Raw genomic sequence first — 57,028 nt, forward strand, 5'->3', positions numbered from 1 at the left:
ACGACGTGTAGGAGAGGCTGAAGCCGTGGCGGCGGCCGAGAACATCGAGCACCTGCTGTGCTGGGGGGAGTACCTCGGCGCCGATGCCGTCGCCGGGGATCAGGGCAATGCGGTGGTTGGTCTTCATGCCGTCGATTGCAGCAAGGCGGTCCGCGGGGCGTCCAAGACGCAAAGCGGATATCCCTTATAAGGGGCGCCTATCAGCTGCCGGAAGCCGAGACGGCGGCCGTGACGAACGCGGCAGCCGCCGGCGACAGGCTGCCGCGGCGGCTGACGAGAGCGATGTCCAAGGCGCTCTCCGGCTCGATGTCCAGGACGCGGGCGCCCAGCTGCCGGGCGAGGTCCCGCCAGGAATCCATGATCACCGCGAGTCCCACACCGGCCAGTACCAGGGGCATGAGCGACACCCGGTGCTCGGTCTCGGCGGCGACGGTGAACTCGATGCCCTGTTCCCGCAGCGCGTCGACGTAGGCGCGCATCCCGGTACCCGGCTGCCCGACGATCAGCCGCTGTCCGGCAAGCTCCTGGCACTCGACAGCCGTGCGATCAGCGAACGGGCCGTCGGCCGGCACCATCAGCACAAAGCGCTGCCGCCCCAGCGCATGGCAGACGACCTCCTTGTCGGAGAACGGCCCGGCGGACGCCAAGAGCCCCAGTTCCACGGCACCCGTGCGCACCATGTCGATCACATCACGCGAGGTGAACGCCGCTTTGATGGCCACGGAGACGCCGGGATACCGGTGGCTGAACGCGCTCACCAGACTCGTCAGCGGCTCCACCGCCTGCGACGGCACGGATGCCACGTCCAGGCGCCCCTCCCGCAGCTCATGCACCGCCGCGACACTCGCCCGCGCCGTCTCCAAACTCCGCACGGCCTCCCGGGCAGGCTCGATCAGAGCCCTTCCGGCCTCCGTCAGCACTGCCCTACGCCCGATGCGATGGAACAACTCGGAACCGAGATCACGCTCCAGTGCCCGCACGGCCTGCGACAGCGACGGCTGCGACACGTAGAGAGCCGAGGCCGCGCGGTTGAACCCCCCACGATCAACGATCGCAAGGAAGTACTCCAGCTGCCGAATATCCATTACGCACCCTCTGTCCCTCAACGCAGCAGCCGACGACTCGACGGTCCCGACCATGGTTGCGTGAAGGACAGCCTCGACGAAGCACGGACCCCCGGTGCGGTGACCGTTTCTGTCACCGAAGCGCGGTCACCGCTGATTGAACTCCGGCGGTAGATCGCAACCGCGTCATCGCCGCGCCGCTCCCGATGTGCCGGCCTCCACCGCGGCCGCCCATGCCTCAAGGCCCTGGTCCACCGCCGTCTCGTCGATCACCAGGGCCGGGATCATCCGCACGACCTGGTTCCAGGCGCCGCACAGAAGCAGGAGCAGGCCCTGGTCGACAGCGGCACGCTGCACGCGGGCGGCGGTCTCGGGGTCCGGGCTGCCGTCCTCGGTGACGAACTCGGTCGCGAGCATGAGCCCGAGGCCGCGTACGTCACCGATGCCTGCGGTCCGGTCGGCCACCGCCTCCAGGCCCTGGCGAAGACGCTTGCCCATCGCCTCGGCGTTCTCGACGAGCCTCTCCTCACGGACGACGTCGAGGGTGGCGCAGGCCGCGGCGCAGGCGACGGCGTTGGCGCCGTACGTACCGCCCTGCGAGCCGGGCCACGCCTTGGCCATCAGCTCCTCGGAGGCGGCGATGCCGGACAGCGGGAAGCCGCTGGCCAGGCCCTTGGCGGTGACGAGGATGTCGGGCGTGACGCCGAAGTGGTCGTGCCCCCAGAAGCGGCCGGTGCGGCCGATGCCCGTCTGCACCTCGTCGAGGATCAGCAGGAAGCCGTGGCGGTCCGCCCGCTCCCGCAGGCCCTCCATGAAGGCACGGTTGGCGGGGACGTATCCCCCCTCGCCGAGCACCGGCTCGACGATGATCGCGGCCGTGTCGGCGGGCGAGGAGATCGTCTGGAGCGTGTAGTCCAGTTCCTTCAGGGCGAAGCGGGTCGCGGTCTCCTCGTCCCAGCCGTACCGGTACGCGGACGGGAACGGAGTGACGACGACACCGCTCATCAGCGGGGAGAAGCCGGACCGGAAGCGGGTCCCGGAGGTCGTCATGGAGGCGGCGGCGACCGTACGGCCGTGGAAGCCGCCGTGACAGACGATCACATTGGGGCGGCCGGTGGCCTGCCGGGCCAGCCGCAGCGCCGCCTCCACCGCCTCGCTGCCGGAGTTGGTGAAGAACAGGCTGTCGAGCCCCTCGGGCAAGACCTCGCCCAGCTTGTCGACGAGCCGCCGCAGCGGCTGGTGCATGACTGTCGTGTACTGGCCGTGGACGAGGGTGCCCACCTGTTCCTGGGCAGCCGCTACGACCTTGGGGTGGCAGTGCCCGGTGCTGGTCACGCCGATGCCGGCGGTGAAGTCGAGGTAGCGGCGGCCGTCCTCACCGTAGAGGTGGACGCCCTCTCCCCGGACCGCCACCACGGGCGTGGCCTGGCGAAGGTGCGGCGACAGTGCGGTCATGTTCGTCTCCCGGCGGGTTGTCGGTCTGGCTCCGGTCCGGTCGAGCATCTCCGCGTACCTCGATGACGCCAATGCTCGATCTGTCCGCCCGCGCCGCGGCATCTGGGCGTTGTGTCAGCCGCACCCGGCAACACGCCCCGCCCGTCCTGCTCACAGCAGCCCTTTCAGAGCTCTTGCGCAGGTCAGCGAGGATTGTCAGGGTGACGGAGCACCCAGGGAGGTCCCATGCGCGAGAAGCACCACACGGCCGCGAGGCCCGTCACCGACGGTCCTGACGCCTCCTTGGCAGGCCCGGACGTGGCCACCGCTGGCCATCCGCTCACCGTGGCCGACGTTCTGACCCTCCCCGTCCTCGCCGCCGGGCAGCCGCGGGTCGTCACCGGAGCAGACCTGCTCGACCGCCCCGTCCGCTGGGTTCACATGACCGAGCTGACCGACCCGGCCTCCTTCCTCAAGGGTGGCGAGCTCGTACTGACCACCGGTATGCCCCTGCCCGAGGAGCCGGCCGGCGTACGCCGCTACGTGAACGAACTCGCCGACGTCGGCGCGGCGGCCTTGGTCATCGAACTGGTCCGCCGTTACCACCGCCCGCCAGACGCCCTGGTCCATGCCTGCGCGGCCCGCGGGCTCCCCCTCGTGACCCTGGCCAAGGACGTCAACTTCCTTGAGGTCACACAGGTCGTCCACGCTCTCATCCTCGGCAACCAGGCCGAGGAGATGCGCCGGACCCAGCGCATTCACGAGGCGTTCACCGCCCTCACGCTGCGCGGCGCCGTGCCCGAGGAGGTCGTACACGCCGCCGCCGAGATGAGCGGCCACACCGTCGTGCTGGAGAACCTGGCCCACCAGGCACTGATCTGCGCGCCCTCCGCAGGCACGGTTGAGGCAGCGCTCAGCGACTGGGAACGGCGCTCACGAGCGACACCTCCCACCGGCCGCGCATCCGTGTCCGGGCCCGGCGGCTGGCTCGTGACATCCGTGGAGTACCAGGGCGAAAGCTGGGGCAGGCTGGTCGTGCTGCCCGCTCCGTCAGACCGGCCCACCCCCTCGACATTCGGCCCGACGGCGGTGACGGTTCTGGAGAGATCTGCGATGGCCCTCACCATCGCCCGCGTCATCCACCCCGTGCCCTGGGAACGCACCGCACACCGCAATCTCCTGCGCGACCTCGTCGGACAACGTCACCACTCTCCTGCGGACGCCGAGGCCCGGGTCGCCGCACTGGGTCTGTCCACCAAGGACTGCGGCTTCATGGCCGTGCTCGCGGACTTTCCTCAAGAGACGGACGCGACGAAAAGCGAGGCCCTCCTCGGCGAAGAGCTGAGGAAGCAGGGGACACAGGCCCTCATCGGCGTTCTCGGCCCCACGCGCCTCGGCATCCTCCTGTCCCTGCGCCCCGGCCGGCCCTGCCCACCCGTGGTCGAACATCTGAGCCGCACCGTACTCGAGTTGGCGCCGGGGGCCACCGTCAGCGCGGGCAGCGAGGCGGCGGACCTCTCCGATGTCGCCCGATCCTTCCGCGAGGCGACCCGCGTCAGCGAAGCCACCGAGCCCGGCCGGCCGCTCCCGCCGGGACGCTCTTACCACCAGCCATCCGACATCGGCCTGCGCCGCCTGCTCTTCGCGCTCCGGGAGGACACCCGGATCCAGGACTTCACCGAACGCCGGCTGAGCCGACTCCTCGACCATGATGCCCGCCACGGGACGGACTTGCTGACGACCTTGCGCCACTACCTTGACGCGGCCGGCAACAAGACCCTGGCAGCCCGCTCCGGCTGTCTGTCCCGCGAGACCGTTTACCAACGTCTGCGCAGCATCGAGCGGATACTCGACTGCGATCTCGAGTCCGGCGAACACCGCACCGAACTACACGTGGCACTCACAGCGCTCGACGTCCTACGGGCCAGGTGAGCCGGTAGGAATCAACAGGCCGACGGCGCTCCCGGCATACGAGGAAGCCGTGCGTCATTCGTGCGTCACGCCGCAAGAACCAACGGGCTCCGCCACTCCCCCGCGCCCCTCCTCCTCAGACGAATGTCCAGGTCACGCGGCATCGTCCGACTTCACCCGTTCCCGCCTCCCAAACAGGTCGAGCCGACGAAGGAAGTCAGAAAACCACAGGTCAAGAGCCCTTTCCGACGGGTTCCAGGATCGCGACGCACTCCACGTGGGAGGTCATCGGGAACAGATCGAACGCCCGCAGCATCCGCACCCGATACCCCCCGTCCCGGAAGTACCCCAAGTCCCGCGCCAGCGCAGCCGGATCGCACGCGACGTACGCGATCCGGCGCGCCCCCAGCGACGCCAGATGCGCGACCGTCTTCCGGCCCGCCCCCGCCCGCGGCGGGTCCAGGACGATCAAGTCCACCTCGGTGATGCCGGTACGCGGCAACACGGCCTCGACCTTGCCCTGCTCGATCCGTACCCGGTCGAAGCCGGCCAGGTTGTGCCGGGCGTCCTCCACCGCGCGCTTGCCGGACTCGATGCCGAGGACCGCGCCCTGCTCGCCGAGCCGGTCGGCCAGGGCGCCCGCGAACAGCCCGACACCGCAGTAGAGGTCGAGCGCCATCTCGCCCTTGCGCGGCAGCAGGCCCTGCATGACGGCCGTCACCAGGGTGTCGGCGGCCTTCGGGTGGACCTGCCAGAAGCCGCCGCTGCCGACGCGGTACGTCCGGCCGTCCGCGCGTTCGCGGACGAAGGGGCGGCCGTGGACGCGGTGGGTCCCGCCGTCCTTCTCGCCGACCCGCATCACCGACACCGGCTTGTCCAGCTCCACCAGCGGCAGTCGCGCTCCCGGCCTCGGCGTCAGGATCACCTGCCGGTCCTGCGACCCCGTCGCCGCGATCGCCTCCACGCCCGCCATGCCCGTCCAGTCGCGCTTCTCGATGCCCAGCTCGCTGACGCCCTCCGCGGCGATCATGCAGTGGTCGATCGGCTCGACCTCGTGCGAGCGGTGCCGGCGCAGTCCGGCGTGGCCGTCGGCGTCGACCGCGTACTGCACGCGCGTCCGCCACTGCGGCACCTGCCCCGCCGGCAGCTTGTCGCCCTCGGCCGGCATGACCGTGCCGTCCCAGCCGACGTCCTCCGGCGTCAGTCCGGCGAGCCGCTCCAGCTGCTCGGCGATGACCTCGCCCTTCATCCGGCGCTGCGCCCCCGGCTTGGCGTGCTGCCAGTCGCAGCCGCCGCAGCGGCCGGGACCGGCGAAGGGGCAGGGCGCCTCGATGCGGTCCTTGGAGGCGGACAGCACCTCGACGGCGTCGGCGCGCAGGAACCGGTCGCCCTCCTCTCCCTCGGTCACCCGGGCCACGACCCGCTCACCGGGCAGCGTGTGCCGGACGAACAGCACCTGGCCGGCGTCGGTGCGGGCGATGCAGTGCCCACCGTGGGCGACGGGGCCGATCTCGACCTCGTACTCCTCCCCCACCAGCGACTTCTTCGGTTCTGCCTGCATGGCGGGGTGACTCCAGATCGAGAAGGGGATACGGCCCTCGACAGTGGGCCACGGACGGCTCCGCGGAGGGCCTGACAACAGCCCACCAGTCTACGTGCTCCCCGCCGCGCCGCCGTGCCCTGCCCGCCTCAGCGCTGGGCGTCCGGCTCCTTCGCCCGCTCCTGGGCGGGCCCGCGCCGCACCGAACCCGGTGCGTTCCACTCCTGCCGCTTGCGGGCCCTGGCCTTCGCCAGCTCGGAGGACTGGAGCTGGTACGGCACCGAGGTCACCATGATGCCCGGCGTGAACAGCAGCCGGCCCTTCAGCCGCAGCGCGCTCTGGTTGTGCAGCAGATGCTCGTACCAGTGGCCGACGACGTACTCGGGGATGATGACCGACACCGCGTCGCGCGGGGACTCCTTGCGCAGGCTCTTCACGTAGTCGATGACCGGGCGCGTGATCTCGCGGTACGGCGAGTCGAGCACCTTCAGCGGTACGTCGATGCCGCGCCGCTCCCACTCCGCGCGCAGCGCCTTGGTCTCCACCGGGTCCACGTTGACGCTGAGCGCCTCCAGGGTGTCCGAGCGCAGCAGCTTGGCGTAGGCCAGGGCGCGCAGGGCGGGGCGGTGGATCTTGGAGACCAGGACGACGGAGTGCACACGGGAGGGCCGTACGAGGTCGTCGGCCGGGCCCTCGGGGGCGGCGAGTTCCTCGGAGACGTGGTCGTAGTGGCGGCGGATGGCCGTCATCGTCACGTAGAAGATCACCATGCCAAGCAGGGCGACCCACGCACCGTGCGTGAACTTGGTGACGAGGACGACGACCAGGACCAGTCCGGTGAAGAAGGCGCCGAAGGCGTTGATCGCGCGGGAGCGGACCATGTGACGGCGCTTCGCCTGGTCCTTCTCCATGGCCAGGAGGCGGTTCCAGTGGCGGACCATGCCGGTCTGGCTGAGCGTGAAGGACACGAACACGCCGACGATGTACAGCTGGATCAGTCGCGTGGAGTCGGCGCCGTAGATCCACACCAGCAGCGCGGCCGCGCCCGCCAGGAGGACGATGCCGTTGGAGAAGGCGAGCCGGTCGCCGCGGGTGTGCAGCTGGCGCGGCAGATAGCGGTCCTGGGCGAGGATCGAGCCGAGCACCGGGAAGCCGTTGTAGGCGGTGTTGGCGGCCAGGAACAGCACGAGGGCGGTAGCCGCGGCGAGCACGATGAAGAAGAAGCTGCCCTTGCCGAAGACGGCCTCCGCGACCTGGGTGATCACCGGGTTCTGGACGTAGTCGGCGCCGACCGCGACGCCGTTCTTCAGCAGGTCGACGGCCGGGTTCTCGGCCATGCGGACGTCGGTCACCAGCGCGAGCCCGATGATGCCGCAGAACATGGTGACGGCCAGCAGGCCCATCATCGCGAGCGTGGTCGCGGCGTTCTTCGACTTGGGCTTGCGGAAGGCCGGGACGCCGTTGGAGATGGCCTCCACACCAGTGAGCGCGGCACAGCCGGAGGAGAAGGCGCGCAGGAGCAGGAAGACGAGCGCGAAGCCCGCGAGTCCCTCGTGTTCCGCCTTGATCTCGTACGACGCCGTGGGCGCCCGCATGGTCTCGTCGAGGACGAGCCCGCGGAACGCACCCCACGCGATCATGATGAAGACGCCCGCGACGAAGACGTACGTCGGGATCGCGAAGAGACTGCCGGACTCCCTGACGCCGCGCAGGTTCATCAGCGTCAGCAGCACGATCACGGCGACCGCGCACTCGACCTTGTGCTCGACGACGAACGGGACGGCGGAGCCGAGGTTCTCGATGCCGGACGCGATGGAGACGGCGACCGTCAGGACGTAGTCGACGAGCAGGGCGCTCGCCACCGTCAGGCCCGCCTTGGCACCCAGGTTGGTGGTCGCCACCTCGTAGTCGCCGCCGCCGCTGGGGTAGGCGTGCACGTTCTGCCGGTAGGAGGCGACCACGGTGAACATCAGCACGACGACCGCGACCGCGATCCAGGGGCTGAAGTGGTACGCCGACACGCCCGCGATGGAGAGGACCAGCAGCACTTCTCCGGGCGCGTACGCCACGGACGACAGCGGGTCGGAGGCGAAGACGGGCAGGGCGATGCGCTTCGGCAGGAGCGTTTCCGCCAGCCGATCACTGCGCAGTGCGCGCCCGATCAGAATCCGTTTGGGCACGTCGGTCAGTTTGGACACAACAGAGAATCGTAGGCCCCCTGCCTGGGGCGGAGCACATCCGGGTGAAATCGCGCGCGGCGCGGGGGTGAATTCGGTCCTCCGCTCGCGCCGGGTTCCGGTCCGGGAGACGGCCGCATGCCTCCATGACCTGCGTCGGTACGCTCATCACATCCGGGAGACCTCATGTCGCAGACGACCGCTCAGCTCGTCGGTGCCCTCGTCGCGCTCGCCGGACTCGCTGCCCTGGCACTGGCCAGCCTCCGCAGCTTCAACCGCCGTTGAGGGGGCCGGTCGTCGCGTGAGACGGTGCCTGGCGGGTGTGTCCGACCCTGACGTTACGGTGGACTGAGGCACCCCGTGAGCCCACGATCCGAACCGCCAGGGATCATCGGTGGGATTCCCCGGCATGATGTTGCCCAGCGGTCCGCGACCGGCCCGCGCCCGTTGCCCGGCGAACCGAGAGAAGGATATGAGCGCCACGTTCACGCAAGTCAGACGCCTAACGAGGAGTGCGGGGTAAGCGCCGTGCACATCGTCATCATGGGTTGCGGAAGGGTGGGCTCCGCTCTTGCCCAGACCCTGGAGCAACAAGGGCACACGGTCGCCGTGATCGACCAGGACCCCACCGCGTTCCGGCGGCTGGGCCCCGGCTTCGGAGGCCGCCGGGTCACCGGCATCGGCTTCGACCAGGACACCCTGCGCGAGGCGGGCATCGAGGAGGCGGGCGCGTTCGCCGCCGTCTCCAGCGGCGACAACTCGAACATCATCTCCGCGCGCGTGGCCCGCGAGATGTTCGGCGTGGAGAACGTCGCGGCCCGGATCTACGACCCCCGCCGCGCCGAGGTCTACCAGCGCCTGGGCATCCCCACCGTGGCCACGGTCCGCTGGACGGCCGACCAGATGCTGCGCCGTCTGCTCCCCTCGGGCGCCGAGCCTCTGTGGCGGGACCCCACCGGCGGCGTCCAGCTCGCCGAGGTGCACGCGTCCGCCGCCTGGGTGGGCCACAAGATCAGCACGATGCAGGAGGAGACCGGCGTCCGCGTCGCGTTCCTCACCCGCCTCGGCGAGGCGATCCTGCCCACCTCGCAGACGGTGCTGCAGGAGGGCGACCTGGTGCACGTGATGATGCGCACCGACGAGGTCGACAAGGTCGAGGCGTCCTTCGCCAAGGGTCCCGAAGAGGAGGGCGGTCACTGATGAGGGTCGCCATTGCCGGTGCCGGTGCGGTGGGCCGCTCCATCGCGGGCGAACTGCTGGAGAACGGCCACGAGGTCCTGCTCGTCGACAAGGCGCCGACCGCCATCTCGGTCGAGCGCGTCCCGCAGGCGGAGTGGCTGCTGGCCGACGCCTGCGAGATCACGTCCCTGGACGAGGCGGCGCTGCAGCGCTGCAACGTGGTGATCGCCGCGACGGGCGACGACAAGGTCAACCTGGTCGTCTCGCTCCTGGCGAAGACGGAGTACGGCGTCCCGCGCGTCGTGGCCCGCGTGAACAACCCCAAGAACGAGTGGCTGTTCAACGAGGCCTGGGGCGTGGACGTCGCGGTCTCGACGCCCCGCCTGATGTCGGCCCTGGTCGAGGAAGCGGTGTCGGTCGGCGACCTGGTCCGCCTCCTCCGCTTCAGCCACGGCGACGCCAACCTCGTCGAACTGACCCTCCCGGAGGAGTCGGCCCTGGCCGGCACCCAGGTCGGCGACGTGGAGTGGCCGCAGGACACGTCCCTGGTCACCATCATCCGCGGCACCCGCGTCCTCACCCCGTCCCGCGAGGACTCCTTGGAGGCGGGCGACGAGCTGCTGTTCGTGGCCGCGCAGGCGCGGGAGGAGCAGCTGGAGGACCTGCTGTCGGTGCGGCGGGAGGACACGGCGGGCTAGCCGAGTCCCGCGCTACGACGACGAAGGGCGCCCTGGGATCCCAGGGCGCCCTTCGCGTCATGGCACCTCTCAGCGCCGGTCAGTGCATTTCAGCCCGTCCGGCGTTTGAGGACGAGGCCCGTTCAGGGCCGAAGCGGGGGTCTGGGGGCGGCAGCCCCCAGTTGACGGCAACGACGACGCCGGGTGCCTACTCGGCCGACCTCGCGGCAGCCTCCCGCGCCTTCTCCTCCGCCTCCATCTCGGCGAACACGTCGATCGGCGCGGGCGCCTTCGCCAGGAAAACCCACGTCAGCCACACGGCCAGCAGGAACGGCGGAATCTTCAGCGCGACCAGCACCCAGCCCAGCTGCGTCGTGTCCGCCCACCAGTACAGCGGGAAGAGGATCGCGCACTTGGCGAGCAGGATCAGCCCCCACGCCCAACTGGCCTTCGCATACGCCTTCTTGCGCCCGGGGTTCCGCTTGCGCCAGGAGAGGTTCTCCTTGAACACCGGCCCGAGGATCAGCCCGATCAGCGGCACCCCGCACAGCGTCGTGATGATGTACGCGAGCCCCAGCCCCAGCGTGTAGAGCATGCCGGGCAGGTAGAAGTCCTTCGCGTTGCCGGTCATCATCGCGAACACGACACCGAACGCGACGCCGAAGACACCGCTGAACGCGTGCTTGACGGTGTCCCGCATCACCAGGCGCACCACGACGAGCACCAGGGACACCACGAGCGCGGCGATGGCCGACAGGTGCAGGTCCTTGTTGATCGTGTAGATGGTGACGAAGAGCAGACCGGGCAGCACCGTCTCGATCATGCCGCGCATGCCGCCGAAGGCCTCGAACAGCGCGGCCTCGGTCACCGCCCGGGTGTCCTGCTCGGACTGCTCGGCGTCTGCGGTGGTGTCTTCAGTCGGCTTGTCGAGCGACGTCACCGGCTACTCCCGTCCGAGGGGTCTCAGTTCGTATTTCGGGTTGAACAGCACCCGGCGGCCTCGGCTCATGGAGATCCGGCCCGATGCGATCAGCCGGCGCCCCGGCTCTATGCCGACTATGGAGCGCCTGCCGAGCCACACCACGTCCAGGGCGGCGGAGCCGTCGAACAGCTCGGCCTCCAGGGCCGGGACTCCCGCACGCGGCCGCAGGGTGACCGTGCGCAAGGTACCAGTAACCGTCACGATCTGGCGGTCATGGCAGTCACCGATCTTGATACAGCCGGCCGTCTCGGCGTCCTCACGCAGCTCCTCGGACTCCAGGTCCTCCTGCGACGAGGAGAGCCGGTCGAGCATGCGCCGGAACCGGCCGACCGACTTTTCGGAACGAGGAACAGCACTCATGACTTGAAGCCTACCGGGGTGCACCGACACCTACGTACCCGTGGTACCCACCCGCGAACCGACCCTCTCCGACCGGCCCCTTTTCCCCAATCGACCGGTCACTTGCCGCATCGGCCGGTCACTTCTCGAAGCGGTACCCCATCCCCGGCTCGGTGATGAAGTGCTTGGGATGCGACGGGTCCGCCTCCAGCTTCCTGCGCAGCTGGGCCATGTACACCCGCAGATAGTTCGTCTCCGTCCCGTACGACGGCCCCCACACCTCCTGCAACAGCTGCTTCTGGCCGACGAGGCGCCCCGTGTTGCGCACCAGCACCTCCAGCAGGTGCCACTCCGTGGGCGTCAGCCGTACGTCCTTCCCGCCCCGGTTGACCTTCTTCGCGGCCAGGTCGACGGTGAACTCCTCGGTCTCCACGATCACGTCGTCCTCGCCCCCGGTGGGTTCGGCCCGGCGGACGGCGGCCCGCAGCCGGGCCAGCAGCTCGTCCATGCCGAAGGGCTTGGTGACGTAGTCGTCGGCGCCCGCGTCCAGCGCCTCGACCTTCTCGTCGGAGGTGTGCCGGGCGGACAGCACCAGGATCGGCACCCGGGTCCAGCCGCGCAGGCCGCGGATCACCTCCACGCCGTCCATGTCGGGCAGGCCCAGGTCGAGGACGACGACGTCGGGGTGGCGGGCGGCGGCGAGGTCGAGGGCGGTGGCCCCGTCGTGGGCCGCGTCGACCTCGTACTTGCGGGCCTTGAGGTTGATCACGAGGGCGCGCACGATCTGCGGCTCGTCGTCGATCACGAGCACCCGGGTCATGTGACCTGCCTTTCGGGTTCTGCGAGGCGTTCTTCAAAAGCTTCGGGGCGCGCTCCCGCCGCCCGGAGCGTGAGCACCATGGTGAGGCCGCCGCCCGGCGTGTCCTCGGCGTCGAGGGTGCCGCCCATGGCTTCGGCGAAGCCGCGCGCGACCGCGAGGCCGAGGCCCACTCCGGCTCCGCGCGGGGCATCGCCGTAGCGCTGGAAGGGCTCGAAGATGCGCTCCTTGGCGTCGTCGGGGACGCCCGGCCCCCGGTCGACCACCCGGACCTCGACCCGGTCCGCGAGGGCGCTCGCGGAGACGAGGACGGCCCCGGTGTCCGGGCTGTACTTGACGGCGTTCTCCACCAGGTTGGCCACCGACCGCTCCAGCAGCCCCGGGTCCACGGCGGCCATGGGCAGCGTCTCCGGGATGTCCAGCTCGACGCGTTCCTCCGGCACCCCGCCCAGCGCCATCGGCACCACCTCGTCGAGGTCGATGTCGCGGATGAGAGGCGTGACCGTGCCGGTCTGCAGCCGGGACATGTCGAGGAGGTTCCCGACGAGGTGGTCGAGCCGGTCGGCGCCGTCCTCGATGCCCTCCAGCAGTTCCGCCTCGTCCTCCTCGGACCACGCCACGTCGTCGGACCGCAGCGAGGAGACCGCCGCCTTGATGCCGGCGAGAGGCGTACGGAGGTCGTGGCTGACGGCGGCCAGCAGTGCCGTGCGGATGCGGTTGCCCTCGGCGAGCTCCTTGGCCTGGTCGGCCTCGCGCTGGAGGCGCTGGCGGTCCAGGACGACGGCCGACTGCGCGGCGAAGGCGGCGAGCACCCGACGGTCCTCGGCGGGCAGCACCCGGCCGGTCAGCGCCAGCGCCATGTGGTCGCCCACCGGTACGTCGACGTCGGCGTCCTCCGGCCGCGCCGGCGCCCGCCCCAGGCCCACCCGGCCCGCGCAGGTCCAGGGGTCGAGGTCGCTCTGCCGCTCCAGCAGGGCCGCCGATGCCATGCCGAAGGTCTCGCGGACCCGTTCCAGGAGGGCCTCCAGGCTGGTCTCGCCGCGCAGCACGTTCCCGGCGAGGAAGGACAGGATCTCCGACTCGGCGCGCAGCCGGGCCGCCTGGTGGGTGCGGCGGGCCGCCAGGTCGACCACCGAGGCCACCGACACCGCCACGAACACGAAGATCACGAGCGCGAGCAGGTTCTTCGGGTCGGCGATCGTGATGTGGTGCACCGGCGCCGTGAAGTACCAGTTGAGCAGCAGCGAGCCGACCGCCGCCGACGCCAGCGCGGGGAGGAGCCCGCCGAGCAGGGCCGCCGCCACCGTCAGGGTCAGGAACAGCAGCATGTCGTTCGCGAGGCCGAGGTCGGTGTCGACGTGGGTCAGCAGCAGGGTGAGCAGCGCGGGACCGCCGACGCCGACGAGCCAGCCCCAGAGCACCCGGGGCCGGCCGAGGCGCGCTCCCCGGGCCACGGGCAGTGCGCGCCCCTTGGCGACCTCGTCGTGCGTGACGATGTGCACGTCGAGGTCGGGGCCGGACTCCCGGGCCACCGTGACGCCCACGCCCGGTCCGAAGACGTACTGCCAGCTCTTGCGGCGTGAGGAGCCGAGCACTATCTGTGTGGCGTTCGCCCCGCGTGCGAAGGCCAGCAGTGCTGCCGGGATGTCGTCGCCCACGACGTGGTGGAAGGTGCCGCCCAGATCCTCGACGAGGGTGCGCTGCACGGCCAGTTCCTTGGGTGAGGCGGAGGTGAGGCCGTCGCTGCGGGCGATGTAGACGGCCAGTACCTCACCGCCGGCGCCCTTCTCCGCGAGGCGGGCGGCCCGCCGGATCAGGGTCCGTCCCTCCGGGCCGCCGGTCAGCCCGACCACGATCCGCTCCCGCGAACCCCAGATCGCCGACACCCGGTGATCGCTGCGGTACTGCTTCAGGTGCTCGTCGACCCGGTCCGCCACCCACAGCAGGGCCAGTTCGCGCAGTGCGGTGAGGTTGCCGGGGCGGAAGTAGTTCGACAGCGCCGCGTCGACCTTGTCCGGCCGGTAGATGTTGCCGTGCGCCATCCGCCGCCGCAGCGCCTCCGGCGACATGTCGACCAGCTCGATCTGGTCGGCCCGGCGCACCACCTCGTCCGGCACGGTCTCCTGCTGCCGTACGCCGGTGATCGACTCGACGATGTCGCCCAGTGACTCCAGGTGCTGGATGTTGACGGTCGATACGACGTCGATGCCCGCGGCGAGCAGTTCCTCGACGTCCTGCCAGCGCTTGGCGTTGCGCGAGCCGGGGACGTTGGTATGGGCGAGCTCGTCGACGAGCGCCACCTGCGGGCGCCGCGCCAGGACGGCGTCGACGTCCATCTCGGTGAAGGCGCTCCCCCGGTACGTCAGGTCCCTGCGCCGTATCTGCTCGAGGCCGTGGAGCATCACCTCGGTGCGCGGCCGGCCGTGGTGCTCCACGAAGGCGACCACACACTCGGTGCCCCGCTCGGCACGGCGGTGCGCCTCGGACAGCATCGCGTACGTCTTGCCGACGCCCGGTGCCGCACCGAGGTAGATCCGAAGCCTGCCGCGTCCCATGGTCCCCATTGTGTTCCGGCCACTGTTGCCTACGCAGCGTCGACCTTACGGCCAATAATCGAGACAAATGGGGCCGGGTGGAGTGGCGGGAGCGTCTTTGACGCAACTCTGACGCTCCCGCCGGGCCACGGGTCTCAGCCTGGGTTGTCGCCGTGGGTGAGGGTCTCCCAGGCGACGAACAGGTTGTTGCTGCCGGCCGGGCGGCCCCGCTCGGTGAGCGTCTCGGTGTTGGTCATGGCGTGGCCGAGACGGTTCGCCAGGGCGTTGTGCCCGACCTCGGTGACCGGGCCGAGCCCGAGCTTCAGCGAGCCCCGGCACAGCCAGCTGGGCACGGCCGCGCCGAGCTCGTACTTGGCCTGGAACCCGAGCGCGTGCCGCAGCCGCTCGCCGACGTCGGTGCCGTACAGGTCCTGCCCCTGGATCCGGCTGGTCTCCGCGACGTGGGAGATGGCGGAGATGCCGTATCCGGTGTGCGTGAGGTCGCGGCAGGTCTCCTGGGTGAGGCCGGTGACGAAGGTGGACTGCCCCTGCCAGTAGTTGACGATCTTCTCGCGGGTGTCGAGGTGCTGGCTCGGCACGGTCTTCGGCAGGTCGCCGTCGGAGGACAGGTAGACGTAGGCGGCGGTACGGGTGCGGAACTTCGCCATGGCCTTGTCGTACGACGCCTTGTCCTCGAGGAAGACGGAGATGCCGACGGCGGCCTCCATCATCGACAGCTCCCAGTTGCCGTTGGAGTTCGACCCGCCCAGGATCTCGGGCAGATACACGCTGCGGAGCATGGTGGCGAACCGGCCGGAGTTCGGCCAGCTCCCGGTGTACGTGTACTTGATGATCTCGGCGGCCCTGGGCCAGGAGGAGCCGGCCCAGCCGGTCTGCAGGGGCGCGTTGCTGTTGGTGTGGTCCTTGATCACCGCGGACCAGGCGTCCATCAGCTCGATGGCCTTCTTCGCGTGCCGCTCGTCGCGGGTGATGTACCAGGCCAGGGCCTGGGTGTAGGCGGCGATCGCGTCCTCGCGCTCATCGGTGCAGCCGTGGTTGGGGTTCGAGTACGAGCCGCACTCGACGACCGCGCGGGGCTTGGGGGTGCGGTTCAGATCGGCGTACTTGCTCGCCATCATCCGGTCGAAGGCGCCCTTCCAGGGTTGGGCGCCGGCGTTGACCTGGGAGCGGGTGAAGTCCAACTGCCCCTTGGAGACGGTGACTCCGGGATGGACGAAGGTGGGGGGAGCGGCGTCGGCGGGCCAGGCGAGAACACCGGCGACGAGGGCGGCCGCGGCCGCGAAGAGTGCGGTTCTGCGCATGCGTGGGGGGCCTTCCGTTCTCGTATATGAACGTGAAGCGCCTTTATGAACAGGCGCGCTGGCCGGAGACGGTAGGTACAGACCAATGCGCCGTCAAGAGTTCACGCACGAAAAAGGGCCGCACCCCGTGAAGGGGTGCGGCCCTGGTGTCTTTACGACAGCTGCCGGGTCTCTACGACGCTCAGCGAACCTCGGTGATCTCCGGCCCGCGCTGCAGCTGGCCCATGCCACCGGAGAAGCGGGAGCCCGCCTCCTCCTGCTGGACGCCCTCGGGAACCATCTGGGCGTCGTTCGGCAGCTTCAGGACGATCGGGTCACGGGGCGCCATCGGGCCCTCGCCGCGGACCACGACCGTGTCCCGGAAGATCTGCTCGAGCAGACCCGCGGCCTGCGGCTGCACCGCGCCCTGGCCCGAGATCACACCACGCAGGAACCAGCGGGGACCGTCCACGCCGACGAACCGCACGACCTGGAAACCGCCCGTGCCGTCCGGCAGCTGCACCGGCACCTGGGCCCGCAGCTCCCAGCCCAGCGGGCCCTCGACCTCGTCGATGATGCCACCCTGCTGGGTGATGCCGGAGCCGATCTCCTCGCGCACCTCGCCCCAGATGCCCTCGCGCTTCGGCGCGGCGAAGGCCTGCAGCTGGATGGCGCTGTCGCGCAGCACGACGGTCGCCGCGACGATCGCGTCACCGGCGACCTCGACGCGCAGCTCCATGCCGTCCACGCCCGGCACGAACAGGCCGCCCAGGTCCACCCGGCCCTCGCCGGGGTCCCGGACCTCGGAGCTGTCCCAGGGCCCGTCGGGCCGCGGTTCCGGTTCCAGCCGTACGCGCTCGCGCGTGCCGTCGTCGTCCGCCTCAGTGTCGATGTCGACGACCTGCTCGGGCTCGCCGGCCGCGTCCTCGGCGGCACCCTTCTTCTTGCGACGTCCGAACACGTCACTGTCCTTCCCGGTCGGATACGACCGAAGCGTATCGATTCCCACCCGTAGTGCCGCCATCGGCGGCCTCAACGCTTGTCTCGCTTGTGCCGCCCCAGCCGTCCACGGCGGCATGGCCGCCGGTGGACCCGAAGCCCCCCTCGGCCCGCGCCGAGTCGGGAAGCTCCGCGACCTCCTGGAAGCGAACCCTCTCGACCTGCTGGACGACCAGTTGGGCAATCCGGTCGAAGCGCTCGAACCGCACGCTCTCGTGCGGGTCGAGATTCACCACGATCACCTTGATCTCCCCACGGTACCCGGCATCAACCGTCCCCGGGGCATTCACCAGGGCGACACCGAGGCGGGCGGCGAGGCCGGAACGGGGGTGCACGAAGGCCGCGTACCCCTCAGGCAGGGCCACAGACACCCCGGTGGGCAGCACCGCCCGCTCCCCCGGCTTCAGTTCACAGGCCTCGGTGGTGCGCAGATCGGCTCCCGCGTCACCGGGGTGCGCGTACGTCGGAAGCGGTACGTCGGGGTCGACGCGCCGGATCAGCACGTCGAGTTCTCGACGGGGCTCACGGCTCACGGGTTCACCTCGAAGGCACGGGCACGCCGGACCTGGTCCGGGTCGCTCATGGCGGCCCGGATCTCCTCCGGGCGGCCGTTGTCGATGAAGTGGTCGACCTTCACCTCGATGAAGAGCGCGTCGGCCCGGACGGCGACCGGCCCCTCGGGGCCGCCGATCCGTCCGGTGGCCGTGGAGTAGATCTTGCGGCCCGCCACCGCCGTCACCTCGGCCTCCAGATACAGCACCGTGCCCACCGGAACCGGCCGCACGAAGTCGGTCTCCAGCCGCCCCGTCACGGCGATCGTGCGCAGCAGCCAGTTGAGGGAGCCGAGGGTCTCGTCCAGGGCGGTCGCGAGAACACCGCCGTGCGCGAGGCCGGGCGCGCCCTGATGGGCGGGCTGCACGGTGAACTCCGCGGTGATGCTGACGCCGTCCCCGGCCCGCGCCTCCAGATGCAGCCCGTGCGCCTGCTCGCCGCCACAGCCGAAACACTGGCCGTAGTGCGCACCGAGAAGCTCACCCGGCGCGGGAGCATCAGGGTGACGGGCCGGTTTCACGGCGTCGGCCGGGGGCTTGAGAGCCGCTGAAATACCACTCACAGCCGCAGACCTTACCCGCGCGTCGGCGGTATCAGGACACCGTGCCAAGCTTGGCTCCATGCAGCTCTCCGCCACCCCGTACGAAGAACGTCTCACCGCCCCCCGCTCCTGGTGGCTGATCTCGTTCCTGGCCGGGGTCTCCCTGGCTCTGATCGTCCTGCCCTTCGGCACGCTGCCCATGCTCGCCGCCCTGGTCGGCGGCACCGCCGCGGCGGCCGTCGTGGCCAGTTCCTACGGCTCGCTCCGCATCCGTGTGGTGGGCGACTCCCTGATCGCGGGCGAGGCGAAGATCCCGGTGCGGGCCCTGGGCGAGGCACACGTCCTCGATGCGGAGGAGGCCCGCGCCTGGCGCACCCACAAGGCCGACACCCGGGCCTTCCTGCTGCTGCGCGCCTACATCCCCACGGCCCTGCGCGTGGAAGTCACGGACCCCGAGGACCCGACCCCGTACCTGTATCTGTCGACCCGCGAGCCGGAGCGTCTGGCGGAGGCGATCAAGGCGGCCAAGGCCTCGGCCTAGCACACCCGAACGGGCCGTCACCGGCCTGGTCAAAACTTGTCCTGCCGGCCGCAAAAACTTCGCAGCCTCAGCCGCCCCCGAGCTCCTTGCGCCCCCGCGGACGCGTGATGTCCTCGATCTCCAGCGGCCGCGCCGGACGCTCCAGCGGAGGCAGTTGCGGCAACTCGTCCCAGGGCACCTGGACCTTCCGCAGGTCCGCCCGGATCCGCGCCGCGAGTTTCTTGGTGTCCCGGCGGTTCATGACCGCGCCCACGGCGGCGCCCACCAGGAAGGGCATCAGGTTCGGCAGATTCCGGACCATCCGCTTCATGATCTGCTGACGCAGCTCCCGCTTCATCTGCCCGCCGAGCGCGGCGTTGACCGTCGCCGGCTTCATCGGGTCGATGCCGCGTTCCTCGGACCACGAGGACAGATAGGCGGTGCTGCGGTCCTTGAGGTTGCCGGGCGGGCGGACGCCGTACACCTCGTGCAACTCGGCGATCAGCTTCAGCTCGATCGCGGCCACCCCGGTGATCTCGGCGGCCAGCTCCGTCGGCATCGCGGGCGGCACCGGCAGCATCGCCGCCGCGCCGACTCCCGCGCCGACCGTCGAGGTCGCGTTCGCCGCGCCGGCCACGAGCTTGTCCGCGAGTTGCTCGGGCCCGAGGCCCGGGAACTGCCGTCGAAGCGTCGCGAGGTCCCGTACGGGGATCCGCGGGGCGTTCTCGATGATCCGGTCGGCGAGGTACCCGACGCCCGCCCTGGCGCGGCTGCCGCCCTTACGGAGGCCTTCCCTGGCCCTTTCCCGGATGACCGCGGCCCTTCGCCGGGAAACGGGCGCGGGAACCCCCGCCGGGGCCGGGACGCCGGCCCGGGCGGGCGTCGTCGGTTCGAGCGAGGCTCCCGCACCGGGTGAGCCCCGCTCGTCGTCACGCGCGCCGTGCGGGCCGTCGGACGGCCCTTGGTCCGCTTTCCACAGCGGGAAGCGGCGCTTCCGAGGAGGGGTCGAGCCGGTCACGGCCGACCCGGCCTCAGTCGCAGTCGCGGCAGATCGGCTGACCGTTCTTCTCCCGGGCCAGCTGGCTGCGGTGGTGCACCAGGAAGCAGCTCATGCACGTGAACTCGTCCTGCTGCTTCGGCAGCACCCGGACGGCCAGCTCCTCATTGGAGAGGTCGGCGCCGGGCAGCTCAAGCCCCTCCGCGGCCTCGAACTCGTCGACGTCCACAGAGGAGGTCGACTTGTCGTTCCGCCGGGCCTTGAGCTCTTCAAGGCTGTCCGAGTCGACGTCGTCGTCGGTCTTGCGTGGGGTGTCGTAATCCGTTGCCATGTCGCTCTCCCCCTCTGGGTGTCTGCGGTGTCTCCAGCGCACGTAACGCGTGAGAGGCCGGACTTGTGCCCGACCCGAGGCGGAGATTTTGCCTCACATCAAGGTCTGTTACTCAATCGACACCCAACCGGACTCCTCAAGAGTGATCGGCTTGGATGGCGAACGGGACCGTACACGGTCCTAATGCCGCAGTTCAAAGGCGTCTCACCGTGTACTTCCCGTGATCAGGACCCCTGAAAACCCGGATTTTCCCGGCTTTCCGGCAGGCCACATGATCACGGAGAGTAGATGGCCGGAAAACCGCTCTTGTGATCGATCACACACGGAACTGCTCGCCGAGTGCCCAGAAAATTCCGCGCAAAGCGAACATCCCCGCGTTACCGGCCCTGCGTCGGCCCACATGTTCTCAGATCGGCAGGGCTACGCGCATGACGAGCCCTCCGCCCTCGCGAGGCTGCGCCGAGATGTGCCCGCCGTGCGCGCGGGCCACCGACCGCGCGATGGACAGTCCCAGGCCTACGCCCTTGTCGCTGCCCGTGCGCTCCGTGCGCAGCCGTCTGAACGGCTCGAAGAGGTTGTCGATCTCGTACGCCGGCACCACCGGGCCGGTGTTCGCGACGACCAGCACCGCCTGCCCGTGCTGGACCTCGGTGGTGACCTCGACCCAGCCGCCCTCCGGGATGTTGTACCGGACGGCGTTCTGCACCAGGTTGAGCGCGATCCGCTCCAGCAGCACGCCGTTGCCCTGGACGACCGCGGGCTTCTGCTCGCTGCGGATCACCACCCCCTTGGCCTCCGCCTCCGCGTGCACCTGGTCGACGGCCTGCTCGGCCACCTCCGCCAGGTCCACCGGTTTGCGCTCCACGATCTGGTTGTCGCTGCGGGCGAGCAGCAACAGGCCCTCGACGAGCTGCTCGCTGCGCTCGTTGGTGGCCAGCAGTGTCTTGCCCAGCTGCTGCAGCTCCACCGGCGCGTTCGGATCGGACAGATGCACCTCCAGGAGCGTGCGGTTGATCGCGAGCGGGGTGCGCAACTCGTGCGAGGCGTTCCCCACGAAGCGCTGCTGGGCGGTGAAGGCCCGTTGCAGCCGCTCCAGCATGTCGTCGAAGGTGTCGGCCAGTTCCTTGAGCTCGTCGTCCGGTCCGTCCAGCTCGATACGGCGGGACAGGTCCGAGCCCGCCACGGAGCGCGCGGTGCGCAGAATCCGGCCGAGCGGGGACAGGACACGGCCCGCCATGGCATAGCCGAAGGCGAAGGCGATGATGGCGAGACCGAGCAGGGCCAGCAGGGAACGGCTGAGCAGGTCGTCCAGGGCGTGCTTGCGCTGGAGGTTGGCGCACTCGGCCATCGCGCGGTTGAGTTCGGTCGCGGTCGGTTCGCTCGGGAAGTTGCAGCTCTCGCTGGCCACCTGCCCCGAGAGGATCTTGAAGGGCAGTTCACTGCCCACGTTCAGCGCGTTGGCGGCGAGCAGGTAGATGATCGACAGCAGCAGGATGCCGGCGATCAGGAACATGCCGCCGTACAGCAGAGTGAGCCGTATCCGGATGGTGGGGCGCAGCCACGGGAAGGTGGGCTCCGGCCTGCGGGGGTCCCACGTGGGCTTCGGGGGCGCCTGGGGAGGCGCGGGTGTCGCTGCCATGGGAATCAGATCCGGTAGCCGGAACCGGGCACGGTGACGATGACCGGCGGCTCGCCCAGCTTGCGCCGCAGCGTCATGACGGTCACCCGCACCACGTTCGTGAACGGGTCGGTGTTCTCGTCCCAGGCCTTCTCCAGCAGCTGCTCGGCCGAGACGACGGCGCCCTCGCTGCGCATCAGCACCTCCAGCACGGCGAACTCCTTCGGCGCGAGCTGCACCTCCTTGCCGTCCCGGAAGACCTCGCGGCGGTTCGGGTCCAGCTTGATGCCGGCGCGCTCCAGCACGGGCGGCAGCGGGATGCTCGTACGGCGGCCGAGGGCACGCACGCGTGCCGTCAGCTCGCTGAAGGCGAAGGGCTTGGGGAGATAGTCGTCGGCGCCGATCTCGAGCCCTTCGACCCGGTCGCTGACGTCGCCGGAGGCCGTGAGCATCAGCACGCGGGTGGGCATGCCGAGTTCGACGATCTTGCGGCAGACGTCGTCGCCGTGCACCAGCGGGAGGTCGCGGTCGAGGACGACCACGTCGTAGTCGTTGACGCCGATGCGTTCCAGGGCTGCCGCACCGTCGTACACGACGTCGACGGCCATGGCCTCCCGGCGCAGTCCGGTGGCCACCGCATCGGCGAGCAGCTGCTCGTCCTCGACGACGAGTACGCGCACGTCGCTTGTCCTTCCTGTGTCCACCCGCGTAGCGCTTGTCCGGCGCGCGGGCAGGGTCTTCTTGACGGGGTGTCTTGGCCTCCATCCTGCCCTTTTCCGCCATAAGTCGGCGGTAAGACGGGTGAGCGGCCCATGAAGGGCGGGTGTGAAGCCGGGGAATGCGAGATTTTCTCTTCCGGTTGAGGTTTCCGCGGAAGAGAGCGGGGGGAGGACGGCTTGTACACCCCGCGATCACGCTCTGCTTGTGCCGCACCACCATGCGGTACGAGGCGATCCGCTTTCCGCAGAGTGGGTGTGGGTGTCCGGCACCGTCGCCGCCCAGCACGGGCAGCGCTGGGCATCTACTGGAGACGTGATCGCCCCTTCCGAACGGCACACCCCCGTGCCACCGACCCACGACCCAGGACGAGGGGGCGCAGCATGGACGCATTCACCGCAGGACTTCTGCAGCGCATAAAGGCGACCGAGTCCGACCTGACGCGGGCTCGTGACGAGGGCGACGACTTCCTCGTCGAGGTGGAGCAGGGCGAGCTCGACGACCTGCGCCGCCTCGCCGCCGAGCACGGTGTGGAGGTCGGCGCGTACAGCGTCTGATCAGCTCGTGAGCACACCAGCGGGCCCCCGGCGAATCCAGCGCCGGGGGCCTGTTGCGTACCCAGCCAACGGCAAGTGCCCACCACCCCGCACTGTCTCCATAGGACGCCGGGCAAGTGCCCACCAACCTGCACCGGGCCGACGACACCGGCCGCGAGGGAGCCGCAGGGGCGCGCCGGTGTCGAGAGCACGAGCGCGCGGAGGCGCGCAGCGCCGAGCACGGTCGTGCTCTCGACACCGGCATGTGGCGCCCCGAAGGCGACCGAGCCAGACATTCGGCACCCCGGCTGCAGGACTCCCCCTCACAACACCGGTGACGTGAGCCCCGTCAGTCGTGCCAGGCCCCGAAATCCTCCAGCAGCCGCTGAAGCGGCTCGAACACCCCCGGCGTGGCGGCAACCGCCAGATCGCGTGACGGCCGCTCTCCGGGCCGCCCACCGGTCAGCGCGCCCGCTTCCCGGGCGATGAGGTCGCCCGCCGCGAGGTCCCATGCGTTGAGGCCCCGCTCGTAGTACCCGTCGAGGCGTCCCGCCGCCAGGTCGCACAGGTCGATCGCGGCCGAGCCGCCGCGTCGGATGTCACGAAGCAGCGGGATCAGCCTCTGGGCCACGTCGGCCTGATGTGCGCGCACCTCGGTGACGTAGTTGAACCCCGTCGAGACCAGCGCCTGCTCCAGCGGCGCCGTGGGCCGGCAGGCGAGCCTGCGTTCGCCGTCCCATGCCCCCGTCGCCCACGCACCGCCCCCGCGCACCGCGTGATACGTCTCGCCCCGCATCGGGGCCGCCACGACCCCGGCGACCGTCTCGCCGTCCTGCTCGGCCGCGATGGAGACGGCCCAGGTCGGCAGTCCGTACAGATAGTTGACCGTGCCGTCGAGCGGGTCGATCACCCAGCGGACGCCGCTCGTGCCCTCGGTGGAGGCGCCCTCCTCGCCGAGGAAGCCGTCGGCCGGGCGGTGCTCGGAGATCAGGTCGGTGATCAGCTTCTCGGCCGCGATGTCCATCTCGGTGACCACGTCGATCGGGCTGGACTTGGTCGCGGCGACGGCGAGGTCGGCCGGGCGGCCGTCGCGCAGCAGCTCGCCCGCGCGGCGGGCGGCCTCCTGGGCCAGCGTGAGCAGGTCCGTGTGGAGAGGGTGGTCGAGGGGGTCGGTCACGGGGCTCCTCAGGCGTAGGGGCTGTCGGCGCCCGCGGCGGCGGGCTTGGGCGCGCGGGACGGGCAGCAGCCGACCGGGCAGAGGTTGTGGCTCGCACCGAGCGCGCCGAGGGCGCAGGGTGTGACCTCTTCCGCGCGCTCGACGGCGGCGCGCTCCAGGACGAGCTCGCGGATCGCGGCGGCGAAGCGCGGGTCGTCTCCGACGGTGGCCGAGCGGCGCATGGGCAGGCCGAGCTCCTCGGCCTTGACCTTGGCCTCCGTGTCGAGGTCGTAGAGGACCTCCATGTGGTCGGAGACGAAGCCGATGGGGGCGATCACGACCGCGGGGACGCCGGCGGCCTGCCGCTCTTCCAGGTGGTCGCAGATGTCGGGCTCCAGCCACGGGATGTGCGGGGCGCCGGAGCGGGACTGGTAGACGAGCTGCCAGGGGTGGTCGACGCCGGTGCGCTCGCGGACGGCGTCGGCGATCAGCCGCGCGACGTCCAGGTGCTGGGCGACGTACGCGCCGCCGTCGCCGTGGTCCTCGACCGGGCCGGAGGTGTCGGCGGCGGCGGTCGGGATGGAGTGGGTCGAGAAGGCGATGTGGGCGCCGTCGCGGACGTCCTCGGGGAGGTCGGCGAGGGAGTCGATCACGCCGTCGATCATCGGCTCCAGGAAGCCGGGGTGGTTGAAGTAGTGCCGCAGCTTGTCGATCGTCGGGAGCTCCAGGCCCTCGGCCTCCAGGGCGGCGAGCGAGTCGGCGAGGTTCTCGCGGTACTGGCGGCAGCCCGAGTAGGAGGCGTAGGCACTGGTGGCGAGGACGAGGATGCGGCGACGGCCGTCGGCGACCATCTCGCGCAGCGTGTCCGTCAGGTACGGCGCCCAGTTGCGGTTGCCCCAGTAGACCGGCAGATCCAGGCCGTGCTCGGCGAAGTCCTTGCGCAGGGCGTCCAGCAGGGCGCGGTTCTGGTCGTTGATGGGGCTGACGCCGCCGAACAGGTAGTAGTGCTCGCCGACTTCCTTCAGGCGTTCCTTGGGGATGCCCCGCCCGCGGGTGACGTTCTCCAGGAACGGGATCACGTCGTCCGGGCCCTCGGGGCCGCCGAAGGAGAGCAGCAGCAGGGCGTCGTAGGGGCTGGCATGGCGCGCGTCTGGCATGGGTCGATCCTGTCATCCGGTACTGACAGCCGGGAAACGGCGGGGTGACCAGCCGGGTTCCCGGTTCGTCCGGCAGGGTGCATTAGGGTCACCTAACTCGTAAGCTGTATCGGCCATCCACGCGCCTTACCGAGTGGCCCTGAGTTTCCTCAGTTTCCCGAGTTCCTGAGTTCCTTAGTTCCTGAGCCCCTGAGCCTTCCCGAGCCGCCGCAGCCCGCGCCGCTCCCGCCCGCCCGACCGGAGACCCCCGTGCCCAGCCCTTACCACGCCCTGTTCGCCACCCCCGGCACCAAGGGCTTCTCCGCCGCGGGCTTCCTCGGCCGGATGCCGCTGTCGATGATGGGCATCGGCGTGGTCACGATGATCTCCCAGCTGACCGGGCGCTACGGCCTCGCCGGTGCCCTGTCGGCCACCATCGCGCTCGCCGCGGCGGTGGCGGGGCCGCAGGTCTCGCGGCTGGTCGACCAGCACGGGCAGCGGCGGGTGCTGCGCCCGGCGACACTGGTCTCGCTCTCGGCAGGGGCCGTGCTGCTGTTCGCCGCGCACTACGGGTGGCCGGACTGGGTGCTGTTCGCGGCCTGCGCCGGCATCGGATGCGTGCCCAGTGTCGGGGCGATGATCCGGGCCCGCTGGGCCGCGCTGTACCGGGGGACGCCGCAGCTGCACACCGCGTACTCCTTCGAGTCCGTGGTGGACGAGGTGTGCTTCATCTTCGGGCCGATCATCTCCATCGGCCTGTCGACCGCCTGGTTCCCGGAGGCGGGGCCGCTGCTCGCCGGCTGTTTCCTGGCGGTCGGTGTGTTCTGGCTGACCGCGCAGCGGGCCACCGAGCCCGCGCCGCATCCGCGCGAGCACCACGGTGGCGGTTCGGCGCTGCGCTCGGCCGGACTGCAGGTGCTGGTGGCCACGTTCGTGGCGACGGGAGCGATCTTCGGGGCGGTCGACGTGGTCACCGTGGCCTTCGCCGACGAACAGGGGCACAAGAGCGCCGCCAGCATCGTCCTCGCCCTGTACGCGGCGGGCTCCTGCGCGGCGGGCGCCGTGTTCGGACTGCTGCGCTTCAAGGGAGCGCCCGAACCTCGCTGGCTGCTGGGCATATGCGCGATGGCCGTGAGTATGATCCCCCTCCTACTGGTCGGAAACTTGCCGTTTCTGGCCGTGGCGCTGTTCGCCTCGGGCATGGCCGTCGCTCCCACGATGATCACCACCATGTCCCTGATCGAAGAGCACGTACCACGCGCGCAACTGACCGAGGGCATGACCTGGGTGAGCACCGGGCTCGCGGTCGGGGTCGCGCTCGGCTCCTCCATGGCCGGCTGGGTGATCGACGCCGCCGGTGCGGACGCCGGGTACGGGGTTCCGGCGGTGTCCGGGGCCGTCGCGGTCGCGGTCGGTTTCCTGGGGTATCGCCGGCTCAGCAGGCCGGCTCCGCGTCGGGGAGGCACCGTTGAGCAGCACAGCGAGCGGCAGGAACGGCACGTGGCGTAACTGGGGCGGCAATGTCGCCGCCCGCCCCGCGCGGGAGGTCACTCCGGCCTCCGTGGAGGAGCTGTCAGCGGCGATACGCCGGGCCGCCGAGGACGGCCTGAAGGTGAAGGCGGTCGGCAGCGGACACTCGTTCACGTCCATCGCCGCCACCGACGGTGTGTTGATCCGCCCTCAACTGTTGACCGGCATCCGCAGCATTGACCGTGAGGCCATGACGGTCACGGTCGAGGCCGGTACCCCGCTCAAGAGACTCAACATGGCCCTGGCGCGCGAAGGCCTGTCACTCACGAACATGGGCGACATCATGGAGCAGACGGTCTCCGGCGCCACCAGCACCGGCACGCACGGCACGGGCCGTGACTCCGCCTCGATCGCCGCCCAGATCAAGGGGCTGGAGCTGGTCACGGCCGACGGCTCGGTGCTCAACTGTTCCGAGAAGGAGAACCCCGAGGTCTTCGCGGCCGCCCGGATCGGGCTCGGCGCGCTCGGCATCGTCACCGCGATCACCTTCGCCGTGGAACCGATCTTCCTGCTCTCCGCGCGCGAGGAGCCGATGCCGTTCGACAAGGTCCTCGCGGACTTCGACGAACTGTGGGCCGAGAACGAGCACTTCGAGTTCTACTGGTTCCCGCACACCGGCAGCACCAACACCAAGCGCAACAACCGCAGCGCGGGCCCGGAGAAGCCGGTGGGCCAGGTCGCGGGCTGGTTCGAGGACGAGTTCCTCTCCAACGGCGTCTTCCAGGTGGCCCAGTGGGTCGGCCGCGCGGCGCCGGCCACGATCCCGGCGATCGCCCGGATCTCCAGCAAGGCACTGTCCGCGCGGACTTACACCGACATCCCCTACAAGGTCTTCACATCACCGCGCCGGGTGCGGTTCGTTGAGATGGAATACGCCGTTGCGCGCGAGGCCGTCGTCGAGACGCTGCGCGAACTGAAGGCCATGGTCGACCGCTCCGGCCTCAGGGTCAGCTTCCCCGTCGAGGTGCGCACCGCCCCGGCCGACGACATCACCCTGTCCACCGCCTCGGGCCGCGACAGCGCCTACATCGCCGTCCACATGGCCAAGGGCACCCCGTACCAGCGCTACTTCACCGCTGCCGAGCGGATCTTCACCGCGCACGAGGGGCGGCCGCACTGGGGCAAGGTGCACACCCGGGACGCCGAGTACTTCGCGCAGGTCTATCCGCGTTTCGGCGAGTTCACCGCACTCCGGGACCGGCTCGACCCCGACCGCCGGTTCCAGAACGACTACCTGCGGAGGGTGTTGGGGGCGTAGCCGTCGACCGGCCCACCCGGCTCACTCGACCAACTGCGCGAGAACGGGACGTATGGACGTAAGCATTGGTTCCGTTTCTGACGTTTGCGTGAAGTACGCCACTTTGAAGATCGTAAAACCGCTCAACCGGCGGCCGGGTCACGCTTCTTGTCAGAAGTTGGGCGGCGTGCCAATCCACGCACGTGGCCCAAATGGAGTACTGTTGCGAGCCCTGGGTCCGGTCTCCCGCCAGGGCGTCCGTGGCCTTCAAGGACCGCCGGGAGGGGGCTAGTTGCACAGGGTGACGGAGTTGGTCACTTAGCGTTGCGAATAGGTAACCGTGCCATAACGGCGATCCAGGGCCCGCGCCCGACACGCCGGGCAACTCGGCAAGGTTGTGGCAGGCTGCACCCGGGCAGGCCACACTCGACTAGCGGAAGCAGCGACGCACGTGACGTCGGCAGGCACCACCCGGGAGGTCCCCATGCCCGAACTGCGTGTCGTGGCCGTCTCGAATGACGGCACACGGCTGGTGCTGAAGGCTGCCGACTCTACGGAGTACACGCTTCCGATCGACGAGCGCCTGCGCGCCGCCGTGCGGGGCGACCGTCCCCGCCTCGGCCAGATCGAGATCGAGGTCGAGAGCCATCTCCGCCCCCGCGACATCCAGGCGCGTATACGCGCTGGCGCCACGGCGGAAGAGGTCGCCCAGCTCGCCGGCATCCCCGTCGACCGCGTACGGCGCTTCGAGGGCCCCGTACTCGCCGAGCGCGCCTTCATGGCCGAACGAGCCCGCAAGACCCCCGTCCGCCGTCCCGGTGAGAACGCCGCCGGGCCGCAGCTCGGCGAGGCCGTGCAGGAGCGGCTGCTGCTGCGCGGTGCCGAGAAGGACTCCGTGCAGTGGGACTCCTGGCGCCGGGACGACGGCACCTGGGAGGTGCTGCTGGTCTACCGGGTGGCGGGCGAACCGCACTCGGCGAGCTGGACGTACGACCCGCCCCGGCGGCTCGTCCAGGCCGTCGACGACGAGGCGCGCTCGCTGATCGGCGAGTCCGACGACCTCGCCGCGCCGGAGCCCAGCTTCCCGTTCGTGCCGCGTATCGCCCGGCTCCCGCGCGAGCGTTCGATGGACCGTGCCCTCGAGACCGCGCGGCCGAGCCTGCCGGCCCAGGCCTCCGAACCGGCCGAGGAGACCACGGAGGACCGGGACTCGCTGACCAGCCTGCTGGAGGCGGTGCCCAGCTTCCGTGGCGACCTGGTGGTGCCGGAGCGCCCGGTGGAGCCGGACGCGGAGGAGCCCCCCGCCGCCGAACCGGCCGAGGAGGAACCTCCCGCCCCCGCGGCCTCGGCCGGTGCCGGCTCCGCCTACGCGGACGTCCTCATGCCCCGCTCCGTCGGCAGCCACCGCGACCGCCTCATCGGCGCCACGGACCGCCAGGCCGAAGCGGACGGCGTCCGCCCGGGCCGCCGGGCCGCCGTCCCGAGCTGGGACGAGATCGTGTTCGGGACGCGCAGGAAGAAGCAGGAGTAGTCGGTCCTACGGCTGTGCAGTCGGCCGTACGAAGCCGAAGGCCGCGCTGGTTGCAGCGCGGCCTTCGGTCTGCGTGGACCTGCAGCACGGCAGTGCCCCGGGGCCATCGGATCCCCCGGCGCAGCCTGCGGGCAGCCGCGCCACTGAGGCACCGACCACCCAAGCAGCACGAACCCACGCCCCCGCTCCAGCTGCGGGCAGTCGTGCCGCTGGGGCGGCTCCCGACCCACCGAGGCGGCACCCGGTCAGCGCCGGTGAGCGACACCCAGCCCCGGGCAACGCCGAGTTACTGCGGATCCGGGCCCACAGCGACCGGCCGCTCCGGATCCGACGACCACTCCGACCACGAACCGACGTACAGCGCCGCCGGAATGCCCGCGACCGCCAGGGCGAGCACCTCATGCGCGCCGGAGACGCCCGAGCCGCAGTACACGCCGACTTCCGTTCCCTCGGAGGCGCCCAGCGTCTTGAAGCGCGCCTGGAGTTCCGCGGCGGGCAGGAAGCGGCCGTCGGCTCCGACGTTCTCGTTCGTGGGCGCGGACAAGGCGCCCGGGATGTGGCCGCCGCGCGGATCGATCGGCTCCACCTCGCCGCGGTACCGCTCCCCCGCACGGGCGTCCAGCAGCACCCCGGATCGGGCGAGCGCCGCGGCACCGTCGGCGTCGAGCAGCCCCGTCGCCCCCGGCGCCGGCTGGAAGTCGCCCTCCGTCGGAGCCGGCACGGACGTCTCCAGGGGCCCCTCCCAGGCCGGCAGTCCGCCGTCGAGGACCCGCACATCCGGGTGACCCGTCCAGCGCAGCAGCCACCACGCGCGGGCCGCTGCCCAGCCCTGCCCGCCGTCGTACACGACGACCGGGGTCCGGGACGACACGCCCGACCGGCGCATCGCCGCGCCGAATTCGGCCAGGTTCGGCAACGGGTGACGGCCGCGCGCACCGGGGGCGGAGGCCAGTTCCCGGTCCAGGTCGACGTAGACCGCGCCGGGCATGTGCCCGGCCTCGTACGCGGCCCGGCCGTCGAACGGCGGCTCACCGGCCGCCTTGGCCAGGCTGAGCTGCCAGCGGACGTCGAGCAGCACCGGCGGGTTCCCGCCCGTCAGTTCGCTCGCGAGTTCGGATGCGGAGATGATGGCGTTCATGGTCACCATCCTTGCGCACGGGGTGGCCGCATCGCCCGGCTCCGGTTACTCTGCCCGCCGGACAGGCCCGATCACGAGGCGTACGGGATCAGGCACATGCTGTACAGCCGATCGACATCCGTCGGCAATCGCACGGAAACGGGCGGTAAATCGCACACCGGACATCCTCCGGGCACCGGCCGTCGTGCGGCGGCGCGCCCGCAGCGCGCGCGGCCACGGGTGGTGCAGCATCGGCTCGGGGGTCCGGACAGCGGAAGCGACGCGGCCACCGCGAGGGGCCGAGGAGAGAGTGACGATGACCGATGCACGGGGGTCGGCCGGCCCGATCGGCGACACGCACGCTCGGCACGCGCCCGGCACGCCCTGCTGGGTGAGCCTGATGGTGCACGGGCCGGCCGCGACCCAGGAGTTCTACGGAGCGCTGTTCGGCTGGGAGTTCCAGCCGGGCCCCCAGCAACTCGGCCCCTATGTACGGGCCCTGCTCGACGGCCGTGAGGTGGCCGGCATCGGCCAGCTGCCGCCCGACCGCCACCTGCCCATCGCCTGGACTCCCTACTTCGCCTCGAACGACGTGGACCTGACCGCCGAGACGGTACGGCTGTGCGGCGGCACCGTCGGCGTGGGACCGCTGGACGCCGCCGAGGCCGGCCGGCTGGCGATCTGCTCCGACCCCGCCGGTGCCGTCTTCGGCGTATGGCAGACGGCGGCCCATCGCGGCACCGACGTGACCGGCGTGCCCGGCACCCCCGCCTGGAACGAGCTGCTGACCTTCGAGACCGTGAACGTCGCCAAGTTCTACGGGACCGTGTTCGCCTTCGAGGAGGAGCCGGTGGTCTCCGCCGACCTGGACTACGTCACCCTGCACATCGACGGCCGCCCGGTCGCCGGCATCCACGGCGTCGGCCACGCCCTGCCCCGTGACCGGGGCCCGCACTGGATGACGTACTTCGAAGTCGCCGACACGGACGAGACGCTGGCCCGGATCGTCGAGCTCGGCGGCCATGTCCTCGCACCGGCCCACGACAGCGCCCACGGCCGCGTGGCGACGGTGTCGGACCCGGAGGGGGCGCGGTTCTCCCTCATCGAGAACCCGCACTGACACCACCCGGGAGCCGGGCTGTCGAACGGGACGGCCGCTCAGGCCGGCTGCACCGGCAGGACGTCGGGCGACAGCGCCGCGGCCCGTGCGCTTGCCGCCGTCATACGGCGGCGGTGGTGGCGGCGGCACAGCACCTCGTAGCCGACGGCGTCGGCCTGGTTGACGTCGCCGACGACCACCTGGGCGCCCTCGACGACCATCTCGCCGCCTATCGTGCGGGCGTTGTGCGTGGCGCGGGCCCCGCACCAGCACAGGGCCTCGACCTGGAGCACCTCGACCCGGTCGGCGAGTTCCACCAGGCGCTGGGAACCCGGGAAGAGCTTGCTGCGGAAGTCGGTCGTGATGCCGAAGGCGTAGACGTCGAGACCCAGGTCGTCGACCACGCGTGCGAGCTGGTCGATCTGCTCCGGCGCGAGGAACTGGGCCTCGTCGGCGATGACGTAGTCCGCGCGGCCGCCCTGGGAGAGGTGGTCGACGAGATGGGCGTACAGGTCCGCGCCGTCCTCGACCTCCACCGCGTCCGTGACCAGGCCGAGCCGGGAGGACAGCTTGCCCTCGCCCGCCCGGTCGTCGCGGGTGAAGATCATGCCCTGTAGACCACGCGCCGAACGGTTGTGCTCGATCTGGAGAGCCAGCGTCGACTTCCCGCAGTCCATGGTTCCGCAGAAGAACACCAGCTCGGGCATGTTGAGTTGAGCACCTTTCGGCAACGAGGAGGAGGGGGGAGGCGTCAGGAGCGTACTTCGAGCAGGGGGACCAACTGCTCGGCGGGGGTCATCGAACCGTGGTTGCCGACCATCGCCGACTCCTTCGGCTCCCGCTCGGACGCGATGATCAGGACGTCGTCCCGCGCGGCCGCGATCACGTCGCCGAGACGGCCGTAGACCCGTTCGTCGATCCGCGGCCCGAACCAGCCCGCCGCGATCGCCTCGTCCCGGGAGGCCACCCAGAACTGTTCGCCGAGCACCTCGCGCCAGCAGGTCAGGACGTCCTGCTCGGCACCCGGCACCGCGTACACGTGCCGCGCCCGGCCCTCGCCGCCGAGGAGGGCGACCCCGGCGCGCAGCTCCCAGTCCTCGTCGAAGTCGATGCGGTGCTGTTCGTCGAAGGGCACGTCGATCATGCCGTGGTCGGCGGTGACGTAGAGCGCGCTGCGCGGTGGCAGCTGCTCGGCGAGGCGCTGGACGAGCCGGTCGACGTACATGAGCTGGCCGCGCCAGGTGTCCGAGTCGACGCCGAAGCGGTGCCCGGCTCCGTCCAGCTCGGCGTAGTACGTGTAGACCAGGGAGCGGTCGCCGGCGGCCAGTTGCTCGGCGGCGAGGTCCATGCGGTCCTCGCCGGTCAGCCGTCCGACGAACCTTCCGCCGCTGAGCGCGACCTTGGTCAGCGGGGTGTTCTCGAAGGTGGGCGACGACACCTGGGCCGCGTGCACGCCCGCCTGGTGCGCGAGTTCGAAGACGGTGGGGTACGGCTGCCAGTCGCGCGGCGACGTCCACGGCTGCCAGCGCAGCTGGTTCATCAGCTCGCCGGTCTCCGGGTTGCGCACGGTGTATCCGGGCAGGCCGTGGGCGCCGGGCGGCAATCCGGTGCCGATGGAGGCGAGGGAGGTCGCGGTGGTCGCCGGGTAGCCGGCGGTGATCGGTCGGCCGGTGCCGCCGCGTGAGCTGCCGAGCAGGGAGCTCATGAAGGGGGCGTCCTCCGGGTGCGCCTTCAGTTGCTCCCAGCCGAGGCCGTCGATCAGGAACACGCAGTTCCGGTCGGCGGGGGTCAGCTCGGGGATCGCGGCGGTCATGTCCGGTACGGCCATGCCGGCGGCCAGGGTGGGCAGCAGATCGGCGAGCGAGCCGATGCCGTACTCGGGGGGCGGCGCGGAGGTGACGGCGAGGGGTTCCGGATGGGGATCCCAGGCGGTGTGCTGGACCATCAGCCGGCGACGTCCGCGGTCGCCTCGGAGAGAGCCTGCGCGAAGGCGAGCGCCTGGCGCACCGTCTCCGGGCCGTCACCGGCCTCGCTGACCCGGAGGCTGAGGTCGTCCGCCGTCGAGTTGCCGGTGTAGCCGTGGTCGGCCTCGCAGTTGGGGTCGCCGCAGGCGGCGGGCTCCAGGTCGATGCGGGAGACGGCGCCCCAGCCGATGGTCAGCACGACCTCGCGGGGCAGGGTGCCCGGCGTGTACTGCTCCGGGTTGGCGACGACACGGCTGACGACGACCGACGAGATCCGGCCGAGCTTCACGGACTCCGTGGACGTCGTGGCGTACGGCGTCGGGGAGGTGTTGTCCGCGGCCTGCTCGTCGGTGTGGCTGACGATGAAGCGGTTGTGGGTGAGGACGAGCACGGTCACGTGCCGCCGCACCTCGTTCTGGTCGAACGTCGTCTCCTGATGGACCAGGTACGACCGGATGGGCTCGCCGCCCACAGCGGCCTCCACCGCCTCGGCCACGAGGGCCGGGTAGTAGCCGCTGCGCTCGATCGCCGCACGCAGCCCCTGGGTCGTCGTACTGGTCTTGGCCATGACGCCCATCCTACGGGGGACCAGTGACTGCGAGGCACCGCTCACGACGGTCTCAGTACGCGGGGAGGGTCCTCGGCCCGAGGTCGTCGCGGGCGGGCGGCGGTGCGAGGCGTACGGAGGCGCCGAGCACGCTCAGGCCGTGGGTGGCGACGACGACCGGCTCCAGGGTGACCGCGACGACCTCCGGGTGATCGTCGACCAGCCTCGACACCCGCAGCAGCAGCTCCTCCAGGGCAGGGGTGTCGACGGGAGTGGAGCCGCGCCAGCCGAAGAGCAGCGGGGCCGTCCGGATCGAGCGGACGATCGAGGTTGCCTCCCGGTCGGTCACCGGGATCAGCCGGTGCGCCATGTCCCCGAGCAGCTGGGAGGCGGCTCCGGCGAGCCCGAAGGACAGCACGGCGCCGGCCGCCGGGTCGATCACGGCCCGTACGACGGTGTCGACGCCGCGCGGTGCCATGCTCTGCACGACCGGCCGCAGTTCCTCGGGCTTGCCGAACAGCGCGGTCAACTCGGCGTACGCCCGCCGCAGTTGCTCCTCGTCCGCGAGGTCGAGCCGTACGCCGCCGAGGTCGGCGCGGTGGCGCAGGTGGGGTGCGGTGGCCTTGAGGGCGACGGGGTAGCCGAGGGTGCGGGCGGCGTCGGCGGCGGTGTCCGGGGTGGGGGCGTGCAGGGCGCGGTGCACCTGGATGCCGTACTTCCCGAGCAGGTCACAGGTCTCGTCCGTACCGAGCGTGAGGCCTTGCCCGCGCGCGAGCAGCCCGTCGATCAGGCGGGCGGCTCCCTTCTCGTCGATGTCCTCGTACTCGGGCACCTTGCCGGGGTCGGCGGCCTCGCGCCGCCACTGGGAGTACTTGACGGCCTCGGCGAGGGCACGGACGGCGCGTTCGGCGGCGGGGTAGGCGGGGATGAGGCGGGGGGTGTCCTCGGTGGTGTCCGGCTCCTCGGGCGGTGCCTCGGCCGGGAAGTCCAGGGGGCGGAAGGGGTGGGCCCGGCTCGCGGTGCCGGGCGTCTTCGTGCTCGCCTGCGGGGCGGTGCTCGCCGCGGCCGACAGGGCCTCCGCCAGCCCGCCGAGCTCCACGTGCACCACCAGCACCGGCTTGCCCGGCACCCGCTCGGCCGCCGACCTCAGCGCCTGGGCCAGCTCCGCGTCACCGGTCGAGGCGTCCCCGATGGCCGGAATGGCGGTGACGACGACCGCGTCGCATGTCTCGTCGGCCAACGCGCGCGACAACGCCGCATGGAAGTCCGCCGCCGAGGCTCCCGTGGTCAGATCCAGCGGCGGCAGCGGCCGCAGGCCCTCGGACAGGCACGCGTCGTACGTCAGCAGCCCCAGCGACTCGGAGTTCCCCAGGATCGCCACTCGCGGCCCCGCCGGCAGCGGCTGGCGCGCGAGGAGCAGCCCCGCGTCCACCAGCTCGGTGATCGTGTCCACCCGGATCACCCCGGCCTGCCGCAGCAGCGCGGACACCGTGGCGTGCGGCAACCGCGTCGCCCGTACCGCGTGTCCCTGCGGTGCGGCGCCGCCGTGCCGCGCCCCCTGCACCACGACCAGCGGCTTCGCGGCCGCCGTACGCCGGGCGAGGCGGGTGAACTTGCGGGGGTTGCCGATGGACTCCAGGTACATGAGGACGACATCGGTGTCGGGGTCGTCGTACCAGTACTGCAGGACGTCGTTGCCGGACACGTCGGCCCGGTTGCCGGACGAGACGAAGGTCGACACACCCGTGACGCCGGTCACTCCGCCGCCGCGGCGGTGCAGCCGGGACAGCAGCGCGATACCGATGGCGCCGGACTGCGCGAACAGCCCGATCTGTCCCGGGCGGGGCATCTGGGGCGCCAGTGAGGCGTTCAGGCGGACGCTCGACGAAGTGTTGATGACCCCGAAGGCGTTCGGCCCGATGATGCGCATGCCGTACGCGCGCGCGTGCCGGACGAGCGCACGCTGGCGCTCGCGGCCGTCGGGCCCGCTCTCGGCGTATCCGGCGGAGACCACGACCAGCCCCTGCACGCCGTGCTCGCCGCACTCGGCGACCACCTCGGGGACGTACTCGGCGGGCACGGCGACCACCGCGAGGTCGACCGGCCCGTCGATGTCCCGCACGGAGCGGTGGGCCGGGACCCCGTCGAGCTCCTTGAGGTCCTCCGGGAACGCCTTGTTCACGGCGTGCAGCCGCCCCGTGAACCCGGCGTCCCTGATGTTGCCGAGGACGCTGCGGCCCACCCCGCCCGGCGTGCGGCCGACGCCGATGACGGCGACGGAGCCGGGCACCAGCAGCCGCTGCACGGACCGCGCCTCGGCGCGCTGCTCGCGCGCGTACTGCACGGCGAGCGAGCGGTCCGTCGGCTCCAGGTCGAACTCCAGGCGTACGACGCCGTCCTCGAAGCTGCGCTTCTGGGTGTACCCGGCGTCCGTGAACACCTTGATCATCTTGGTGTTGGCGGGCAGCACCTCGGCGGCGAAGCGGCGGATGTCGCGCTCGCGGGCGACGGCGGCGATGTGCTCCAGGAGAGCGGAGGCGACACCGCGGCCCTGGTGGGCGTCCTGGACGAGGAAGGCGACCTCCGCCTCGTCGGCGGGTGCCGACGCGGGCGTTCCGTCGGGGCCGATCCGGTCGTAGCGTACGGTTGCGATGAACTCGCCGCCCACCGTGGCCGCGAGTCCCACCCGGTCCACAAAGTCGTGGTGCGTGAAGCGGTGGACGTCCTTCGCGGACAGTCGCGGGTAGGGCGCGAAGAAGCGGTAGTACTTCGACTCGTCCGACACCTGCTCGTAGAAGCTGACCAGACGCTCGGCGTCATCAACGGTGATGGGGCGGATGCGTGCGGTGCCGCCGTCGCGCAGCACCACGTCGGCTTCCCAGTGGGCGGGGTACTCGTGCCGGTCCGAGGCGCTCTGCATGGGGCCCAGAGTACGGCTCGCGTCCGACAACGGCGCGAGGCAGTCTGTGGAGGACGTATGTCGGGTCGAGGCCGCGACCCGACGGCCACTTGAGGAGGGGCGGTTTGTCCCTCCCCGCATGCTTCACGCGTGTGGGAAACTGGTCTAGACAACCCTGAACACCGAAGGGCAGCATCACATGGCTGAGCGCCGCGTCAACGTCGGCTGGGCCGAGGGCCTTCACGCCCGCCCCGCTTCCATCTTCGTCCGGGCCGCCACGGCCGCAGGTATCCCGGTGACGATCGCCAAGGCCGACGGCAACCCCGTCAACGCGGCCTCCATGCTGGCCGTCCTCGGCCTGGGCGCCCAGGGCGGTGAGGAGATCGTCCTCGCCTCCGACGCCGAGGGTGCGGACGCCGCACTCGACCGTCTGGCGAAGCTGGTCTCCGAGGGTCTCGAGGAGCTGCCCGAGACGGTCTGAACGGACCGGTCGGATCTCCGCGGTTAGCGGTGAAGCCGCGTCTGCCTTTCCGGCGGACGCGGCTTCGCTGTTTTCGAGCAGCAGTCACATGAATTCACCGCAGACCCGAAAAAGGGCAGCGGAAATTCCCCGCCGCCGAATATCACCTCTTTGTATACGGCGCCCGTGTTAATGTCGCAGGCTCTGCATGTTTACGGGATGTTGCGAATTCCTCACACGCTCCGCGCGGTCACCGCCCGAGCCGAACCGCAGCCGGTGGGCGGAGATCGCGCGCTCGGTGTGCAGCGCCGTGATCGCCCGGGCGCGCTCGCCGTCGCCGCGCGCCACCGCGTCCACGATCGCGCCGTGCTCGGTCCAGTACTCCACGGGATCGGCCGGCGACTCCACGGCGTACATCCAGGCGATCTTGTGCCGCAGCTGGGTCAGCATCGAGGTCAGGGCGGGGCTGCCGGAGGCCTGGGCCAGCGTCTCGTGGAACCAGCCGCCCAGGGAGCGCAGGTCGTCGCTGTTCCCCCTCCTGGCCCGCTCCTGGCCCAGCCGTACGAGGCCGCGCAGCACCTTCAGATGGGCCTCGGTGCGCCGCTGGGCGGCCCGCGAGGCGCCGAGCGGCTCCAGGAGGCCGCGCATCTCCAGCAGGTCGGAGGCCTCCTGCTCGGTCGGTTCGGCGACGCACGCGCCCGCGTGCCGCCGGGTCACCACGAAGCCCTCCGCCTCCAGGGTGCGCAGGGCCTCCCGCACGGGGACGCGGGAGACGCCGTAGCGGCGTGCGAGGAGTTCCTCGGTGAGCCGGCTGCCGCGCTCGTAGACACCGGCGACGATGTCGTCCCGGATCGCCGTGCATACCGAGTGCGCCGGAATACGCATGACCGACCTCCGCTTTAATCCCCGTGAAACGTCGACGAATGACGTGTGATGAGTGACTCTATGGCAACCGGCCGGAATTTCCGACGGCGGGTCGGAATCCATGGATATTTTTTGGACAGCGGATCGTCTCAGAAACGCCGAAAGCCCCGGCTCGGGGAGGCGGGGCTTCGGGGTTGCGGGGCTTCGTGAGGCGGGGCCCCGGTGAGACGCGGGGTGAGGGTGTCAGACGTTCACGCCGTGCGAGCGGAGATAGGCGACGGGGTCGATGTCGGAGCCGTACTCCGGCGTCGTGCGGGCCTCGAAGTGCAGGTGCGGGCCGGTGACGTTGCCGGTGGCGCCGGACAGGCCGATCTGCTGGCCGGGCGTGACGGTCTGCCCGACCGAGACGCCTATGGACGACAGGTGGCCGTACTGGGTGTACGTGCCGTCGTGCATCTTGATCACGACGTTGTTGCCGTACGCCCCGCCCCAGCCGGCCTCGACGACGGTGCCGGCGCCGACCGCGTGGACGGAGGTGCCGCTGGCGGCGTGGAAGTCGACGCCGGTGTGGCTGCCGGAGGACCAGACGGCGCCGCCGGTCTTGTAGCCGGTGGAGATGTACGAGCCGGCGATCGGGGCGACGTAGGACAGCAGGCGCTTGCGCTCGGCCTCGCGGGCGGCGCGCTCCTTGGCCTCGCGCTCCTTCTTGGCCTTCTCGGCCGCCTTCTTGCGCGCGGCCTCCTGGGCGGCCTTCTTGAGGGCCGCGGCCTCCTTGGCCGCCTGCTCCTGTGCGGCGGCCTGGGCGTCGATCTGGTCGGCGATGGAGTTGTCGACGGTGATGACCGGGATGAGGCCGGTCTGCTCCGCGGCCGGTTCCGCGGCGAGCGCCGGGGCGGCCAGGGTGCCTATGACTCCGGTGGCCGTGAGAGCGGCGACGCCGGCCGCGCGGGCCGTGGTGCGCTCGAACCGGCCGGGCCGGCGGTGCTTCCCGGTGGGACGCTTCTTCTCGGTGAGCTTCCCGGTGGCGCAGGTGAACGCCATGAAGTGGCTGGTCCTTTCCTTCCCTCTCGCCTACCGGGTTAGCTGACGGGTTCGGAGCAGGAAGGTCTCCTACGGACCCCCTCGCGGCTCGCGCGGGCGTCCGATTCACCCCAGGGACTACGGGTGGGTCCCCGGCTCCCCTGGCTCGCGCCGTACGGGGACTCGGCGATGGCTGTCCGGTGCCGCGGGCGCGGCGCACTGCCTGACGGACAGCCCGGAAGACGCTAAGCGGGGCATCTTTCAATCCCCAAACGGATCAGGGCTTTTGTAGCGCATCCCACAGGCAATACAGGCAACCTCTCCCTCAATTCGGGCATAAAGGGGCCCTGGTGACTCTTCCGTCACCAGGGCCCCTGCGTGCGCGTGCCGCTGCGCGGCGCTCGCTTCCTCTACTCGGCTGCCACGACGGTGACTTCGCCGATGCCGAGCGCCTCGACGGGCTCCCGGATCTCGGCCGCGTCACCGACGAGGATCGTCACCAGACGGTCCACCGGGAAGGCGCTCACGGCCGCGGCGGTGGCCTCGACGGTGCCGGTCGCGGCGAGCTGCTGGTACAGCGTCGCCTGGTAGTCGTCGGGCAGGTGCTGCTCGACCTGGTCGGCCAGCGTGTTCGCCACGGAGGCGGCGGTCTCGTACTTCAGCGGTGCCACCCCGACGAGGTTCTGCACGGCGAAGTCCCGCTCGGCGTCGGTGAGCCCGTCGGCGGCGACGCCGCGCAGCACCGTCCACAGGTCCTGCAGTGCGGGACCGGTGTTCGGGGTGTCGACGGAGCCGCTGATGGCGAGCATGGCGGCGCCCGTGCCGTCCGGGGCCGAGCGCAGGACCTGTCCGAATGCGCGCACCCCGTAGGTGTAGCCCTTCTCCTCACGCAGGACCTTGTCCAGACGGGAGGTGAGGGTGCCGCCGAGGCAGTACGTGCCGAGCACCTGCGCGGGCCAGACGCGGTCGTGCCGGTCGGGGCCGACGCGGCCGATCAGCAGCTGCGTCTGGACGGCGCCGGGACGGTCCACGATGACGACGCGGCCGGTGTCGTCGGCGGTCACCGGCGGCACGGGCCGCGGCTCGGCCGCGGAGCCGGTCCAGGCGCCGAGGGTGTCGCCGAGCAGGGCGTCGAGGTCCACGCCGGTGAGGTCGCCGACGACCACGACGGTGGAGGTGGCGGGGCGGACGTGCCGCTCGTAGAAGGCGCGTACGCCCGCGGAGTCGATGTTGCCGACGGTGTCCTCGGTGCCCTGGCGCGGCCGGGACATGCGCGAGGTCGCCGGGAACAGCTCCTTGGAGAGCTCCTTGGCGGCGCGGCGCGAGGGGTTGGCCAGCTCGTGCGGGATCTCGTCGAGCCGGTTGCGCACCAGGCGCTCGACCTCGGCGTCCTCGAACGCGGGCGCCCTGAGGGCGTCGGCGAGCAGGCCGAGTGCCTTGGGCAGGCGGGAGACGGGCACTTCGAGGCTGACGCGGACGCCGGGGTGGTCGGCGTAGGCGTCGAGGGTGGCGCCGCAGCGCTCCAGCTCGGCGGCGAACTCCTCGGCGGTGTGCTTGTCGGTGCCCTCGGACAGGGCGCGCGCCATGATCGTGGCGATGCCGTCGAGGCCCTTCGGCTCGGCGTCCAGGGGCGTGTCCAGGAGCACCTCGACGGCGATGACCTGCTGGCCGGGGCGGTGGCAGCGCAGGACCGTCAGGCCGTTGTCCAGCTTGCCGCGCTCGGGCGCCGGGAACGCCCAGGGCCGGGCCTCGCCGGCCTGGGGCTGCGGGTGGAACTCCATGCTGGCGAGCTCGGTCACTGCGCCGACTCCTCGTTCTCGTCGGTGGTCCCGGCGGGCGTGGCCCCGTCGGCGGCTTGAAGGTCCTCGGCCTCGCCGGCGACCGGCTCGTACACGAGCACCGCGCGGTTGTCGGGGCGCAGGCGGGCCTCGGCGACGGCCTTGACCTCCTCGGCGGTGACCTCGAGGACGCGCTGGACGGCCGTGAACGCGAGCTGCGGGTCGCCGAACAGGACGGCGTACCGGCACAGTTCGTCGGCGCGGCCCGCGACCGTGCCGAGCCGGTCCAGCCACTCGCGCTCCAGCTGGGCCTGGGCGCGCTCCATCTCCTCGGCGGTCGGGCCCTCCGCGGCGAAGCGGGCGAGCTCCTCGTCGACGGCGGCCTCGATGACGGGGACCTCGACATCGCCGGAGGTCTTCACGTCCAGCCAGCCCAGGGACGGCGCCCCGGCCAGGCGCAGCAGGCCGAAGCCGGCCGCCACGGCCGTACGGTCACGGCGGACCAGCCGGTTGTAGAGCCGGGAGGACTCGCCGCCGCCGAGGACGGTCAGCGCCAGGTCGGCGGCGTCGCACTCGCGCGTGCCGTCCGTCGGGAGCCGGTAGGCGGCCATCATCGCGCGCGCCGGGACGTTCTCCTCGACGACCTCGCGCAGCTGCTCGCCGATGATGTCGGGCAGCGAGCCGTCGCGCGGCTCGGGCTTGCCGTCGTGGGCCGGGATGGAGCCGAAGTACTTCTCGACCCAGGCGAGCGTCTGCTCCGGGTCGATGTCGCCGACGATCGACAGGACGGCGTTGTTGGGCGCGTAGTAGGTGCGGAAGAACGCGCGGGCGTCCTCCAGGCTGGCCGCGTCCAGGTCGGCCATCGAGCCGATCGGGGTGTGGTGGTACGGGTGCCCGTCCGGGTACGACAGGGCGGTCAGCTTCTCGAACGCGGTGCCATAGGGGACGTTGTCGTAGCGCTGGCGGCGCTCGTTCTTGACGACGTCGCGCTGGTTGTCCAGGTTCTCCTGGTCGAGCGCCGTCAGGAGGCTGCCCATGCGGTCGGCCTCCAGCCACAGCGCGAGCTCCAGCTGGTGGGCGGGCATGGTCTCGAAGTAGTTGGTGCGCTCGAAGCTGGTCGTGCCGTTCGGCGAGCCGCCCGCGCCCTGGACGAGCTCGAAGTGACCCGTGCCCTTCACGCTTCCCGAGCCCTGGAACATCAGGTGCTCGAAGAGGTGGGCGAGTCCGGTACGGCCCTTGACCTCGTGGCGGGAGCCGACGTCGTACCAGAGGCAGACCGCCGCGACCGGCGTGAGGTGGTCCTCGGAGAGCACTACCCGCAGGCCGTTGGCCAGGCGGTGCTCCGTCGCGGTGAGGCCGCCGGATTGTGCCTCCGGTGTGGCCGTGTGACCCATGGGCAAGGTGTCCTTCCGGTCGCATGCACTGCGTTGTGCCGAGCAGTTCGGCTTGAGTTCCTGCCACTGTATGCAGCGTCCGAAGGGTCGGCGAAGTTCCCGGTCGGAACGTCGTGCCCGCACCTGCCCTGCCGACGCCCCCGCACCGGTTCCGGCCCATCACTCCGGGGAGTGAACGCCCGGGCGGCATGGGCTTGCCGTCGCGGCTCCCGGTGCCGCCGGATCAGTCGGCCACCGCAGGCTCGCGCGGCCCGGCAGGGTGCGGCCGCCGATGAACTTCCCGCCCCGCGTGCGGGGAAAGGCGGACGTCGGCGACACTTCTCGGACCCCTGGCGAGAGCCCGACAACGGGTCCTGGTCGGAGGTTGTCAGTGCCGCAGTCCACAATGGTCCGCGTCAGACCCGTCAAACGCTCGCGCGACCAGCAGACAGAAGGAGCCGGCAGCGATGGCCCGCCGCAGCACGAAGACCCCGCCGCCCGACGACTCGTACGAGGAGAAGATCCTCGACATCGACGTCGTCGACGAGATGCAGGGCTCCTTCCTTGAGTACGCCTACTCGGTCATCTACTCCCGCGCCCTGCCGGACGCCCGCGACGGCCTCAAGCCGGTGCACCGTCGCATCGTCTACCAGATGAACGAGATGGGCCTGCGCCCCGACCGCGGCTATGTGAAGTGCGCCCGCGTCGTCGGCGAGGTCATGGGTAAGTTGCACCCGCACGGCGACGCGTCGATCTACGACGCCCTGGTGCGCATGGCCCAGCCGTTCTCGATGCGCGTGCCGCTGGTCGACGGCCACGGCAACTTCGGCTCGCTGGGGAACGACGACCCGCCGGCCGCCATGCGGTACACCGAGTGCCGGCAGGCCGCGGCGACAAGTCTGATGACCGAGTCGATCGACGAGGACACGGTCGACTTCACCCCCAACTACGACGGCCAGGAGCGGGAGCCGGTGGCCCTGCCCGCCGCCTTCCCGAACCTCCTGGTCAACGGCTCCTCGGGCATCGCGGTCGGCATGGCCACCAACATGCCGCCGCACAACCTCTCCGAGGTCATCGCGGCCGCCCGCCACCTGATCCGCCACCCGAACGCGGATCTGGACACCCTGATGAGGTACGTCCCGGGCCCCGACCTGCCCACGGGCGGCCGGATCGTCGGCCTCTCCGGCATCCGGGACGCGTACGAGACGGGCCGCGGCACCTTCAAGATCCGCGCGACGGTCGAGATCGAGACCGTGACCGCCCGCCGCAAGGGCCTGGTGGTCACCGAGCTGCCCTTCACGGTCGGCCCGGAGAAGGTCATCGCCAAGATCAAGGACCTGGTCGGCTCGAAGAAGATCCAGGGCATCGCCGACGTCAAGGACCTCACCGACCGCGAGCACGGCCTGCGCCTGGTCATCGAGATCAAGAACGGCTTCGTGCCCGAGGCGGTCCTGGAGCAGCTCTACAAGCTGACGCCGATGGAGGAGTCCTTCGGCATCAACAACGTCGCGCTGGTCGACGGCCAGCCCCTCACCCTAGGCCTCAAGGAGCTCCTGGAGGTCTACCTCGACCACCGCTTCGAGGTCGTCCGGCGCCGCAGCGAGTTCCGCCGCGGCAAGCGGCGCGACCGCCTGCACCTGGTCGAGGGCCTGCTCACGGCGCTCGTCGACATCGACGAGGTCATCCGCCTGATCCGCTCCAGCGAGAACAGCGCGCAGGCGAAGGAACGCCTGATGGAGCGCTTCTCCCTGTCCGAGGTGCAGACCCAGTACATCCTCGACACCCCGCTGCGCCGGCTCACCAAGTACGACCGCATCGAGCTGGAGGCGGAGAAGGAGCGGCTGGGCCAGGAGATCGCCGAGCTGACCCGGATCCTGGAGTCGGACGCCGAGCTGCGCAAGCTGGTCTCCTCCGAACTGGCCGGGGTGGCCAAGAAGTTCGGCACCGAGCGGCGCACGGTCCTGCTGGAGTCGGCGGGCGCCCCGGCCGCCGCCGTACCGCTGCAGGTGGCGGACGACCCGTGCCGGGTGCTGCTGTCCTCGACGGGTCTGCTGGCCCGTACGGCGAACGGCGATCCCTTCGCGGAGGCCGAGGACGCCAAGCGCACCAAGCACGACCTGATCGTCTCGGCGGTGCCGGCCACGGCCCGCGGTGAGGTGGGCGCGGTGACGTCCGCGGGCCGTCTGCTGCGGATCAACGTCGTCGATCTGCCGCAGCTGCCGGAGACGGCGTCGAGGCCGAACCTCTCGGGCGGCGCGCCGCTGTCGGAGTTCCTCTCCCTGGAGGACGGCGAGACCGTGGTCTGCCTGATCACGCTCGACGAGTCCTCGCCGGGCCTGGCGCTCGGCACGGAACAGGGCGTCGTCAAGCGCGTGGTGCCCGACTACCCGTCCAACAAGGAGGAGCTGGAGGTCATCACCCTCAAGGAGGGCGACCGGATCGTCGGCGCGGTCGAGCTGCGCACCGGTGAGGAGGACCTGGTCTTCATCACGGACGACGCGCAGCTGCTGCGCTACCAGGCCGCGCAGGTCCGCCCGCAGGGCCGCCCCGCCGGTGGCATGGCGGGCATCAAGCTCACCGAGGGTGCCAAGGTCATCTCCTTCACCGCGGTGGACCCGGCGGCGGACGCCGTGGTCTTCACCGTCGCGGGCTCGCGCGGCACGCTGGACGACTCCGTACAGACGACCGCCAAGCTGACCCCGTTCGACCAGTACCCGCGCAAGGGCCGCGCCACCGGAGGCGTGCGCTGCCAGCGGTTCCTCAAGGGCGAGGACTGCCTGTCCCTGGCCTGGGCGGGCCCCGCTCCGGCACGGGCCGCGCAGAAGAACGGCACCCCGGCCGAGCTCCCGGACATCGACCCGCGGCGCGACGGCTCGGGCGTGTCACTGCCGAAGACGGTGGCGGTGGTGGCCGGACCGGTCTAAGCCTCCTCGAAGGCCGCTTCCTCCGGATCCTGGTCCTCCGGATCCTGGTCCTCCGGATCCTGGTCCTCCGGATCCTGGCCCTCCGGGTCCTGTACGTAGCGCAGTACGCCCCACATGCCCTGCTCGTCGGCGTGTGGGGCGTCGCTCTTGCAGGCCTGAAGTTCCTTGCCGAGAGCGGACGCGTCGATGCCGGAGCCGATGAGCACGAGCTGGGTGAGGCGGGCGTCGGCGGACGCCCACGGCTCCGGGTAGAAGCGGAGGAACCGGCCGACGGCGTGGACGGCGTAGCGGTTGCGGACGTCGTACGGTCCGAAGTCGACGTAGCCCTTGATCCTGTACAGCCCTTCGGGCCTGGTGTCGAGGAACGCGATCAACCGGCGCGGGTCGAGAGGGACTTCGGAGCTGAAGGACAGGCTGTCGTAGTCGGTGTGCAGATGGCCGGTGTGGTCCTCGTCGTGCTCGTGCGGTTCGGTGCGCTCGTGCAGGTCGTCGAAGGACAGCTGGCCGATGCGCTCCTCGCTGGGCCGGCAGTCGAAGAGGAACTCTGGATCGATACGGCCGTAGGTGGCGGGGACGACGGCGGCGCGGTCGGTGAGCTCGCGGACCAGCCCGAGGACGCGCTCGGCGTCCGGCGCCCGGTCGAGCTTGTTGACCACGACGAGATCGGCGAGGGCGAGGTGCCGGTCGATCTCGGGGTGCTTGGCGCGGGTGTCGTCGAACTCGGCGGCGTCGACGACCTCGACCAGCCCGCCGTACACGATGCCCGGATGCTCACTGGCGAGCACCATGCGCACGAGTTCCTGGGGCTCGGCGAGTCCGCTGGCCTCGATGACGATGACGTCGATGCCGGTGGCGGGGTGGGCGAGCCGCTCCAGGTAGACGTCCAGTTCGCCGGCGTCGACCGCGCAGCACAGACAGCCGTTCCCGAGGGAGACGGTGGAGTCGCCGAGTGCGCCGGCGACGGCCATGGCGTCGATCTCGATGGCGCCGAAGTCGTTGACGATGGCGCCGATACGGGTGCCCCCGCTGCGATGGAGGAGGTGGTTGAGCAGAGTCGTCTTGCCGGAACCGAGGAATCCGGCGAGTACGACGACCGGAATCTGCTGCGGACCGGGGTTCGGCTGACTCAACGTGCGACCTTTCTCACGCCGACGGGTGCACCGGCTCGCGGCTCGGCGCACGTACGAGGGTTGAATGCCGCCCCAGGATACGAGCAGCGAGAATCACCGCGAAGTGAACGATTGTTAGCAGCACTTGCCGGGCAGACGTTGGGCAAGGCGCCGGAGTGTGCGACCCTCGCTTCCCTCCGTGCGCCTCCTCTCCGCCTCCCCGCCGATCAGAGCCGCTCGGCACTCTGGGAGACGGCAAGCGCCGCCCACCGCTCGCCGGTCCCCTCCCGTCGACCCGCACCCCGACGACCGGCGGACGGCCGCCTGATCGGGGGTTGTTGACATGGCCACACGGAAGCACTTCGCGAGGAGGCTGCGCACCGCCACGCTCGCCCTTCTCGCCGCCACCGCGACCGCAGCGCTGGCATCGCGTCAACGACGGTCGGAGGAGGCGCGTCTGCAAGCAAGGCAGTTGGAACTCGAAGAGCTGGCGATCCACCGCAAGGCCTTGGCACACCAGCAGCGCATGCAATGGGAGCTGCTGGCCAGGGCGATCGATGACCCCTCCCTCGCCGCGGTGATCGACACGTACGACAAGAGCATCCCGGCGGAAAGGCGCCGGCAGTTCTTCTATGCCAACGCCTGGTACGTCCACCTCTTCCACCTCTATCGAGCGGGCATTCTGGACCGCGAGGAGCTGTACAGGCATCTGCGGGAGTTCTTCCAGAGCCCGGTCTTCCGCGAGTACTGGGAGGCGTCGCAGCACATGCGCGCCTCCCTGAACGAATCATCCGAGGAAGCCCAGCTGGGGCACATGGTCGACGGACTCGTCAGGGATCTCGACGAAGCGGACACGGACGAGTGGTGGGTGGTCGGCAACCCTCCGACCGACTGAGCTGAGCCTGCGACGCGAAGTCCTCACATTGCACGCGGCAAAGAAGCGGACACGAGCACGGCCGGGTGATCTTCCTGCCATCCAGCCACACGTTCGAGGGGAACTCAGTACCGTGCTCTCCACCGCTTCGGGTTCACAAGCCGCGTCCCTCACGTGAGGACACGGAGGTGGCCTCAGCGGCGCGGGTCGCCATCCCGCACATGGGCCTTCAGGCCAGAAGGGAGCCGGTGCCTTGAAGTTGGTCGACTGGCTCAAGCACCGGTGGAAGGATCACGTTCGTCCACACGTTTCCTCGGCGAGGGTTTCCGCGACCTGCGATGTGATCATCGTGGCCGCGTTGCTCCACCAGTGGTGGCCGTGGCCCTGAAAAGCGTGAGTCCCAGCTGAGCAATCAGCCGGGACTCACACCACCGAGACCGGGAGTCTCGTCCTCGCAGTCCGTCGGGTGATGGCCGACGGGAGGGTGGGCTCCCGGTCGCCTCCGCCGTTACCGGCGTCTCCCGAAGCTACACAACCCACCACTGACACGCACCAAGAAGTCGGGGGCTCCCACTCGACACGCCTGGTCGATGCCCTCGACTGAGTGATCTTTTGGCCATCCCACATGAAGAGCGTTGGAAACATCGGTACCTTGCTCCTCACAGCTGTGCCCAATCACCAGTGACCCCAGAATTCTGTTGGTAAGGACCGGTACCCTTTGAAGATCGTGCGCCGCATCGGTGTGCCTCCCAGCGCCCGAGGCAGTAACTCAGGAGCTACCTGCCCGGACGTGTTCGAACTCAGCGACGGGAACTTCGCTGTGATCGGCACTGAGGCCACCGAGGCGCTGGAGCGCGAACTGCCCCCCGACGCCGCCCGCGCTGATTACGAGCGCATCGTCATCGTGAGCAGAGAGACTCTGATCCGCGCCAAGGCAGACATCCCCGACGTCTGACACCACCGCACGAGCACGCGTCCACCCCCGACGCGTACCGTCACGCTCCCCGGCCGCGCGCAACCGTCCAGCGAGCCGGGTCATGACCCGGCGAGCAGCCGCCATCCGTCACTGCTCGATCTCCGCCGATGAGGCCTGGCGCCACAGAAGGGCACCAGGCCACACGTGTGTCAGGACCTGCATCAAGCAGCCGTCGGCACCGCCACCGGCGCCCCCGGCCCCACATACCGCGCCACCGGCCTGATGATCTTCGAGTCCTGTGCCTGTTCCAGAATGTTGGCGCTCCACCCCACGACCCGCGCCGCGGCGAACGTCGGCGTGAACATCTCGCGAGGCAGGCCACACAGCTCCATGACGACCCCCGCGTAGAACTCGACGTTCGTGTGGAGCTCACGGCCGGGCTTCAGTTCGGCGAGGATCGCCTCCACGCGCCGCTCGACCTCGACAGCGAAGTCGACGCGCGGGCCACCGAAGTCCTGGGCGATCTCACGGAGCATTCGGGACCGGGGGTCCTCGGTGCGGTAGACGGGGTGACCGAAGCCCATGATGCGGTCACCGGCGAGGACGCGTTCCCGGATCCAGGAGTCGATGCGGTCGGGGGTGCCGATCGCGTCCAGCGTGTCCAGGGCGCGGCTGGGCGCACCGCCGTGCAGCGGTCCCGACAGCGCGCCCACGGCTCCGGCCAGGCAGGCCGCGACGTCCGCACCCGTGGAGGTGATGACGCGAGCCGTAAAGGTTGACGCATTGAATCCATGGTCGATGGTTGAGATCAAGTATTGCTCGACCGCCCGCGCCCGCCGTGGATCGGGCTCCGAACCCGTCAGCATGTACAGGTAGTTCGCCGCGTACGACAGATCCTCGCGTGGCTCAACAGGATCAAGTCCGCCGCCCAGCCGGTGCAGTGCGGTGAGCAGCGTCGGTACGGCGGCGGCCGCGACGAGGGTGTCCCGGCGGCGCTCGTCGGAGTCGATGTCGTACACCGGCCGGAAGCCCTTCGCCGCGCCGAGCAGGGACAGCGCGGTGCGCAGACCGGCCAGTGGGCCGGACCGCCCACTCGCCGCCGCGATCACGGGAAGGGCCGCCCGTACCTCGTCGGGGAGCCGCCTCAGCGCGGCGGTCTCGGCGGCGAAGGCGGCGGCGCGTTCGGCGTCCGGCAGCTCACCGTGCACGAGGAGGTGCCAGACGTCCTCGAAGGGGCGGGTCTGCGCGAGGTCGACGGCCGAGTACTGGCGGTAGTGGTAGAAGCCCTCCATCCCTCGGACGTCGCCCACCTCTGTGTCGGTGACGACGACGCCCGCGAGTCCACGTGGCACGTCGACGAGCGCGGCTGTTGACCTGTTGACGGACATGATTTCCTCCCTGGACTTGATTCGACTGTCCATGCTTGACTGTTTTTCTGTCAATGTTGACTTAATCAATGCCATCATCAATGTTTCAGTGGTCTGGATACGGTGGGCCCTATGCGCGATCAAGAACCCGGCCCGGCGGGGCGGCGACTGACCACCCGGGAGGCCGCCGACCTGCTCGGCGTGAAGCCCGAGACCCTGTACGCGTACGTCAGCCGCGGTCACCTCAGCAGCCGCCGCACGCCCGGCGGCCGGGGCAGTACCTTCGACGCGAAGGAGGTCGAGACGCTCGCCCGGCGCAACAAGCGGGAGAGCACGGGCGGTTCGGGATCCGGCAGTGAGCTGTCGGTGCGGACAGGCCTCACGTTCATCGACACCGACCGCTATTACTTCCGAGGGGTGGACGCGACCGAACTGGCCGCCCGGCACTCCTACGAAGAGGTCGCCGAGTGGCTGTGGACCGGCCGGCTGCGCCGCGGCGTCACCTTCGCCGCCCCCGATGCCTCGGTCACCGCCGCCCGGCGCGCCGTCGTCGCCCTGCCCGAACACGCCGGCCCCACCGACCGGTTGCGGGTCGCCGCGATCGCCGCCGCGGCCGTGGACCCGCTGCGCTTCGACCTGTCCGAGGAGGCCGTGCTCGGCACCGCCCGCATCCTCATCCCCACCCTGGTCGCCGCCCTCCCCCCCAAGCGGCCCACCCACCGCGACGAGGGCTCACTCGCGCACCGGCTGTGGGGCCGGCTGAGCGCCCGGCCCGCCGACGAGGCCGCCCTGCGGGTCCTGGACACGGCACTCGCCCTGCTCGTCGACCACGACCTGGCCGCCTCGACGCTCGCCGTGCGCGTCGCCGCGTCGGCCCGCGCACACGCCTACGCGGCCGTCTCCGCCGGGCTCGGCGTGATCGAGGGCCCTCTGCACGGCGCGGCCAGCGGCCTCGCCCACAAGCTGATCATGGAGGTGCTCGACCGGGGCGACGCGGGCACCGTGATCGCCGAGGAGCTGCGGGCGGGCCGGCGCATTCCGGGGCTCGGTCACCGGCTCTACCCCGGCGAGGACCCACGCGCGCGTGTCCTGTTCGGGCTCCTTGAGGAGATCCCCTGCGCCGAGCCCGCTCTCGCCGCGGCCCGCGACATCGTCGCCACGGCCGCCCGCCACACTCCGCTGCACGCCAACGTCGACCTCGCCCTGGCCGTGTTCACGGCGTCCTGCGCCATGCCCTCCACAGCAGGGGAGACGGTCTTCGCCGTGGCCCGTACGGCGGGCTGGATCGCCCACGCCCTGGAGGAGTACGGCGAACGCCCGCTGCGCATGCGCCCGAGCGGGCACTACACGGGCCCGAAGCCGCCTCAGCCGCTCCCGGAGTAGCGCCGCAACCCCCGCGCCCCTGCCCCCGCCCCTGCCGCCGAACAGCCCCGCCGGCACGACGGAAGCACCCTCGGGAAGTCACGTCGGCTCAAGTCAGGTTAGGCTCACCTCTGTGAGTACGTGCTCAACCGTCTCGCGGGACCTCGACGAGCCCGTCGCGGGGACCGCGGCGACCGCGACGACCTGGCTGCTCGTGGAACAGCCAGGTCCGTGGGGTGCCAAGGCGCTCACCCAGAGCCACCTGGATCCCGCGCTCGGCCGCGCCCTCGAGGCGGCCGCCAAGGGCACGGGCGTGCGTGTCGCGCTGATTCGCCGCCCCGGCCGGCACGCCGACTGCGGGACCACGGCCGAGCGCCAGGTCTACGCGGCCCACACCGTCCCCGGCAACGTATGGCTGCACGCGGCCACGATCCGTGACCCGCGGCAGCTGCTCGACCTCGACTTCGCCGCCCTCGGCAGAGGGGACCACCGCACCTTCGGCGCGACACTCCAGGGACGGCCCCACACCGGCCAGCCGCTGGCCCTCGTCTGCACCAACGGCAAGCGGGACCGCTGCTGCGCACTCCTCGGCCGTCCCCTCGCGGCCGAGCTCGCCGCCTCCGGTGTGGACGGGGTCTGGGAGGTCACCCATCTGGGTGGACATCGGTTCTCACCGACGCTGCTCGTGCTGCCGTACGGCTACGCGTACGGCCGGGCGCAGGCCCACGCGGTCAAGGACGTTCTGCACGGTGTTCAGGAGGGCCGGATCGTCGTCGAGGGCTGCCGCGGGAACTCGGCCTGGGAGCGTCCGGGGCAGGCCGCCGAGCTGGCCGTGCGCACGGCCACGGGCGAGGACGCCGCCGAGGCGCTGAGCGTCGTACGGACGGAGGGCGCGGCCCCGCGCTGGGAGGTGACGGTCGCCCACGTGGACGGACGCCACTGGCAGGTCGTGGTGGCCCAGGGCGCCTCTCTGCCGGCCCGCCCCGAGAGCTGTGGGGCGTCGGTGCTGGGCTCCCCCGCGCGGATGGACGTGGTGGCGGTGCGCGAACGCACCATGCCGGCGGCACTCGCGAGCTGACGGGCGTACCGGGTCACCCAGGGCTGCACCGGCCACCCGACGTTGATCAGCACATTGATCAAGAGATCCACACCACATCCCTCTACGGGACTCCCCGCGCGCCCACGTACCGTCGTGGGTATGAGCCCCACTCCCCCCGCACGTCGCCTGCGCCTCGGTCTGCCCCGGCGGATGTTCGCGCAGGTGCTGCTGATGCAGGTGGCGATCGCCGCGGGAGTCGCGGTGCTCGCGACCGGCCTGTTCCTCGCGCCGCTCAGTAACCAGCTGGACGACCAGGCGATGCGCCGCGCGCTGTCGATCGCCCAGACCACCGCGGTGCAGCCGCAGATCGCCGACGACCTGGTGAGCACGCCCGCGACGGCCGGCGGCCCGGTCCAGCGGGAGGCGGAGCGGATCCGTAGGGCCACCAGGGCGGAGTACATCGTCGTGATGGACCGGCGCGGGGTGCGCTGGTCCCATCCCACGCCGAGCGAGATCGGCAGGATCGTCTCGACCGACCCGGGCCAGGCTCTCGCCGGCCACGAGGTCATGCAGATCGACAACGGCACCCTGGGCCGCACGGCCCGCGGCAAGGTCCCGCTGCGCGACAGCGACGGCCGGATCGTCGGGGCGGTGTCGGTAGGTATCGCGTACGACAGCGTGCGGGCCAGACTGCTGCACGCGATCCCCGGGCTGTTCGCGTACGCGGGCGGCGCCCTGGCAGTCGGCGCGCTGGCCGCCTGGCTCATCTCCCGCCGGGTCCAGCGGCAGACCCGTGACCTGGCCTTCTCCGACATCTCGGCACTGCTCGCGGAGCGCGAGGCGATGCTGCACGGCATCCGGGAGGGCGTCGTCGCCCTGGACCGCGACGGCCGTGTCCGCCTCCTCAACGACGAGGCGCAGCGCCTGCTCGGCATCGGGGACGAGGCCGTCGGCCGCTCCCTGGACGAGGCGCTCGGCGAAGGCCGTACGACCGATGTGCTGGCCGGGCGGGTGACGGGCACCGATCTGCTCACGGTCCGCGGTCAGCGCGTCCTGGTCGCCAATCGCATGCCCACCGACGACGGCGGCGCCGTCGCCACCCTCCGCGACCGCACCGAGCTGGAGCAGCTCGGCCGGGAACTCGACTCGACGCGCGGTCTGATCGACGCCCTGCGCGCCCAGGATCACGAACACGCGAACCGGATGCACACCCTCCTGGGGCTGCTCGAACTGGAGATGTACGACGACGCCGTGGAGTTCGTCGGCGAAGTGGTCGGCGACCACCGGGCCACCGCGGAGCAGGTCGCCGAGAAGATCCAGGACCCGCTGCTCGCCGCCCTGCTGGTCGGCAAGGCGACGGTGGCGGCCGAGCGCGGCGTCGCGCTGCGCCTCTCGGACCGGACGGGACTCCCGGACCGGCTGATCGACCCCAGAGGGCTCGTCACGATCGTCGGCAACCTGGTGGACAACGCACTCGACGCCGTCGCGGGCACGCCGCACGCGCGCGTGGAGGTCGAATTGCGTGCCGAGGGGCGTACCGCGACCCTCAGGGTGCGCGACACCGGGCCGGGCATCCCCGCGGAGCACCGTGAGTCGGTCTTCACCGAGGGGTGGTCCACCAAGAAGCGCCCGGCCCACCGTGAGCGCGGCATCGGGCTCTCCCTCGTACGCAGGCTCGCCGAACGGCAGGGCGGCAGCGCGACGGTGGGTGAGGCGGCCGGCGGAGGCGCGGAGTTCACCGTCGTACTGCCCGAGGCGCTGGCCGAGCCGGACCTGGAGCCGGTCCTCACCGTGCCGTCGGATCCGCAGAGCGCCGCCGAGGAGGAGTCACGATGATCGAGGTCCTGGTCGTGGACGACGACACGCGCGTCGCGCGGGTCAACGCCGCCTACGTGGAGAAGGTGCCGGGCTTCCACGTGGCGGGCGAGGCGCACAGCGCCGCCGAGGCACTGCGCCAGGTGGAGGAGCTGCCGCAGCTGGACCTGGTTCTCATGGATCACTATCTGCCCGACGAGACGGGACTGTCGGTCGTCCAGGAGATGCGGCGGCGCGGCCTCCAGACCGACGTGATCATGGTGACGGCGGCGCGGGACGTGTCGACGGTGCAGGCGGCGATGCGGCACGGAGCGCTCCAGTACCTGGTGAAGCCCTTCGCCTTCGCGGGCCTGCGCGCCAAGCTGGAGGCGTACGCGGAGCTGCGCCGCACCCTCGACGGCGGCGGCGAGGCGGAACAGGCCGAGGTGGACCGCATCTTCGGCGCCCTGTCCACGCCGTCGGAGCCCGACCTGCCCAAGGGCCACTCCCCCACCACCGCGGAGCTCGTACGCCGCTCCCTGATGAACGCCGAAGGCCCCCTGTCGGCACAGGAGATCGCCGAGCGGACCGGGGTGAGCCGCCAGACGGCCCAGCGCTATCTCAAGCTCCTCGAACGCACGGGGCGGGCCCGCCTCACCCTCAAGTACGGGGACGCGGGTCGCCCGGAACACCGTTACGTGTGGGCGACCCGCGCCTGAGGCACGGCCCGTGGGGGCGGGGGAAGGGACCGTGCCGCCCATGTATACGGACGTCGACCGCCCGGATATCAGCCGAGGGCTCGATTCCGGGCACCGTCGACAATGACGTCGTACGACGGTGGAGGCGCGGCCCTAGACGGACCCCGCCCCGGTCAACGACCGCACCTCGGTCTCCGCGTGCTTGGCCTCGTCGGGGACCTCCGCCGAGGTGACCGTGCCGAGCCAGCCCGCGGCGAAGCCCAGCGGGATCGAGACGAGGCCGGGGTTCTGCAGGGGGAAGTACTGGAAGTCGACGCCGGGAAACAGCGATTCGGGACTGCCCGAGACCACCGGCGACAGCACCACGAGCGCCACGGCCGGGACCAGGCCGCCGTACACCGCCCATACGGCACCGCGTGTGGTGAAGTCCCGCCAGAACAGCGAGTACAGCAGCACCGGCAGATTGGCGGACGCGGCGACGGCGAAGGCGAGGCCCACCAGAAAGGCGACATTGAGATCGCGGGCCAGCAGTCCGAGGGCGATCGCGACCGCGCCGATGCCGACCGCGGCGACCCGCGCCACGGCCACCTCGCTGCGGGGCTCCGCGTGCCGGCGCCGCAGCGAGGCATACAGGTCGTGGGCCACGGAGGCCGAGGAGGACAGGGTGATCCCGGCGACCACCGCGAGGATCGTCGCGAAGGCGATGGCGGCGACGACGGCGAAGAGAACCGTTCCTCCGGTGGAATCCGCGCCGCCGCCCAGATCGAGGGCGAGCAGCGGAACCGCCGTGTTCCCGGCCGCGTTCGAGCCGCGCACGGCCTCGGGCCCGACGATCGCGGCCGCGCCGAAGCCCAGGACGATGGTCATCAGGTAGAAGCCGCCGATGAGTCCGATCGCCCACACCACGGAGCACCGTGCCGCGCGGGCGGTGGGCACGGTGAAGAAGCGGGACAGGATGTGCGGCAGCCCGGCAGTGCCGAGCACCAGCGCGAGGCCCAGGCTGATGAAGTCGAGCCGGGCCGTCCAGTCCCCGCCGTACTTCAGGCCGGGCGCCAAAAAGGCGTCACCGTGACCGCTGCGCTCGGCCGCCGTGAGCAGCAGCCGGTCGACGTCGCCGTGGAAGCGCAGCAGGACGAGCACGGTCAACGCGACGGTACCGCCGAGCAGCAGGACCGACTTGACGATCTGGATCCAGGTGGTGGCCCGCATCCCTCCCCACGACACGTAGATCACCATGAGTGCGCCGACGCCGACGACGGTCCAGGCCTGCGCCGCCTCGCCCTTGCCCCCGAGCAGCAGCGCGACCAGAGTGCCCGCGCCCACCATCTGCGCCACCAGATACAGAACGGACACGGTGACCGAGGAAGTTCCCGTCGCGATCCGCACGGGGCGTTCCCTCATCCGTGCGGCGACCACGTCGGCGAGGGTGAACCGCCCGCAGTTCCGCACCAGTTCGGCGACCAGGAACAGCACCACCAGCCAGGCCACCAGGAAGCCGACCGAGTACAGCAGTCCGTCGTAGCCGAAGAGGGCGATGAGCCCGGAGATGCCGAGGAAGGAGGCGGCCGACATGTAGTCACCGGCGATGGCAAAACCATTCTCCATGGGCGAGAAGAGCCGCCCGCCCGCGTAGAACTCCTCGGCCGAACCACGCCGGTTGCGGCTCACCCACGTCGTGATCGCCAGTGTGATCGCGACGAACACGCTGAACAGCAGCAGCGCCGCGGCCTGATGATTGTCCGTCACGAGGCACCACTCCGTGTGACGCGCGCCAACTCCTGCGTGGTCCAGCGCAGTTCGAGTGCCGCCCGGTCCCGGCGCAGCCGCGCGTGGCGGGCGTAGGCCCAGGTGAGGAGGAAGGTGGTGAGGAACTGTCCGAGCCCCGCCACCATCGCGACGTTCACGGCGCCCGCCACGGGCCGGGCCATCAGCCCCGGAGCGGCCGTGGCGGTCACGACGTACGCCACGTACCAGGAGAGGAACAGGACGACCGCCGGCACGACGAACCTCCGGTAGCGGCTGCGCACTTCCTGGAAGGCCGCACTGCGCTGCACCTCGAGGTACACGTCGGCCGCGGCCGGCGCAGCGGCGTCACGCGCGTGCGCGACGTCCGACTCGCCCCATCCGGCGGCGATGGCGTCGTACCAGGGATCGTCGTACCGCATACTTCTGGCGTCGCGGGGACGACCGTCGCTTGAGTACATGCCCAAGCATGGACAGAACGGAAAGATCTACGACTCTGCTTCTCCGCGGGCTTCACACCATCAGGTGATTCACCCGCCGAAGCCGCATATATGCGATGCACCCCCCGGCCGCCGACGGCGCTCAGCCCCCACAGGGGCCACCCGCACCCGACGACGAAAGCCGCACGGGCGGTGCGGGTGGGAACCCGAAACCAGGGCCGAAGGCGAAGCCGAGGCCGAAACCCGGCCCAAGCCCAGCCCAGCGGCTACGCGTCGATACGCGAC

50 protein-coding genes and 1 riboswitch (2 of these 51 only partly in view) are annotated in these 57,028 nt (G+C 70.9%); of the genes, 17 read left to right on the forward strand and 33 right to left on the reverse strand.

All coding sequences use genetic code 11. The features are described from left to right. The 3 genes from ACIBU0_RS13830 to ACIBU0_RS13840 all read right to left on the reverse strand — a co-directional run. On the reverse strand, positions 1-127 hold the 5' portion of the coding sequence (locus ACIBU0_RS13830) for a tartrate dehydrogenase (protein WP_398816549.1). The gene continues 932 nt to the left of window position 1, outside the view; 127 of the gene's 1,059 nt are visible here — the first part of the coding sequence; the start codon lies at positions 125-127; its stop codon lies beyond the left edge, outside the window. Positions 128-200: 73 nt separating this feature from the next. Continuing rightward, positions 201-1,085: a LysR substrate-binding domain-containing protein gene (locus ACIBU0_RS13835; protein ID WP_398816552.1), complete on the reverse strand. Its 885-nt coding sequence runs from the start codon at positions 1,083-1,085 to the stop codon at positions 201-203. Between the two features lie 165 nt (positions 1,086-1,250). Then, complete coding sequence (locus ACIBU0_RS13840; RefSeq protein WP_398816555.1) at positions 1,251-2,519, reverse strand: aspartate aminotransferase family protein; 1,269 nt, start codon at positions 2,517-2,519, stop codon at positions 1,251-1,253. Between the two features lie 225 nt (positions 2,520-2,744). On the opposite strand from ACIBU0_RS13840, the gene ACIBU0_RS13845 reads away from it, so the two are divergent. Further along, on the forward strand, positions 2,745-4,430 hold the full coding sequence (locus ACIBU0_RS13845) for a PucR family transcriptional regulator (protein ID WP_398816558.1): 1,686 nt from the start codon (positions 2,745-2,747) through the stop codon (positions 4,428-4,430). 211 nt (positions 4,431-4,641) lie between these two features. On the opposite strand, the gene ACIBU0_RS13850 is transcribed toward ACIBU0_RS13845, so the two are convergent. Together ACIBU0_RS13850 and ACIBU0_RS13855 are read right to left on the reverse strand one after the other, a co-directional pair. Beyond that, positions 4,642-5,970, reverse strand: a complete 1,329-nt coding sequence (locus ACIBU0_RS13850) for a class I SAM-dependent RNA methyltransferase (protein ID WP_398816561.1) — start codon at positions 5,968-5,970, stop codon at positions 4,642-4,644. Positions 5,971-6,098: 128 nt separating this feature from the next. Then, on the reverse strand, positions 6,099-8,147 hold the full coding sequence (locus tag ACIBU0_RS13855) for an APC family permease (protein ID WP_398816563.1): 2,049 nt from the start codon (positions 8,145-8,147) through the stop codon (positions 6,099-6,101). 507 nt (positions 8,148-8,654) lie between these two features. Here ACIBU0_RS13855 and ACIBU0_RS13860 point away from each other — a divergent pair. After that, positions 8,655-9,326: a potassium channel family protein gene (locus ACIBU0_RS13860; protein WP_398816566.1), complete on the forward strand. Its 672-nt coding sequence runs from the start codon at positions 8,655-8,657 to the stop codon at positions 9,324-9,326. Continuing rightward, positions 9,326-10,003, forward strand: a complete 678-nt coding sequence (locus ACIBU0_RS13865) for a TrkA family potassium uptake protein (RefSeq protein WP_151786317.1) — start codon at positions 9,326-9,328, stop codon at positions 10,001-10,003. The genes ACIBU0_RS13860 and ACIBU0_RS13865 overlap by 1 nt, the downstream gene beginning before the upstream one ends. Before the next feature lie 187 nt (positions 10,004-10,190). On the opposite strand, the gene ACIBU0_RS13870 is transcribed toward ACIBU0_RS13865, so the two are convergent. The 8 genes from ACIBU0_RS13870 to ACIBU0_RS13905 all read right to left on the reverse strand — a co-directional run bounded on the left by ACIBU0_RS13870 (position 10,191) and on the right by ACIBU0_RS13905 (position 18,068). After that, positions 10,191-10,922, reverse strand: coding sequence for a DUF3159 domain-containing protein (locus tag ACIBU0_RS13870; protein ID WP_398816570.1), 732 nt, complete (start codon positions 10,920-10,922; stop codon positions 10,191-10,193). A gap of 3 nt (positions 10,923-10,925) precedes the next feature. Further along, positions 10,926-11,324 carry an OB-fold nucleic acid binding domain-containing protein gene (locus tag ACIBU0_RS13875; RefSeq protein WP_398816572.1) on the reverse strand — a complete coding sequence of 133 codons (399 nt, stop codon included), beginning with the start codon at positions 11,322-11,324 and terminating at the stop codon, positions 10,926-10,928. A gap of 118 nt (positions 11,325-11,442) precedes the next feature. Beyond that, positions 11,443-12,123, reverse strand: coding sequence for a response regulator (locus ACIBU0_RS13880; protein ID WP_398816575.1), 681 nt, complete (start codon positions 12,121-12,123; stop codon positions 11,443-11,445). After that, on the reverse strand, positions 12,120-14,675 hold the full coding sequence (locus ACIBU0_RS13885; RefSeq protein WP_398816578.1) for an ATP-binding protein: 2,556 nt from the start codon (positions 14,673-14,675) through the stop codon (positions 12,120-12,122). Before ACIBU0_RS13885 ends, ACIBU0_RS13880 begins: the two co-directional genes overlap by 4 nt. Positions 14,676-14,809: 134 nt before the next feature. Next, complete coding sequence (locus ACIBU0_RS13890; RefSeq protein WP_398816581.1) at positions 14,810-15,976, reverse strand: alginate lyase family protein; 1,167 nt, start codon at positions 15,974-15,976, stop codon at positions 14,810-14,812. A 181-nt stretch (positions 15,977-16,157) separates the two neighbouring features. Beyond that, complete coding sequence (locus ACIBU0_RS13895) at positions 16,158-16,916, reverse strand: DUF3710 domain-containing protein (RefSeq protein ID WP_398816584.1); 759 nt, start codon at positions 16,914-16,916, stop codon at positions 16,158-16,160. Position 16,917: 1 nt separating this feature from the next. After that, a complete protein-coding gene (dut, locus tag ACIBU0_RS13900) occupies positions 16,918-17,487 on the reverse strand; it encodes a dUTP diphosphatase (protein ID WP_398816587.1) in 570 nt (189 codons plus the stop codon). Next, on the reverse strand, positions 17,484-18,068 hold the full coding sequence (locus tag ACIBU0_RS13905) for a PaaI family thioesterase (protein ID WP_398816589.1): 585 nt from the start codon (positions 18,066-18,068) through the stop codon (positions 17,484-17,486). The genes dut and ACIBU0_RS13905 overlap by 4 nt, the downstream gene beginning before the upstream one ends. A gap of 58 nt (positions 18,069-18,126) precedes the next feature. Between ACIBU0_RS13905 and ACIBU0_RS13910 the strand changes: the two genes are divergently transcribed. Beyond that, positions 18,127-18,588: a DUF3093 domain-containing protein gene (locus ACIBU0_RS13910; RefSeq protein ID WP_398816592.1), complete on the forward strand. Its 462-nt coding sequence runs from the start codon at positions 18,127-18,129 to the stop codon at positions 18,586-18,588. A 67-nt stretch (positions 18,589-18,655) separates the two neighbouring features. Here the strand turns inward: ACIBU0_RS13910 and ACIBU0_RS13915 are convergent, their stop codons facing one another. The 4 genes from ACIBU0_RS13915 to ACIBU0_RS13930 form a co-directional block, all read right to left on the reverse strand. Next, complete coding sequence (locus ACIBU0_RS13915; RefSeq protein ID WP_398816595.1) at positions 18,656-19,585, reverse strand: hypothetical protein; 930 nt, start codon at positions 19,583-19,585, stop codon at positions 18,656-18,658. A gap of 13 nt (positions 19,586-19,598) precedes the next feature. Continuing rightward, positions 19,599-19,895 carry a DUF4193 domain-containing protein gene (locus ACIBU0_RS13920; protein ID WP_003997302.1) on the reverse strand — a complete coding sequence of 99 codons (297 nt, stop codon included), beginning with the start codon at positions 19,893-19,895 and terminating at the stop codon, positions 19,599-19,601. Between the two features lie 406 nt (positions 19,896-20,301). Next, positions 20,302-21,534, reverse strand: coding sequence for a sensor histidine kinase (locus ACIBU0_RS13925; protein ID WP_398816598.1), 1,233 nt, complete (start codon positions 21,532-21,534; stop codon positions 20,302-20,304). Positions 21,535-21,539: 5 nt separating this feature from the next. Further along, complete coding sequence (locus tag ACIBU0_RS13930; RefSeq protein WP_393456645.1) at positions 21,540-22,193, reverse strand: response regulator transcription factor; 654 nt, start codon at positions 22,191-22,193, stop codon at positions 21,540-21,542. A gap of 420 nt (positions 22,194-22,613) precedes the next feature. On the opposite strand from ACIBU0_RS13930, the gene ACIBU0_RS13935 reads away from it, so the two are divergent. Further along, positions 22,614-22,787: a hypothetical protein gene (locus ACIBU0_RS13935; RefSeq protein ID WP_198948432.1), complete on the forward strand. Its 174-nt coding sequence runs from the start codon at positions 22,614-22,616 to the stop codon at positions 22,785-22,787. 328 nt (positions 22,788-23,115) lie between these two features. On the opposite strand, the gene ACIBU0_RS13940 is transcribed toward ACIBU0_RS13935, so the two are convergent. Together ACIBU0_RS13940 and ACIBU0_RS13945 are read right to left on the reverse strand one after the other, a co-directional pair. Next, positions 23,116-23,943: an inositol monophosphatase family protein gene (locus ACIBU0_RS13940; RefSeq protein ID WP_398816603.1), complete on the reverse strand. Its 828-nt coding sequence runs from the start codon at positions 23,941-23,943 to the stop codon at positions 23,116-23,118. Between the two features lie 8 nt (positions 23,944-23,951). Further along, positions 23,952-25,079, reverse strand: a complete 1,128-nt coding sequence (locus tag ACIBU0_RS13945) for a ferrochelatase (protein WP_398816606.1) — start codon at positions 25,077-25,079, stop codon at positions 23,952-23,954. A 249-nt stretch (positions 25,080-25,328) separates the two neighbouring features. Here ACIBU0_RS13945 and ACIBU0_RS13950 point away from each other — a divergent pair, with 249 nt between their 5' ends. The 3 genes from ACIBU0_RS13950 to sepH all read left to right on the forward strand — a co-directional run bounded on the left by ACIBU0_RS13950 (position 25,329) and on the right by sepH (position 29,356). Next, on the forward strand, positions 25,329-26,567 hold the full coding sequence (locus ACIBU0_RS13950) for an MFS transporter (RefSeq protein ID WP_398816609.1): 1,239 nt from the start codon (positions 25,329-25,331) through the stop codon (positions 26,565-26,567). Continuing rightward, positions 26,527-27,846, forward strand: a complete 1,320-nt coding sequence (locus ACIBU0_RS13955) for a D-arabinono-1,4-lactone oxidase (protein WP_398816612.1) — start codon at positions 26,527-26,529, stop codon at positions 27,844-27,846. Before ACIBU0_RS13950 ends, ACIBU0_RS13955 begins: the two co-directional genes overlap by 41 nt. 463 nt (positions 27,847-28,309) lie before the next feature. Then, the gene (sepH, locus tag ACIBU0_RS13960) at positions 28,310-29,356 is read left to right on the forward strand and encodes a septation protein SepH (RefSeq protein WP_398816614.1); all 1,047 of its coding nucleotides are present in this window, start codon (positions 28,310-28,312) and stop codon (positions 29,354-29,356) included. A 286-nt stretch (positions 29,357-29,642) separates the two neighbouring features. On the opposite strand, the gene ACIBU0_RS13965 is transcribed toward sepH, so the two are convergent. Next, positions 29,643-30,494: a sulfurtransferase gene (locus ACIBU0_RS13965; RefSeq protein WP_398816617.1), complete on the reverse strand. Its 852-nt coding sequence runs from the start codon at positions 30,492-30,494 to the stop codon at positions 29,643-29,645. 295 nt (positions 30,495-30,789) lie between these two features. Here ACIBU0_RS13965 and ACIBU0_RS13970 point away from each other — a divergent pair, with 295 nt between their 5' ends. Continuing rightward, positions 30,790-31,593, forward strand: coding sequence for a VOC family protein (locus ACIBU0_RS13970; RefSeq protein ID WP_398816620.1), 804 nt, complete (start codon positions 30,790-30,792; stop codon positions 31,591-31,593). Between the two features lie 38 nt (positions 31,594-31,631). On the opposite strand, the gene ACIBU0_RS13975 is transcribed toward ACIBU0_RS13970, so the two are convergent. The 4 genes from ACIBU0_RS13975 to ACIBU0_RS13990 are packed head-to-tail and all read right to left on the reverse strand — an operon-like array spanning position 31,632 to position 37,003. Continuing rightward, on the reverse strand, positions 31,632-32,279 hold the full coding sequence (locus ACIBU0_RS13975; RefSeq protein WP_398816623.1) for a thymidine kinase: 648 nt from the start codon (positions 32,277-32,279) through the stop codon (positions 31,632-31,634). Positions 32,280-32,323: 44 nt separating this feature from the next. Continuing rightward, on the reverse strand, positions 32,324-33,517 hold the full coding sequence (locus ACIBU0_RS13980; protein WP_398816626.1) for an alkaline phosphatase family protein: 1,194 nt from the start codon (positions 33,515-33,517) through the stop codon (positions 32,324-32,326). Continuing rightward, entirely contained in the window at positions 33,517-34,113 is a 597-nt protein-coding gene (locus tag ACIBU0_RS13985; protein ID WP_398816926.1) for a DUF5998 family protein, read from the reverse strand. Before ACIBU0_RS13985 ends, ACIBU0_RS13980 begins: the two co-directional genes overlap by 1 nt. 43 nt (positions 34,114-34,156) lie before the next feature. Continuing rightward, the gene (locus tag ACIBU0_RS13990; protein WP_398816628.1) at positions 34,157-37,003 is read right to left on the reverse strand and encodes a GNAT family N-acetyltransferase; all 2,847 of its coding nucleotides are present in this window, start codon (positions 37,001-37,003) and stop codon (positions 34,157-34,159) included. A 178-nt stretch (positions 37,004-37,181) separates the two neighbouring features. Here ACIBU0_RS13990 and ACIBU0_RS13995 point away from each other — a divergent pair, with 178 nt between their 5' ends. Then, positions 37,182-37,463, forward strand: a complete 282-nt coding sequence (locus ACIBU0_RS13995) for an HPr family phosphocarrier protein (RefSeq protein WP_016432192.1) — start codon at positions 37,182-37,184, stop codon at positions 37,461-37,463. Positions 37,464-37,631: 168 nt separating this feature from the next. On the opposite strand, the gene ACIBU0_RS14000 is transcribed toward ACIBU0_RS13995, so the two are convergent. The 4 genes from ACIBU0_RS14000 to ACIBU0_RS14015 form a co-directional block, all read right to left on the reverse strand. Beyond that, positions 37,632-38,327, reverse strand: coding sequence for a GntR family transcriptional regulator (locus ACIBU0_RS14000; protein ID WP_398816631.1), 696 nt, complete (start codon positions 38,325-38,327; stop codon positions 37,632-37,634). Between the two features lie 222 nt (positions 38,328-38,549). Beyond that, entirely contained in the window at positions 38,550-39,347 is a 798-nt protein-coding gene (locus ACIBU0_RS14005) for a M23 family metallopeptidase (RefSeq protein ID WP_398816634.1), read from the reverse strand. Positions 39,348-39,359: 12 nt separating this feature from the next. Continuing rightward, positions 39,360-39,525: riboswitch (cyclic di-AMP (ydaO/yuaA leader) on the reverse strand. Between the two features lie 211 nt (positions 39,526-39,736). Then, positions 39,737-41,125, reverse strand: coding sequence for a M16 family metallopeptidase (locus ACIBU0_RS14010; RefSeq protein WP_398816637.1), 1,389 nt, complete (start codon positions 41,123-41,125; stop codon positions 39,737-39,739). Beyond that, positions 41,122-42,498: a M16 family metallopeptidase gene (locus ACIBU0_RS14015; protein WP_398816640.1), complete on the reverse strand. Its 1,377-nt coding sequence runs from the start codon at positions 42,496-42,498 to the stop codon at positions 41,122-41,124. The genes ACIBU0_RS14010 and ACIBU0_RS14015 overlap by 4 nt, the downstream gene beginning before the upstream one ends. A 446-nt stretch (positions 42,499-42,944) precedes the next feature. Here ACIBU0_RS14015 and ACIBU0_RS14020 point away from each other — a divergent pair, with 446 nt between their 5' ends. Next, on the forward strand, positions 42,945-45,401 hold the full coding sequence (locus tag ACIBU0_RS14020; protein WP_398816643.1) for a DNA topoisomerase (ATP-hydrolyzing) subunit A: 2,457 nt from the start codon (positions 42,945-42,947) through the stop codon (positions 45,399-45,401). Here ACIBU0_RS14020 and ACIBU0_RS14025 read toward each other — a convergent pair. Continuing rightward, a complete protein-coding gene (locus tag ACIBU0_RS14025) occupies positions 45,398-46,531 on the reverse strand; it encodes a CobW family GTP-binding protein (protein ID WP_398816646.1) in 1,134 nt (377 codons plus the stop codon). The two genes, ACIBU0_RS14020 and ACIBU0_RS14025, sit on opposite strands and share 4 nt — an antisense overlap. A gap of 322 nt (positions 46,532-46,853) precedes the next feature. Between ACIBU0_RS14025 and ACIBU0_RS14030 the strand changes: the two genes are divergently transcribed. Then, positions 46,854-47,405 carry a DUF6082 family protein gene (locus tag ACIBU0_RS14030; RefSeq protein ID WP_398816649.1) on the forward strand — a complete coding sequence of 184 codons (552 nt, stop codon included), beginning with the start codon at positions 46,854-46,856 and terminating at the stop codon, positions 47,403-47,405. Between the two features lie 697 nt (positions 47,406-48,102). After that, positions 48,103-48,339 carry a hypothetical protein gene (locus tag ACIBU0_RS14035; protein WP_398816652.1) on the forward strand — a complete coding sequence of 79 codons (237 nt, stop codon included), beginning with the start codon at positions 48,103-48,105 and terminating at the stop codon, positions 48,337-48,339. Positions 48,340-48,521: 182 nt separating this feature from the next. On the opposite strand, the gene ACIBU0_RS14040 is transcribed toward ACIBU0_RS14035, so the two are convergent. Beyond that, positions 48,522-49,688 carry a citrate synthase/methylcitrate synthase gene (locus ACIBU0_RS14040; protein WP_398816655.1) on the reverse strand — a complete coding sequence of 389 codons (1,167 nt, stop codon included), beginning with the start codon at positions 49,686-49,688 and terminating at the stop codon, positions 48,522-48,524. Between the two features lie 111 nt (positions 49,689-49,799). Between ACIBU0_RS14040 and ACIBU0_RS14045 the strand changes: the two genes are divergently transcribed. From ACIBU0_RS14045 to ACIBU0_RS14060, 4 genes are all read left to right on the forward strand, one after another. Beyond that, positions 49,800-51,050: a citrate/2-methylcitrate synthase gene (locus ACIBU0_RS14045; RefSeq protein WP_398816658.1), complete on the forward strand. Its 1,251-nt coding sequence runs from the start codon at positions 49,800-49,802 to the stop codon at positions 51,048-51,050. A gap of 112 nt (positions 51,051-51,162) precedes the next feature. Beyond that, positions 51,163-52,107 (forward strand): sucrase ferredoxin, encoded by a 945-nt coding sequence (locus tag ACIBU0_RS14050; RefSeq protein ID WP_398816660.1) that lies wholly within the window; start codon positions 51,163-51,165, stop codon positions 52,105-52,107. Between the two features lie 120 nt (positions 52,108-52,227). After that, positions 52,228-53,904, forward strand: a complete 1,677-nt coding sequence (locus tag ACIBU0_RS14055; RefSeq protein ID WP_398816663.1) for an ATP-binding protein — start codon at positions 52,228-52,230, stop codon at positions 53,902-53,904. After that, a complete protein-coding gene (locus ACIBU0_RS14060; RefSeq protein WP_398816666.1) occupies positions 53,901-54,581 on the forward strand; it encodes a response regulator in 681 nt (226 codons plus the stop codon). Before ACIBU0_RS14055 ends, ACIBU0_RS14060 begins: the two co-directional genes overlap by 4 nt. 132 nt (positions 54,582-54,713) lie before the next feature. Here ACIBU0_RS14060 and ACIBU0_RS14065 read toward each other — a convergent pair whose 3' ends face one another. The 3 genes from ACIBU0_RS14065 to ACIBU0_RS14075 form a co-directional block, all read right to left on the reverse strand. Beyond that, complete coding sequence (locus ACIBU0_RS14065) at positions 54,714-56,306, reverse strand: cation acetate symporter (RefSeq protein ID WP_398816669.1); 1,593 nt, start codon at positions 56,304-56,306, stop codon at positions 54,714-54,716. After that, on the reverse strand, positions 56,303-56,725 hold the full coding sequence (locus ACIBU0_RS14070) for a DUF485 domain-containing protein (protein ID WP_398816672.1): 423 nt from the start codon (positions 56,723-56,725) through the stop codon (positions 56,303-56,305). The genes ACIBU0_RS14065 and ACIBU0_RS14070 overlap by 4 nt, the downstream gene beginning before the upstream one ends. A gap of 284 nt (positions 56,726-57,009) precedes the next feature. After that, positions 57,010-57,028: the final stretch of a type IIA DNA topoisomerase subunit B gene (locus ACIBU0_RS14075; RefSeq protein WP_398816675.1), read on the reverse strand. It continues 2,105 nt past the right edge of the window; only the last 19 of its 2,124 coding nucleotides appear in the window; the start codon falls outside the window, past its right edge; its stop codon occupies positions 57,010-57,012.

This window comes from Streptomyces sp. NPDC049627, assembly GCF_044465645.1.
Taxonomy (GTDB): domain Bacteria; phylum Actinomycetota; class Actinomycetes; order Streptomycetales; family Streptomycetaceae; genus Streptomyces.

Bases quoted from the DNA above. Each gene is read 5' to 3' on its own strand.
- ACIBU0_RS13875 (WP_398816572.1), bottom strand. From the start codon at position 11,324: ATGAGTGCTGTTCCTCGTTCCGAAAAGTCGGTCGGCCGGTTCCGGCGC.
- ACIBU0_RS13880 (WP_398816575.1), bottom strand. From the start codon at position 12,123: ATGACCCGGGTGCTCGTGATCGACGACGAGCCGCAGATCGTGCGCGCC.
- ACIBU0_RS13990 (WP_398816628.1), bottom strand. From the start codon at position 37,003: ATGCAGAGCGCCTCGGACCGGCACGAGTACCCCGCCCACTGGGAAGCC.
- ACIBU0_RS13935 (WP_198948432.1), top strand. From the start codon at position 22,614: ATGGACGCATTCACCGCAGGACTTCTGCAGCGCATAAAGGCGACCGAG.
- ACIBU0_RS13945 (WP_398816606.1), bottom strand. From the start codon at position 25,079: ATGCCAGACGCGCGCCATGCCAGCCCCTACGACGCCCTGCTGCTGCTC.
- ACIBU0_RS13980 (WP_398816626.1), bottom strand. From the start codon at position 33,517: ATGGTCCAGCACACCGCCTGGGATCCCCATCCGGAACCCCTCGCCGTC.
- ACIBU0_RS13970 (WP_398816620.1), top strand. From the start codon at position 30,790: ATGACCGATGCACGGGGGTCGGCCGGCCCGATCGGCGACACGCACGCT.
- ACIBU0_RS14005 (WP_398816634.1), bottom strand. From the start codon at position 39,347: ATGGCGTTCACCTGCGCCACCGGGAAGCTCACCGAGAAGAAGCGTCCC.
- ACIBU0_RS14020 (WP_398816643.1), top strand. From the start codon at position 42,945: ATGGCCCGCCGCAGCACGAAGACCCCGCCGCCCGACGACTCGTACGAG.
- ACIBU0_RS13840 (WP_398816555.1), bottom strand. From the start codon at position 2,519: ATGACCGCACTGTCGCCGCACCTTCGCCAGGCCACGCCCGTGGTGGCG.
- ACIBU0_RS14055 (WP_398816663.1), top strand. From the start codon at position 52,228: ATGAGCCCCACTCCCCCCGCACGTCGCCTGCGCCTCGGTCTGCCCCGG.
- sepH (WP_398816614.1), top strand. From the start codon at position 28,310: ATGCCCGAACTGCGTGTCGTGGCCGTCTCGAATGACGGCACACGGCTG.
- ACIBU0_RS14070 (WP_398816672.1), bottom strand. From the start codon at position 56,725: ATGCGGTACGACGATCCCTGGTACGACGCCATCGCCGCCGGATGGGGC.
- ACIBU0_RS14000 (WP_398816631.1), bottom strand. From the start codon at position 38,327: ATGCGTATTCCGGCGCACTCGGTATGCACGGCGATCCGGGACGACATC.
- ACIBU0_RS13985 (WP_398816926.1), bottom strand. From the start codon at position 34,113: ATGGGCGTCATGGCCAAGACCAGTACGACGACCCAGGGGCTGCGTGCG.
- ACIBU0_RS13910 (WP_398816592.1), top strand. From the start codon at position 18,127: ATGCAGCTCTCCGCCACCCCGTACGAAGAACGTCTCACCGCCCCCCGC.
- ACIBU0_RS14015 (WP_398816640.1), bottom strand. From the start codon at position 42,498: ATGGGTCACACGGCCACACCGGAGGCACAATCCGGCGGCCTCACCGCG.
- ACIBU0_RS13850 (WP_398816561.1), bottom strand. From the start codon at position 5,970: ATGCAGGCAGAACCGAAGAAGTCGCTGGTGGGGGAGGAGTACGAGGTC.
- ACIBU0_RS13925 (WP_398816598.1), bottom strand. From the start codon at position 21,534: ATGGCAGCGACACCCGCGCCTCCCCAGGCGCCCCCGAAGCCCACGTGG.
- ACIBU0_RS13920 (WP_003997302.1), bottom strand. From the start codon at position 19,895: ATGGCAACGGATTACGACACCCCACGCAAGACCGACGACGACGTCGAC.
- ACIBU0_RS13885 (WP_398816578.1), bottom strand. From the start codon at position 14,675: ATGGGACGCGGCAGGCTTCGGATCTACCTCGGTGCGGCACCGGGCGTC.
- ACIBU0_RS14030 (WP_398816649.1), top strand. From the start codon at position 46,854: ATGGCCACACGGAAGCACTTCGCGAGGAGGCTGCGCACCGCCACGCTC.
- ACIBU0_RS13835 (WP_398816552.1), bottom strand. From the start codon at position 1,085: ATGGATATTCGGCAGCTGGAGTACTTCCTTGCGATCGTTGATCGTGGG.
- ACIBU0_RS13890 (WP_398816581.1), bottom strand. From the start codon at position 15,976: ATGCGCAGAACCGCACTCTTCGCGGCCGCGGCCGCCCTCGTCGCCGGT.
- ACIBU0_RS14045 (WP_398816658.1), top strand. From the start codon at position 49,800: ATGCGCGATCAAGAACCCGGCCCGGCGGGGCGGCGACTGACCACCCGG.
- ACIBU0_RS14040 (WP_398816655.1), bottom strand. From the start codon at position 49,688: ATGTCCGTCAACAGGTCAACAGCCGCGCTCGTCGACGTGCCACGTGGA.
- ACIBU0_RS13995 (WP_016432192.1), top strand. From the start codon at position 37,182: ATGGCTGAGCGCCGCGTCAACGTCGGCTGGGCCGAGGGCCTTCACGCC.
- ACIBU0_RS13845 (WP_398816558.1), top strand. From the start codon at position 2,745: ATGCGCGAGAAGCACCACACGGCCGCGAGGCCCGTCACCGACGGTCCT.
- ACIBU0_RS13975 (WP_398816623.1), bottom strand. From the start codon at position 32,279: ATGCCCGAGCTGGTGTTCTTCTGCGGAACCATGGACTGCGGGAAGTCG.
- ACIBU0_RS14060 (WP_398816666.1), top strand. From the start codon at position 53,901: ATGATCGAGGTCCTGGTCGTGGACGACGACACGCGCGTCGCGCGGGTC.
- ACIBU0_RS13865 (WP_151786317.1), top strand. From the start codon at position 9,326: ATGAGGGTCGCCATTGCCGGTGCCGGTGCGGTGGGCCGCTCCATCGCG.
- ACIBU0_RS13965 (WP_398816617.1), bottom strand. From the start codon at position 30,494: ATGAACGCCATCATCTCCGCATCCGAACTCGCGAGCGAACTGACGGGC.